The following is a 57,671-nucleotide window of genomic DNA, read 5'->3' as shown; positions in this document are numbered from 1 at the left end:
TCTGGTTCAGATTCATCACCAGTGTTTTGCGCTGGAGCAGTCCTATTCCATCACTAGAGATTCCAGTCGTACAGATTCTAGTGATTTTGGGCGGGTTGTTTGTCGTCTCTCCTTGGCTACTCGACGCACTGCTGAAAGGGCTATATAACCTGCATCCTCTTTCAGCTAACACGTTAGGAGGATATAGCCCAGAAAGTTATCGAGTCATTCAGCGCTTTTGTCAGCAGCACAAAATGCCGTTGCCTCGCCTGGGAGTGGTGCCGTCTCAAGCTCCTCTGGCGTTTACCTACGGGTCGTTGCGGCGATTTTCTCGAATCGTGGTGAGTCAAGGGTTGCTCGACCAACTGGCGGATGACGAAATCGCTGCCATTTATGCAGGTGAACTCGGTCATATTCTGCACTGGGACTTTAGTCTGATGTCTTGGGTGACACTCATCACTCAAATTCCCTACGCGCTTTATGGGCAGGCAGCAGAGGCAGGAGACTTGCTGCGAGCCAGAAGTGCGCTCCGAAAGCGGGAAAGTAAGCTTATGGCGGTGTTGCTCGGCATCGGAGCAGATTTGCTGGCGATCGGGTCTGCTCTCAGCTACAGTTCTTATTGGCTGCTGCGCTGGTCGGGGCTGTGGCTCTCAAAACAGCGAGTGATTTACAGCGATCGGGCTGCCTGCAATTTAACCGGAAACCCAAACGGGCTGATTCGGGCGTTGGTGAAAAGCGCGATCGCAACGGCTCAAACCATCCAGCGAGACGCCAAAACGGATTATCTGCTAGAAAGTTTTGATCTCCTCACGCCTGTAGGATGTCGCAGTGCCCTAAGTTCAGGCAGTGTCTATCCGTATACATCTCTAGAGTCCCTGCTGGCTTGGGATTTGGTGAACCCCGATCGAGGTTGGCTGGTGTTGAATAACTCGCACTCGTTGATGGGCGATCGTCTGCAACGCCTCACTCACTACGCTCTTCACTGGCAGCTAGAGCCAGAGATAGACCTTCCATCAGCGCCGTCTCATCGCAACCCGCGATCGATTCTCTTGCAGGGTGCGCCATTTTTTGGACTCGCGGCGGGATACCTCGTCGCTCAGATTCTCTGGTTTGCGGCTCAGATCGCCTATCGATTTGGAGTGCAGCAAATTTCCTGGCTAGCGAGTGATTACAGCCTTTTTGCAGGCTTCATGATGATTGGGTTAGGCATCGGAATTTTTCTTCGCTTCAATGCCTTTTTTCCAGAACTCAAAAATCTGGAGCTGAGTCGATCGTCTTCACAAGATGAATCAGACTCGCCATCTCTTGTAGACTTGCTGACAAACCCCAATGCGCTGCCGATCGACCGTCAACCCATTCGCCTCGAAGGAACGCTGCTAGGACGGGCTGGCATCGCCAACTGGTTAGGGCAAGATTTACTTCTACAAACTTCAAAAGGATTGATTAAACTGCATTACCTGTCGCAGTTGGGCGCGATCGGAAATCTGCTTCCTCAAGCCACCCGTCCCGCTGATCTAGTCGGGCAGTCTGTGCGGGTGACAGGCTGGTTTCGTCGCGGGGCAACGCCCTGGATTGATATGGACACAGTTCGTTCAGGGGCACAAATCAGCCGGAGTGGGCACCAAGTTTGGTCTACGCTGCTCGCAGGCACCGCCATTCTCTTTGGGCTGTTCCTAATCGTTTAGGAGACCCCAGCTTGTAAAGATTAGTTGCACCCACTGCGCTAGAGTGTTACATTTCTTTACAGGAGTTTGATGCCCCCAGACGTGGTTCAGTCCTGTATCTCGCGATTAATGTGGCTAAAGTGTCTCGGTCTCGTTATTTCTCCTCCCAACACAGCAAGCTTAACCAGCCGATCGAGTTTCGATGGCTGGTTTTTATATCTGCCTTTAGGTAGGAAAAAAGGAGGGGTAAGTTCAGTTTATGAAGCGGGGATCACGCTAGAGACGGAAATCTGCTGTTGGCGAAGTTCAGCGTGAGTCAGCATGGTACTTTAAGAATGGCGTGAACATTCTGGGGAAACAGTTGAAAGTTAATGTTTAGCCTGAGTCCTCCAGCAGTGACCAAAAACTTAAGGAAGATTGTTCTCAATTCATCTGGGGGCAGTCGTCAGCCGATCGCTGAACGTCTAAAGTTTGACGAATTACCTGAGTTGTTGCGGTTGGCGAGGGGAGGATGGCAGTTTCTCATCGGTCTATCTAGCCCATCCTTAGCCAACATCAGGTGGACGCTCTCAAAGTAAGTGTACTAGGATTCAAAGTCTGGAGGTTCTCACAATGTCTATTCGTTTATATGTTGGCAATTTGCCAGAAGACCTGACGCGGCAAGAACTCGAAGCCGTGTTTGCAGAAGAAGGAGACGGGGTTTCAGCCAAGCTGATTACCGATCGTAAAACGGGCAAGTGTCGTGGTTTTGGGTTTGTCACCGTTAAAACCGATGAGTTAGCCGATCAGTTGATCGAAAAATTTAACGGTCTTCAAGTTAAAGACAACGCCATCAAAATCGAAAAGGCTCTGCCTCGCACCAAGGAGACAGAAGACCAACCCGAAGGAAGTGCACCCGCTCCGGTTAGTGCGCCTTCGTCTGGCGGTGCTCGTCGCAAGGGTGGCACTAACAACGCCAATACTAAGACCCGCAGCACGACCACCACGGCATCGGCTAATCCTGACTCGATTCAACCTGACCCACGCTGGGCGCAAGATCTTGAGAAACTCAAGCAACTCTTGGCGACTCAAACCACCAACTCTTAAGAGTTTCAGCATCCTTGACAGAGGCTCGATTCTTGAGAGTTTTTCAAACTACCACAGGCGGTTTAGCCTGATTGTGCTGACGCTTATTGAATTGGGAGCAGCGTTATAGCTACTTTGCTTCTGCTTCGGTGAGCGTCAACTCCTAAAGTATTTCACGTCGATCGCTGCCAGACTTGATCTTTAATTTAGCAGGTCACATTTGAGAAAAAGACGCTCGATCGAGCGTCTTTTTCTCAAATGTGCAGGATTCTTGGGGCATCTTATAAGAGAAGAGCCGTTTCGAGTTTCACGCTATGCCTCATTCGAGTGATCAAGCCCCATTTCCTTGGGGAGCGCTCAAATCTTCTACGATCGCTCTCATTGCCCTGGCTGGTGGGGTTTGGATGCTTAATTTGCCCTTTGCTCCGCTTCGATGGGCAGTGGCTAAATCGGCACCTGTTTTACTGATTCCCAGTTTTATCAGCATGGATCAGAACTATCGACAGGCGATCGTCAACATCAAGCAAGCCGATCAGTTAGTCAATCAAGCCACGTCTCCAGCCGATTTTGAGTTAGGCAAAACCAAAGCAAATGCTGCTCAAAAAAACCTGGACGCTCTGCCTGTGTGGTTTGTGGGCTACTATCCGAGTCAATATTGCAGCTTATTTCGCTGTGGCTGGAACTTTACGATCGATGAGTTTCGCTCTGCCCGTGAAACGGTTGCCCGTATGGATGCCACACTATTTCAGGAAGACAACGCCCGCACTCAGATAGAGCAGGCAGATCAGGCGATCGCGGAAGCCCAACAAGCCTACCGTCAGACAACCGATCTGCCCGGACAGAGTAAAGCGATCGCGCAATGGCAGGCAGCGATCGACACCCTGCAAGAGATTCCGTCAAAAACGCTGGCAGGTCACATGGCGCAAGGTAAGCTCAGCGCTTATGAGCGAGATTTTCAACAAGTCGTTGGGTTCACCAAAGACAACACTCGCACGGGAAGCCTGATCACTGTCGCCAAGCAGTTTGCCGAAGAAGCCACCCAGTTGGCAAAAAATCCGCCCCATTCTCTAGCAGAACTAGAGGAGATTCAAAAATTCTGGAAGACCGCGATTGATCGTTTGAGCAACATTACAGACAAAGATCCCGACTACGTTGCAGCCCAACGGCAACTCGTCGGCTATCAGAAGTCGTTAAGTGGAGTCCAAGTGCAAATGAAAGCCGAACAGGAGTCCGTGCAGGCATTTGACGAAGCTCAACGGCTGAAGAAAAACCTGCTGGCTGTGACAACAAACGACCCGCAAGGCATCGATCGAGGTCGCGTCGCTAGCGAACTGCAAGCTATTATTGACGAGCTAGCTAAAGTGAAGCCCGGCACGACTCAATACTCAGACGCGCAAAAACTAATGAAATCTGCCCAAAATCGGCTGAAATAGCGTCACTTAACTCTTTAGAATACTAGGTAACGTAATTTCGAGGTGGGCGATGGCAATCAAGAAAGGTGACTTGGTTCGCGCGGTGCGGGAAAAGCTAGAGAATAGCCTGGAAGCCAAAGCCAGTGATTCTCGGTTTCCGAGCTATATTTTTGATACAAAAGGCGAAGTGATCGATCTAAAAGGTGACTTTGCCTTCATCAAATTTGGCATTGTTCCGACTCCTAATGTCTGGCTGCGAGTCGATCAGCTAGAGCCGTTTGCGTAGGAAATTGAGCGTTGCTGAATCGATGGATGAAGCACGGATTTTACCCTCACCCTAGCCCTTTCCCTAATGGAGAGGAGACAAGAGTTCTGGCTTTTTTCTCCTTGGGGAGTAAGGGTTGGGAATGAGGGCATTTCATATCTGCGTTTAGCAACGCCGGAAATTGCAGTCTCATCGAGTCTCGATCGACTGAACTTCGCTCATTCCATAGCGCTGAATTAGTGGGTTGAGCGAAGTCGAAACCTACAGCCAACTGCACAGAGGATTTTATTTCTACGCAAGCCCTAAGCCGATCGAGCACTTGATTTGCAAAACATCTCACGAAACGTCCCTACATGCCTTAGAAGTGTCTGATAATCGCGTCTGCAAACTCAGAGCACTTCAGTGGTTCGACCGGAGGCTCCATCATGCGCGCTAAATCGTAGGTGACTTCGCCGTTGGCGATCGCGGCGCTCAATCCTTTCTTGATTAAATCCGCCGCTTCTTGCCAGCCCATAAACTCCAGCATCATCACGCCAGACAAAATCAAAGAACCGGGATTGACGCGATCGAGTCCGGCGTGTTTAGGAGCCGTGCCGTGAGTCGCTTCAAAAATGGCAGAAGAATCGCCAATATTGGCACCAGGACCCATTCCCAAACCGCCCACGATCGCCGCCGCTGCATCGGATAGATAATCGCCGTTCAGATTCATTGTCGCTAAAATTGAATATTCGTCAGGGCGCGTCTGAATCTGCTGAAAAATGCTGTCAGCGATGCGATCGTTGACCATCACTTTCTCCTTCCACTGTCCGTTTCCATGGGTGTCCCAAATCGCATCCAAGACCGATTTAACCTCCTCACAAATGGCGGCTTGCTTCTCAGAAGTCAGGGAATCATAACCGGGATCGATTTGACGGGCGTTATCTTCGAGCGACAGATTTGGATTCTTTTCTTTGTTGCCAAGAATCCACGACTCGCGCTCAGTCACACACTCGGCTCGAAACTCGTCGATCGCCAGCTCATAGCCCCAATCGCGAAACGCCCCTTCGGTGTATTTCATGATGTTGCCCTTGTGAACCAGCGTCACCATTTGCTTATTTTTGGGCAAACGTAGCGCGTGCTGCATTGCTCGACGAACGAGACGCTGCGACCCTTTTTTGCTAATCGGTTTAATGCCGATTCCCGAATCTAAAGGAATCTGCTTTTTACCGTGTTCGGGCGTGTTGGGAATCAGGTCTTCGTTGAGAAATTTGATTAAACGATCGCCCATCTCACTGCCCTGTTTCCACTCGATCCCCAGATAAATATCTTCGGTGTTCTCGCGATAGATAATCACATCCAGCTTTTCGGGTGTTTTGTGAGGCGACGGAGTGCCGTTGTAATATTTGCAGGGACGAACACAGGCGTAGAGGTCAAAAATTTGACGAAGGGCGACGTTTAGCGATCGAATGCCACCCCCGATCGGAGTCGTCAAAGGACCCTTGATCGCTACCCCAAACTCTCGAATTGCGGCTAGCGTGTCTTCGGGTAAATACTGATAGGTGCCGTATTGCTCACACGCTTCGTCACCTGCGTAAACCTTAAACCAGGTGATTTTACGCTGATCCCCGTAGGCAGCTTTGACAGCAGCATCAAACACCTTTTCAGACGCGGACCACAAGTCGATCCCTGTGCCGTCACCGCGAATAAACGGGATAATTGGATAGTCGGGCACGATCGGTTCACCCTCTTTAAAGGTGATGGCTGAACCTGTAGCGGGAGGGGTAATTTTTTCGTACATAATTCTAGGAGAGAGTCAATTACAAACGTGAGGATCGCTGCTGTTTTGGTAGGCTACCAGAATTTTGTGAAGCCTGATAGACCCCGTATTACCTATTTCTTCATCAATTCTTGATACTAAATTCAGTAGAACTCAGCAATATCAAAGAATTCTAAAATACGATGAGGTGGCAAGAACTATTTTTGTCGAGAGTTTAGCTCGTCTCGTCCAATCATTTTGTGTGTATTCCTGCTAACGATTGTCGAAAGCCAGTTATGGGCGACTTAATTGACCGCTTGGAGACGTGAATGAAGAAAATTCTTGTAGTCGATGACGATACAACTTTGCGGACCGCGCTGACCCGATATTTAGAAAAGAGAGGATACCAGGTTCAAGATGCCGCATCGGGGCTAGAAGCCTTTAAGACTTTTGAAAAAGACCCCGCCGATCTGATTGTCTCCGACGTGCTGATGCCCGAAATGGACGGATACGAGTTCTGTCGTCGGCTTAGAGCCATACGATCGGGTCAATTAGTGCCGTTCATCTTCTTATCCAGCAAAAGCGACGTAGACGACCGCGTTCAAGGGCACTCGATCGGAGCAGATGACTATCTGATCAAACCGTTTGAGCCAAAAGAACTGCTGGCAAAAATCGAGGCACAGCTAGAACGATCACGCCGGACGCACTCCGAAATCGTCCGCCTGATGCAGCAATCTAAAGGCGTTCCTGCCCCTGCTCCAACTCCGCTCCCGTTAACCCCTGCCGAAGAAAAAGTTTTTTGGGAAGTCATTCAGGGTTACACCAATAAACAAATTGGCGATCACTTGTTTGTTAGCCCCCGCACGGTGCAAACTCATCTCAGCAACATTCTCAGCAAACTTCAGTTAGAGAATCGATCGCAGCTAGTCCGGTTTGCGTTTGAGCAAGGATATCGGCTCCCCGGCAACGAACATTCTTCTCAACCGGAAGTCGCTGAGAACTAAACTGTTGAGATGGAGAATATTTCTGGTATTTATAGTCTGAGTGAGCTAAAACAGGCGATCGCGGCTGATCCCCAAATTTGGCGACCTCTCGTGTTCACCAATGGCTGTTTTGATTTGCTGCACGCGGGGCACGTCCGATATTTGCAGGCTGCAAAATTGTTGGGACGATCGCTGGTCGTGGGGCTAAACAGCGATCGCTCGGTGCAAACTATCAAACCTCAGCCCGTTGGGGCACCCGCCAGACCGATCGTGCCCCAACTGCAACGCGCCGAAGTGTTAGCTGCTCTCAGATCAGTGGATGGAGTCATCCTATTTTCTGAGCCAACGGCGGCTCAATTAGTTGAAGCGCTTCAGCCAGAGATCTATGCTAAGGGAGGAGACTACAAAATTGAGACGCTGCCCGAAGCGGCGATCGTTCACTCTTATGGCGGTCGCGTCGAACTGATTCAAATTGAAGTTCCTAGCTCGACCAGTGCCATCATTCACCGCATCCTAAATCTTTAGGATTGTGGATTAAATAACTCCGAGAATTGCATATTCTCGGATAACCCTCATTCCCAACCCTTCTCTCTAGGGAGAAGGGAGCTAAAATCTTGTTCCCTCTCCCAAGGAGAGGGTGAGGGCAAATTCGGGTCTTATTTAATTCCCAATCCCTAGCCTTTCCCTGCTGCAATCTGGAATAAATCGTTTCATGACTAACTCAGATACCGCTTCGGTCAACATTCCCGCCAGCGTTGCTACCCTGCAATACAAGCTGCGATCGGAGCCAGAGAAAGTTCAGCTACAGATCATTGACGAGTTGATTGCCGAAGGAGACGCAGGCTTGGCAGTCTTGATGGAGTTTTTGCGAGAGCGTCAGCCTGACTTAGAGCAGGAACGATCGAGCAAAACTCCGGTTAAAGTCGTCGAGGCAAAAGTTTATCAAGCGCTGTTTAACACCCACGCCTCTCAGGTGGTCGATTTTCTTCAGCAGCACTTTCCGACCGGGACGGTGCCCTTACGATCGCAGCACAACCTTGACTATCTCCCGCTCCAGCAGCTTTTGGCAAAGCAAGAGTTTGAAGCAGCCGACAAGTTAACAATTCAAAAACTGTGTGAGCTTGCAGGGTCTGCGGCAGTGCAGCGTAAGTGGATCTACTTCACCGAGATTGAAAGCCTGTCGTCGATCGATTTGCAGACTATTAACGCCCTTTGGCTTGCCCACTCAGGCGGTCGGTTTGGTTTCTCGGTGCAGCGTGAAAGCTGGCTCGGTGTGGGCAAGAACTGGGACAAACTTTGGTCAAAGATTGGCTGGAAGTCTGGCAATAACTGGACTCGCTACCCCAATGGGTTTACCTGGAGTCTCGACGCTCCGAGAGGGCATCTGCCGCTGTCTAATCAACTGCGCGGCGTGCGGGTGATTGCAGCTCTGTTGGAGCATCCTGCCTGGTTTGAGTGACGCTCTATTCATTCTTAAGTAAAAATGTTGAAGATTTAGGAGAGTTTTCGATCGCCTCAGTCGTCTAGTTCGCAAACTTCAGTAATCTCCCTTGCCTACAACCGTTCACATGGCAGAGGGTGAGGGCAGTCTTGAAATAGATGAAGACTATTCTACAAAGAAGTCTCTTCAATTACAGGATCTCACGGACTTATCGATAGGGGTTGGGGTTGGAATGGGAATCCCTGAAAGCAGACTTTTTTGTCGCTTAGATGGTTTAACGGTTGCAATGCGTGAGCATCAGCGTCTGTCACGACTGACAGCGTTGGGCTTGCTAGAAACAGACAGCGTTCCAATTTTTGAGGAGGCGACTCAGACCGCCGCTCACTTTTTAGAGTCTCCTATCTGCATCCTGAGCTTGATGGATCAAGACCGCCAGTGGTTTAAGTCGGCGGTTGGGCTGTCTCGATTGGGCTTGATGAACGGTCTGGCAATATCGCGCGAAATGCCTCGCGATGAGTCGTTCTGCGCTCATGTCGTAGACAGTCATCAAGTGTTGACGATCGCAGACACCCTCGATCATCGAGCCTTCAGCAATAGCACTCTCACACAACAGTATGGAATTCGTGCCTATATGGGTGCTCCTCTGTTGACTTCGAGCGGTGAGTGCATCGGTTCGCTAGCAGTGATGGATCTGATGCCACGACTCTTCACGGCGAAAGACATCGAATTTTTGGCGCTCACTGCTCGTCTGGCTATGAGCGAGTATGAGCGCACTCACCTTGCGAAAATTCACGGAAAACAAGCCTTTACGATCGCCCTTCAGTCCCCTAGCCTCGCACCTAAGCCTGTCAAGTGTGAGCTACTCGCTCAACTCACTCAAGAGTTGCGAACTCCTCTCACTTCAGTAATGGGGATGGCAAGCGTCTTAAATCGAGAAATCTATGGACCTCTGACCCCCAAACAGAAAGAATACCTAGACATCATTCACCAAAGTGGGCAATATTTGCTGTCTTTAGTGAAAGAGATTTTAGAACTGTCACAAATGGATGACAGCGCCCGATCTCTGAATCTTTCTTCTGTTGAGGTCGCGATGCTGTGTGAGCAAGCCATCAGCAGCTCAGAGCAAGCCGCCTACCGTCGAGAGCAAACGATTCGGCTTTCGGTCGAGCCTGGAAACCGCGTCTGGATGCTAGACAAAGATAAGATTCGGCAGATGCTTTATCACCTACTGTTTAGTGTGATTCAAGTGTCTAACGCCGGAAGTCTAATCCGCCTCCACGTCTCGCACAAGGGAGGCGGGTTGAGGCTAACTGTTTGGTCATCTCACCCGTGCTTTGGCGACGAGATGGGCTACTCAGAGATCTACACGCCTACCGGGTCTGCTGCTCTAATGAGCCTCGACTATGACGGTTACACCAATAGCAATGGCTTATCAGAGTATAACCAGATGACTACCGCGATCGCCGAGTATGAAGCCGTGCCAGCTACGATCGAGGCAGACGTTCCTCGCCGAGACTTAGGATTGCTGTTGAGCCATCAACTAGCAGAAATGCACGGCGGACAAATTCTCATTCAAGGTGGCTCAGAGCCGGGATATCGATATGTGGTTACTCTTCCCCGGTTAAGCGCGCCTAGCTGATTGGGTGATGCCCCTTGCCAAAGATCCGTTTTTGAGGATAATTGACCATAGCCTAAATGCGGCTTGGCTATTATTCTCTGAGGCTTTGGGGATCGCTTATGAATTCGGTTTGGCAACAGGTCACACTCTCTGCGATGCCGCTCTATCGGTGGCGCGGCGCTAGCTATTTGCATCGATTAGTCGGACCGTTGCAAGCGTGGCGTAAGCGCAGTGTGCTGATGCAGTGGGCAGACCCGATCGGAGCGGCACTTCTGAGCACGGTTTTTGGGTTGACTCCCTTTGTGTCGAGTGACTTGACGGGGGTGCTGCTGTTCGCGTGCGGCTGTTATTGGGCACTGCTGACAATTTCAGACGATCGGGGCTTTGACTCAGAGCAAAAAGCGGCTTTAGGATCAGGGTTAACGCCCATTCATTTAATGGTGTCGCTGTTTTGGGGAGTCGCCACGATCTCTGCCGCGATGTCTCCGGTCAAGAAATTGGCGTTTACAGGATGGAGTAAGCTAACCCTTTATATCGTGCTGTTTGCGCTGGCGGCGCGGGTGTTGAGATCACCTCGTCTGCGATCGTGGCTAATCACGCTCTTTTTACACGTCGCGCTGCTGATGAGCGTTTATGGCATTCATCAACAGTTTTTTGGGGCAGAGGCGCTGGCGACGTGGGTTGATCCAGAATCTCCAAATGCTGATGCCGTGAGAGTTTATAGCTTTTTAGGAAACCCAAATCTGCTGGCGGGTTATTTGCTGCCTGCGATCGCGCTCAGTGTTGCCGCAATATTCGCCTGGAGGGGCTGGGTTCCAAAACTTTTGGCGGTGACGATGACGGTGGCGAACTTCATGTGTCTCTACTACACGGGGAGTCGGGGCGGCTGGATTGGCTTAGTGGTGTTGATGCTTACCTTGCTGGTGCTGGTGCTGTATTGGTGGAGTGTGGGGATGCCGCGCTTTTGGAGAATTTGGGCACTTCCGATCGCGATCGGCACCGTTGCTGGATTGTTTGCTTTGGCGGTGATCACGATTCCTCTGTTGCGCTATCGAGTCGCCAGCATCTTTGCGGGACGAGGTGACAGCAGCAACAATTTTCGTCTCAATGTATGGACTTCAGTTTTGCAAATGATTCATGACTATCCCGTGTTGGGGATTGGTCCCGGTGATCCCCCGTTCAAAAAAATCTATCCGCTTTATCAGAGAGCAAAATTTAGTGCGCTCAGTGCTTACTCGATTCTCTTAGAGGTGACGGTTGAGATGGGAATGATTGGTTTATTTTCGTTTTTGTGGCTGTTGTTGGTGACGTTTAATCAGGGATTTGTGCAACTGAAGCGGCTGAGACAGATGAGCGATCGAGATGGTTTTTGGCTAATTGGCATCATCGGTGCTTTAGCTGCTATGTTTGCCCACGGATGTGTTGATACGGTACTCTACCGTCCAGCAGTGAATACGCTTTGGTGGCTGATGATCGCGCTGATTGCTAGTTTCTATACCTATCAGCCGACCGCGGACGATGATTCGATCGCTGAATAGGTGGCGTGCAAAATCCCGCTTACAAAAAAGCCTTTCAGATGCTGTGATCCGAAAGGCTCTTCGTAAATCTGAGGTTAGACTACTTTGACACTAGGGATCGATCCAACGATCGTCCCCTTTAATCAAATTAATCAACTCCTCAACGCCATCTGCTTCCGGCACTTTCTTGATCTCATCTCGACCCCGATAGAGGGAAATCAGTCCGGCTTGCTTGCCCACATAGCCATAGTCAGCGTCCGCCATCTCACCCGGACCGTTGACAATACAGCCCATCACCGCGATGTTCAACCCGGTTAAGTGCTGCGTCGCATCTCGCACTTTATGCAAGACTTCCTCTAGGTTAAACAGCGTGCGCCCGCAAGACGGACACGCCACATATTCGACCATCGTTCTCCGCAGCCCCAAGGCTTGCAGAATGCCATAACAGACCGGAATCTCTTTCTCAGGCGCTTCGGTCAGAGAGACGCGAATCGTATCGCCGATGCCTTCTGCCAACAGGGTGCCGATCCCGGCGGTGGATTTGATGCGTCCATATTCACCGTCTCCGGCTTCGGTCACGCCCAAATGGAGCGGGTAATCCATGCCTAACTCGTTCATGCGTTTGACCATGAGGCGGTTAGCAGCCAGCATCACAGGCACTCTCGATGCCTTGAGCGAGAGTTCAATATGATGAAAATCGAGCGATTCACAAATGCGAATAAACTCTAGAGCCGACTCGACCATGCCCTCTGGCGTATCGCCATAGGTAAACAGCATCCGTTCAGACAAAGAGCCATGATTGACCCCAATCCGCATCGATTTGTTTTGGTCGCGCAAAGAAACGACCAGCGGTTCTAGCGTTTCGTAGATCTTGTCACCAATCTCTTTAAATTCTGCGGCTGTATATTCGGTGCGATCGCTCTTGGGTTTTTCAAACACATAGAGACCGGGATTGATCCGCACGTTATCGACATATTTCGCCACTTCGAGCGCGATTTTCATGCCGTTGTGGTGGACATCTGCCACTAGGGGCACAGGCTGATAGGTTTTGTGGAGCCGATCACGAATCTCTTCCATCGCCTTTGCGTGCGCCATGCTGGGCACCGTCACACGGACAATTTCGCAGCCGATTTCATGCAGCCGTCGAATCGCTGCTACCGATCCCTCAATATCCAGGGTGTCTTCGTTGATCATCGACTGCACCGCGACCGGATGACTGCCTCCGATCGTGATGCTGCCAACCGGGACGGGACGAGTTTTGCGACGGTGAATCGTCGGGTCAGTAGAAAGCTCACTAGAAATCGGAGCAGACGGAACGGGAGTTGACAAAGTTTGCATACGGCTGTTGTTAAGATTCGACAGCAAAGAAATAGAATTAAAATTCTCTCTGTCTCTCAGATTGCCACAGATGGAGCCGTTTTGACTGATTTGTAGCGCACAGTGCAAAAAATGCTCGATTTGCTCACCGAGCCGATGAAACCAAATGTCGAGATTCTGGCTCTACCGCGCCAGACATGGCGGTGCAATGAAGGCTTAAATCAAGGGAGTTCTAGCGCGATCGTGCCCAATATTCCTTTACGAAAGTCGTTGAGGATCTGACGCGCCGATCGCTCAACGTCTCCTTTATATTTCCGCTCTGCTAACGCTTCCAAATAGCTTGCCCCCGTCAACTCAGCCGAATCGACTCCATATCGGGCTGCTAGCGGGCGATCGCTCTGCAACTGTTTGAGCAAATCGACGAGCGATGCCGCGACGCGCTGATTGTCGTAGGCAGCTTCACCAATGTCATCACAAATTGCCAGTTTGATCGCTGCTTCTTGATCAGTGAGCTTGTTGGGCAAAACGCCTGGGGCATCCAACAATTCAATCTGATCAGAGATTCGCACCCATCGCAGTTGACGCGTGACTCCGGCACGGCGAGAACTCTCAACGGCTCGACGATTGAGCAATCGATTAATCAACGCAGATTTTCCCACATTTGGGAAGCCAATCACGACTGCCCGAATCGGTCTGGGTAACATACCGCGATCGCGCCTCCGCTCATTCACCTGTACGCCTGCGTTTTGCACTGCCTGAGCCACTGCCTCAATGCCTTTGCCGTGTTGAGCATCGGTGAAATTGGGTTCTTGTCCGCGCGATCGAAACCACTGCGTCCACTGCTGACGAGTTTGGGCGGGGATCATATCGGTGCGGTTGAGCACCAACACTTGCCCTTTGCTGCCGATCCACTGATCGACTTGAGGGTGATGCGTGGACATGGGAATTCGAGCATCCCGCACTTCTAACACGACATCGACTCGCTTAAGCTGCTCAAAGAGCGCTCTTTCTGCTTTGGCGATGTGACCGGGATACCATTGAATGGGGGGAGAAGACATGGGAGGAAGGAGGAATGCGAGTGAATACTGAAAAAGGCTTGCTCTCAATGGCAGACTTCTATCTTAGAGACTTTTCAGCCCCTATCTAGATTCCCTTCATGCCTTTTTGCAGACTATCGTCCCTTTTATTGATAGTTTAGGAGGCTTCTCTTGCCCCAATTTTCTAGAAGGCTGGCTCCTCGATCGGTGACCCAAGTTCAGCCGCCGTTAGAATTCATTGCTCCAGATCTTGATCTCACCGTGGTCAATCTCGTGCGGCGCGCACTGCCGCTCTGGATGCGATTTAAAACTCCGCTCACTCGCGTCGAAGCCGAAAATGTTGAGCAACTCGCCCATCTCTATCAGCAGTTTCAATCGGGCAAGGTGCGATTGCTGCTCGCGTTTCGCCATCCTAGCGTTCACGATCCGATTTGCGTTGGCTATTTGCTGCATTATTTGATGCCCAAAGTGGCACGACAGCAGGGCATCCGACTCAAGGCTCCTACTCATGCTCATTTTATATACGATCGCGGCATTCCTTTATGGGCTGGGTCGCTGGCGGGGTGGCTCTACTCTAAATTAGGCGGCACTCCGATTCATCGCGGCAAGCTCGATCGGGTCGGTTTACGGTCTGCTCGTGACCTGTTTGCAAATGGCGCATTCCCGCTCTTGGCAGCCCCCGAAGGCGCAACCAATGGGCACAACGAAACCGTCAGCCCTTTAGAGCCAGGAATCGCTCAGCTTGGCTTTTGGTGCGTTGAGGATTTGATCAAAGGGGGACGATCGGAAAAAGTTTTAATCGTGCCGATCGGAATTCAGTATCGCTATGTCACCCCTCCTTGGAAAGCGCTCGAAAAACTGCTCAGTGATCTAGAAGCCGATAGCGGACTGTCGGACGGGATGAACGATGAAAGCGGACGAACCAGAGAAGGGCATCTCTATCATCGGCTCTATCAGTTGGCAGAGCATTTGTTAACGGTGATGGAAGAGTTTTACACGCGCTTTTATCATCAGCCATTGCCGACCACTGCCGCAAAATCGTCTGAGATTGAAGGCGTTTCTCCTGGCTCAAATGCAGAGTTTGCCGTCCGTTTAGAGGCGTTGCTGAATGTCGCGCTGCAAGTAGCAGAACAATATTTCAACCTTCAGCCTAAAGGAAGCGTCATCGATCGCTGTCGCAAACTCGAACAAGCTGGATGGGATTATGTCTTTCGCGAAGATTTGCACCTAGAAACGCTGTCACCTCTAGGACGAGGACTCGCCGATCGCGTCGCTGAAGAAGCGAACCTTCGCATCTGGCACATGCGTCTAGTCGAAAGCTTTGTCGCGGTCACAGGCAAATACGTCCTAGAAAAGCCCAGCGCCGAGCGTTTTGCCGAAACGACCTTATTGATGTGGGATGTAATCACCAAAATCAAAGGTGGCAATGCCCTCAATCGCCCAAAATTAGGTAAACAATGTGGCTATGTGACGATCGGACAACCTATTTCAGTCTCCGATCGTTGGGACACTTATCACAGCAATCGCCGCGCCGGAAAACAAGCCGTTTCTGATCTCACTCAAGACCTGCAAACTGCACTTGAACGTATGATTTTCTAGGGCAGGTCTCAAGAGACAGTCCGAAGCCTGATCATGGAGGTGGGGTTTGCTCTGGAGCTTGTTTGGGCTTGCTGCCCGTGTTGCGGACATTGACGATCTTGCTTAACAAATCGAACCAGAAGGGGGCACCCATCGCGATCGCAATGCCACTCAGCATCCAACCGAGCAACATCTTAAACCCCTCCCAAGGACGCGTTAAAAAAATCTGTGCTGTCAGTCCAATTTTATCGAAGAAAGAGAGCGCTCGGTTTTCGGGTTGACGATTGAGACAACTCGCAAACATCGTCGCCCACTCCTGCTCGCTGGTGACGTTTTCGCGGTTAATCGGCGCAGCCGGAGGACAGTCAAATTGCTTTGATAAGTTTGCCGGATTCCAGCTAATCGGTAGCGCTACATTTTTTAGCGCATCATTAGTTTGGTTGCGGATGTCGTCTAGCTCTTGGCGCAGAGGAGGTCTGGCTCCATTTACAGGAACCACGTCACTTGCCCGTTTTGTGATCACTTGTCTTAGATTTTCATCGCTAGAGAGACGATCAAACACATGGAAGGTATCGGCATTTATAAGTGAAGCGATCGTAATGCCAATCAAAATGGCAACGCCTTTTGCATTGCGTTTATAAACGCCCGAAGCGCGTGACATAGAGCGATCGAACCACAGTGAAACTTCTTCGCGCAGTTGATTAATGTCACTCTCAGTTTGCTTGACTCTAGTTTGAGCACGCCTCGCCAAAACCGCCAGACTTTCTCTAACTGGGGCAGGGAGCTTGGTTAAGCCTTTCTCAATCTCGACGTAGGATTGGTAATCTTGATACAGCGCATAGTCTTCTTCTGAAAGTTCTCTAATCGCAGCGTTGCGAAACAGATCACGCTGTTCATTCGCTAAGTCACTTAACTTTAGATTCAGAGGTGGGGTTTCAGAGTTGTTATAAGCATCAAGCCGTGCATTCATTGATGCATTTATTTTTTCGTTGATCGGCGGTAGCTTTGTTCTAATAATTGCGTAAGCATCTGTGATTTCTTTATAGACATCACTTCCTTGATTCACCATATCCGCAATTTCAGACAGCGAGGGTCTGAGTCCACCAGAGACGATCGCCCGTTCGTTGTCTACTCCAAAAATTCCCAGCTTAAAAGACTTTAGACGACCGATTAAAGGCACTCCTTCCGCTTCAGAGCCTGCTGGCGAACCTGCCAAAATAAAGCGATCGAGGCTTTCTCCCATTCGCTCAACGCACGTCTTTAAAGTGGCTTGCCTCGATCGAAAGTCTTTGAGAATGTCGTGATAGTCAGTCACCAATCCCACAAAGTTAGGATCGCTGCTTAAATCTGCCTGATCTGGATTTGCCTGCTCGACAATCTGCCTAATTTTTCCAGCTTCCCAGTGGTCTTTTAGGTCTTGACTCGTCGGAATCTCAACTCCGTCATTATCGTTGACTTTATAGGTTCCGACCAATCGGGTTGCAAATTTTTCTAGCCTGACTTCTGTGAGCTTATCGATTAATTTAGAGATTCCCAATCGTTCTAAAAGAGAAGTCGCAAACGTTTCGGGAGAAACGTAGGACGGACCTGTTGCCAGTTGTTCTCCATAAGCTCCTCTGCGATTGCTCGGAAATATTTTTGTGAACCGTCGAAACCAAAGGGCGATGCCTTCTGTGGCTCCTTGGTTCACATTTTTCAGCAGTGGGTCGTTATAGAGTTCATCTACCAGGGCTGTGACCTGCGCTTGGTGCTCAGGAATCTCTATGCCTCCACCTAAGAGAATCTCGATCGACTCCTTGAGATGCTTTGCCCGCCACTGCAACAGAGTTGTGATCAGTTCTTGAACTTCAGACGCGAGCAAACTCAGAATTAAATAAATAAACACTAAGCCGATCGCGACATCTAAAACAAAGGGTAGATTCATGCTCAATCACTCTGGGGCTAAGTAGGCGCTCGATTAGATACCGACAAGTTAATATACAGGCTTTTTTAAGTGTCGCTTCTTTCCTTAAAAAAAATTAAGCCCCCAATTGCTTGGAGGCTGCTCAAAAACTGTGATTGCGGGATCAGTCTACAGAATGTAGAGCATCAAGAAGAGAATGACCCACACAATATCGACAAAGTGCCAATAAATTTCAGCAGCTTCTACGCCGAAGTGACTTTTGCTGTTGTAGTGATCAGGCTTCAGCGATCGCCACAACACTCCCAGCATCAGCACTAGCCCAAAGAGAACGTGGAGTCCGTGAAAACCCGTCAACACATAGAAGGTGCTGGCGAACAAATTAGTCGTCAGTCCAAACTCTAGATGGAAGTATTCATAGAGTTGTCCGGCTAAGAAAACAGCGCCCATTGCAGCGGTGATTCCAAACCAGAGCCGTAGCCCTTTCACGTCATTCTTTTTAATCGCCGTATCAGCCTTGTGAATCACAAAACTGCTAGAAACTAGAATGGCGGTGTTGATTCCGGGCAGCAACAGTTCGAGGCGAGGTGTCCCGGCGGGAGGCCACTCAGTTGCCACCGATCGAAAGGTGAGATATGCCATAAACAGACCCAGAAAAATCATGCCCTCTGCAACCAGGAAGACAATGATACCTAGGAGTCGAAAGTCTTGGTGTTCTGCTCCATGAGCGGCAACCACTTCTGCGTCGTGATGATGATTGAGAACCGTTTTTGCGGAATCAAGCGTGGAACCTGTCATGATTGCGTCTTGGTAAAGGACAAAAAACGTTGAGGTCTGAATCAGATATCTCCAGTTCAAACCTCAAATGCTTTAACGGTTGTGGCTCTCACCCACCCGATCGCTGGGGCTAGCCGCAACTGCTGGGTCAGGTTTTGCCCGCAGCGTGGAGCTTGGACCTGCTGAAAGAACGGGATCGCTGGCATCTGAGAACGCAACGTTAACTTCGGTTGCGCGACTGCCCATTCCATAGTCATAAGGTCCCGTGGCTAAGACGGGATCTGCGTCAAAGTTTTCGACCGGAGGAGGAGAGGTGGTCATCCACTCCAGCGTCAGACCACGCCAGGGGTTATCGCTCGCTTTCTCGCCATAAACCCAACTCCAGCAAACATTTACCAAGAATGGAAGCGTGGAGACGGCTAGGAGGTAGGCTCCGATCGTGCACAGCAGATTCAGTGCTGCAAACTTGGGATCATACTCCGCAATTCGGCGGTTCATCCCTTCGATCCCCAATTTGTGCATCGGCATGAACGCCAGGTTAAACCCGACGTAGCTGAGAGCAAAGTGGATTTTGCCCCACGTTTCGTTGAGCATCCGCCCCGTCATTTTGGGGAACCAGTGATAAAACGCAGCATACAACCCGAACACGCTGCCACCAAACAGCACGTAATGCAGGTGAGCCACAATGAAGTAGGTGTCGTGAACGTGAATATCCCACGGCACAGACGCGACCATTACGCCACTAATGCCACCAATCACGAATAGAGAAATGAATCCCATCGCGAACAGCAACGGGCTTTCGAGACGAAGTTTGCCGCCCCAAATCGTCGCCAACCAGCTAAACACTTTAATGCCCGTTGGCACGGCAATGATCATCGACGTGATCATAAAAAACATTCGCAGCCAGGGAGGAGTGCCGCTTGTAAACATGTGGTGTGCCCACACGATTAGCCCCAACCCGCAGATCGCAACGCTGGAATAGGCGATCGCTTTGTATCCAAAAATCGGCTTGCGAGAGTGCACCGACACAATTTCTGAAATCATCCCAAACACGGGCAGAATCATGATGTAGACTGCCGGATGGGAGTAAAACCAGAACATATGCTGGTAGACAATGGGATCGCCGCCGCCCGTTGGGTTAAAGAAATTTGTGCCCACAATCAGGTCAAACGACAGCAAGATCATCGCACCTGCCAAAACAGGAGTCGCGACCAGCGCCAAAAATGAAGTTGCCAGCATTGCCCAGCAGAATAAGGGCATTTGGTTTAGCCCCATTCCAGGAATCCGCATTTTGAAGATGGTGACAATGAAATTCACCGCCGCCAAAATTGAGGATGTTCCTAACAGCAAGACGCTGAGAATCCAGATCAGTTCTCCTGCTTTACCGTTCATCAAGCTCAGAGGTGGATAAGAAGTCCAACCCGAACCAGGTGCGCCCACAAAAAAGCTGGACATTAGGAGAATTCCTGCGGGTGGAATAATCCAGAAGGCGATCGCGTTGAGGCGAGGAAACGCCATATCTCGCGCCCCAATCATCAGGGGGATCAAATAATTACCAAATCCACCCGTTCCCGCAGGCACGATCCACAAAAAGATCATCACCGTTGCGTGAACGGTAAACAGACTGTTATAGACCTCGCGGCTGACAAAATCAGAGGCGGGAGTCGCTAACTCGGTTCTCACCAGAGTCGCAAGCACGCCACCCATGAGATAGAAAATAAACGTCGTAACTAGGTATTGAATCCCAATTACTTTGTGGTCAGTGCTGAAACCAAAGTATTTGCGCCAATCGTTCTTGTCCGGTTCGGAACCGCGGGCAACAAGATTAGCTTGTTCTTGATATTCTGCGGCTTGGGTCATAAGAAATGTCAAGGGTTCTCTGTCATTCATTACAGGTCACAGGTCATTTGCCATTGAGTGATGACGAATGACCTCAACCACTAGCTCATGGAATGGTGCTCAGAATGAAGTTGCTTGAGAGTGTCTGCGCTGATCCCCACCTCTTTGGCATAGGGAGCGAGATACTCGGTCTCAGTCATGTTTGCCGGAGTCGTAGCAACCGCTTTGCTGAGTCCTTCAGCGCTGGCGACTTGCTGACTCTGAAGCCATTTCTGGACATCTTCGGCAGACTCGACGACAACTTTAGTGTTCATTGCACCGTGATAAGCGCCACACAGTTCAGCGCAAACCAGCGGATATTCGCCCAGTCTGTTGGGGGTGAATCGCACTTCAGTTTGCCGTCCTGGAATTGCGTCTTGCTTCAAGCGAAATTGAGGCACCCAGAAGGCGTGAATCACATCATTTGCGGTGATGTTGACCAGCACTTTCTGATTGATTGGCACATGCAACTCACCCGTCACTACGTCTGTACCAGGATAGGTGAACAGCCAAGCGTATTGCATTCCCGCCACGTTGACGACAAACTCAGGCGCTCCTGGCTCTGCTCCGCCAATTTTGGGAGATACAACGCCCAGCGTCGGCGCGTCTTTTTTCTGCGGCAAATCTTCACGGATGGCTGCGGTGGTCGGGTCTGAATTGACCACTTCTGCCTTCTGCTGATTGGGATCGGCTTGCGCCACTAGAGTTCCTGCCATCGCAGACCCTGGCATACTCGCCATTTGCTGATGAGCTTTGCCATGCGCCATTGAGTGATCCATCGGATCAGCGCCACCATTTTCGTTGTAGATATCAAAACTGTAGATCGAAATACCCAGAACCATAATGGCTGGGATCGCCGTCCAAAGAATCTCTAAGGGGATGTTGCCGTGGACGGGAGGTCCATCTGATTCGTCTCCAGGTTCACGACGAAACTTAAACGCTGAGTAGACCAATATGCCCATAACCAGCAGAAAAATCCCCGTCCCGATCGTCATCATCAGGTTGAAGAGACTATCGACACGAATAGACTCAACCGAAGCGGAGATAGGTAGAAGATCATGATTCTGACCGTACCAAAAACTGACTAGGGTCAGAGCGATACCAGCCAGCAGGGTTGTAATCTGACTTGGAATATTCACGATTTGTCAAATCTCACAAACAACTGGGCGATCGCATCAGCGACCAAACGAAAACCACCGAACATGCCTCAAATTTTAGGGCTTGAATCTGACCTTGGTAGAGTGACTTGAGGTAGATAGATCTACCATACTGCAACAGAACAACTTCAAGGGTTTAGGCTCAAAATCTACGTTGTGTGGTCGCCTAACTACACGGTAAGCCACCCCCTTCATGAGAAGGTCGTTATCTATCTATCCTTAACAATCTCTTTAGAATTTTGCTGCAAGGCTGTTGAATATTGGTTTGACGAAATCCACAATTAAAAGAAATTCTGAAAGCCTGTCAGGAGTTAGCGTTGCGTTACTAAAGTAGACGCTAGAGTAGATACGGAGCGTTTGATTAACTTTTGTTTTATTTTCAAGCATCAAAACTAGGGCTTCTAATTCATGTTTGACTCTTTCCTGCATCAGTCAGCCGCCTCGACCCCTGACCCCACCGTTGTTAAAACTTGGGTGACTCGCCTAGTGTTTGGGTTGGCGATCGCGACTCTCTTCTTAATGGCGTTGGGCAGCGCAACCCGTGTTATGAATGCTGGTTTGTCCTGCCCTGACTGGCCCCTTTGCTATGGCGAATTTGTTCCCCGTGATCAGATGAATCTTCAGGTCTTCCTGGAATGGTTTCATCGCTTGATTGCAACCTCAATGGGGATTGCCGCGATCGGGCTTGCTAGTCTAACCTGGTGGTATCGCCGCGTCCTTCCCGTCTGGACCCCTTGGGCAGCGACGTTTGCCCTATTTCTGGTCATCGTTCAGGGCGTTTTGGGCGGATTAACCGTCACCGAACTGTTGCGATTTGATATCGTCACTGCTCATTTAGGAACCGGACTTCTATTTTTCAGTACGCTGGTTGCTATCGGCACAGCCCTTTTGTCCCATCATGGAACCGGAAACGTCGGTAAGCTGAAGTGGGTTGGAGTCACTGCCGTTATCTTGGTTTACGTGCAAAGTATTTTGGGCGGATTAGTCTCTTCTCAGTGGGCGCTGCATCAGTGTTATGGCACCAATCAGCTCTGTGCGGTGATGAACAGCCACCTCGCGGGGGTAGTTCCGGCGACGATCGCCACCCTCACGCTCATCGTCCTGTCTTGGCGGACTCCTGCCCTGCATCCTTCACTCCGCCGTTGGGCAAGCCTAGCTGGACTTTGCCTGTTGCTGCAAATCGCATTGGGCGTTGCGACCTTCCGCCTTCACCTTCAGGTTGAACCTCTGACCGTTGCCCATCAGGCTGTTGGAGCTTCCTTACTGGGTACTCTGCTGGTCTTCACTGTTTTAGCGTTTCGAGACGCTCCAGTTTTGAGAAAAGCTGAAACCTGGGAAGAAACGGTAAACTTCTAAATCCAATAAATTTCACTCGTCTTTTTCATCCTCTCCTACTCCTACTCTTAACCTTTTGGAACTTATCAGAGAATGCAAAACACTGCGCTTCCTGGCATTTCTCGCCGCAATCAAGATTTTCTGCACGTCATTCAAAGCTATTGGCAACTGACAAAGCCTCGAATCATTTTGCTGCTGTTGATCACAACGGCGGGTGGAATGTGGATCGCGGCTGAAGGACAAGTTTCTCCCATTCTGCTGATCACTACGCTGATTGGCGGTGCATTTTCAGCAGGGGCGGCAAACACGATTAACTGTCTGTACGATCGCGACATTGACTATATTATGGAGCGCACTCGCAACCGTCCGCTGCCGTCGGGGCGCGTTAGCCCTAGAGACGCGCTGATTTTTGCGACCACGCTGGCGGTGACTGCTTTTGTGCTGTTGACTGTATTTGCGAATCTACTCAGTGCCTGTCTCGCGATGTCTGGCATCTTTTGCTACGTCGTGGTCTATACCCACTGGCTCAAGCGTCACAGCACTCAAAACATCGTGATTGGCGGAGCAGCCGGGGCGATTCCTCCGCTGGTAGGCTGGGCGGCGGTCACAGGCGATTTGAGTTGGGCAGCCTGGGTGCTGTTTGCGATCGTGTTTATGTGGACACCGCCTCACTTCTGGGCGCTGGCGATTATGATTCGCGAAGATTATGCCAAAGTAGGCGTGCCGATGATGCCTGTCGTTGAGGGCAACGAATCGACGAGCTATCAGATTCTCTACTATACGTTGGCGTTGATCCCAGTGACGCTGCTGTTGGTTTATCCGCTGCACGTCATGGGCGCTGTGTATGCCGCGATCGCGCTATTACTCGGTGGGGTCTTCGTCCAAAAAGCCTGGAAGTTGGTTCAGGAGCCGTCTGAATTGATGGTGGCAAAATCTCTTTTCAAGTACTCTATTCTCTACTTGATGCTGCTGTGTGCGGGGATGGGGATCGATAGCTTGCCTGTGACTCATCAACTTACGGCTGATCTTTTCGATCATCTGCAAACCCTGATGGGGCAAATTCCCTGGAGCTAATCATGGATCGCATTGACGAAATGAATTACGATCGTTAGAGAATTCATCTCGTAAATGCTCTCTACAATTAAGAGAGAACAGCGGCGAAGATTTGTATCTAATAAGGGAGGAGTAGCTATGGCTCCTGCGGTTCTAATCGAACAACTTCAGAAACGGTACGGCGCGATCGCAGCCGTAAAAGACGTTTCTTTGCAGGTCGAATCGGGTGAGATTTTTGGCTTATTGGGTCCCAACGGAGCCGGGAAAACCACCACGCTGCGATGTCTGTGTACTTTGACTACACCCGATTCGGGGCAGATTGAGGTCTCTGGGGTTTCCGCGATCGAGAATCCTCGTTTGGCACGTCAACGTCTCGGCTATGTCGCTCAAGAAGTGGCGATCGATAAAGTCTTGACAGGGCGAGAACTTCTAGAGCTTCAGGCAGCGCTCTACCATCTGCCACGACAGACCATTAAGCCGCGAATTGCCGAGATTTTAACGCTGTTGGGGCTAGACGAATGGGCAGATAAGAAGTCAGGAACCTACTCTGGTGGCTTAAAAAAACGCCTAGATTTGGCAGCCGGACTTCTCCATCGACCCGATGTGCTGGTTCTCGACGAGCCAACGGTTGGGTTGGATATCGAAAGTCGAGTCGCCGTCTGGAATTTCTTGCGCGAACTGCGAGAGCAAGGAACCACTATTTTAATTACGAGCCATTATTTAGAAGAGATTGATGCGCTTGCAAATCGAGTCGCCATCATCGATCGTGGCATTGTGATCGCGTCGGGCACTCCCTCAGAGTTGAAAGATCAGGTTGGGGGCGATCGAGTCACTCTGCGGATTCGAGAGTTTTCCTCGGTTGAGGAGGCTGAACAGGCAAAAGGCTTGCTCGAATCGTTGCCGCTCGTTCAAGAAGTGATTATTAATGGTGCTCAAGGAAACTCTCTAAATTTGGTGGTTGTTCCTCAAAGTGAGGCTCTGATGACCATTCAGCACGCGCTTCAACAAGCCGGATTGCCTACATTTGGCATTGCCCAAGCTCGCCCCAGTTTAGATGATGTCTATCTCAATGCGACGGGTCGCACGTTGCTAGATGCCGAAATTGCGGCGGCTGGAAGTCGCGATGTCAAAGCAGAAAAGAAGCAAAATATGCGGTAAGTAAAGGGTTGGTTTCGATCGGCTGCCTTAAAACTCACATTCAAAATTTCTTCCCACTCATTCACATTTTTTCTTATGAGTCGCACCATTACTCCTCCCCAATCTGAGTTTTTGAACGATCGAGAAGGCTCGATCGCTATTCCAAACTCCACACCTCTCAGCGATTTTATTCAAGAAACTCTGGCACTGACTCGACGCTTGTTTATTCAACTTCAGCGTCGCCCTTCGACTCTGGCAGCAGGCATTATTCAGCCGTTGATGTGGCTCGTCTTGTTTGGAGCACTGTTCCAAAATGCACCCCAGGGATTATTTGGTGAGAGCGCCAGTTACGGGCAGTTTCTCGGCGCAGGAATCATCGTTTTCACAGCATTTGGCGGCGCGTTGAATGCTGGGTTGCCTGTAATGTTTGATCGCGAGTTTGGCTTTTTAAACCGTTTGTTAGTCGCACCGCTTGCGTCTCGGTTCTCGATCGTCATGGCATCCGCAATTTTCATTACAACACTAAGCTTGATTCAGACGGCAGCGATCGTGGTCATGAGTGCATTGCTCGGTTCGGGTTTGCCCAACGCGTTAGGGTTGGCGCTGGTCGGACTGATCGTGTTAATGCTCGTGCTTGCCGTCACCGCATTAAGCTTAGGATTAGCGTTCGCCCTTCCTGGTCACATCGAGCTGATTGCGGTTATTTTTGTCACAAACCTACCGCTTCTGTTTGCGAGTACGGCGTTGGTGCCTTTATCGTTTATGCCCAAGTGGCTGCAAGTGGTTGCGACGCTGAATCCGTTAAGTTATGCGATCGAGCCAATTCGCTATGTCTATCTGCACAGTGATTGGAATCTCAGCAGTGTTGTCGTGAATGCTCCGTGGGGATCTGTCACGATGGGAATGTCTCTGCTGATCTTGCTGGCATTCAACGTGGTTGCATTTGTGGCAATTCAGCCTTTACTCAAGCGCACCCTGGCGTAAAGTTCTGAAACAAAGTTCTCAGGAGCAAATCCAAGCTTGTTGCGTCTTGAGTAGAATTAGCAGTAAGCATTCATTATTCAGGACTTCCACGGCGATGAAAACCAAACTTGAGATTCAGTCTGTTAAGCCGCTCGCCTGGTTTGCGCTTAACCTTCTCATCGGCTTGGGCATGGCTTCTTTGATTGCCCGACCCTCGATCGCTCAGGTGACAAATGTCGATCCCTTTAAAGACACGCAGTCGAAAGACGGTATTTCTGACATTTTTTCTAACCGCAATGATGGCTCAACAACTGGCGTACTTGATCTGATTCAGCGAGTCATAAGAGGCGGAACGAATTCGGGTAATTTCCAAGCCGAGCAGCAGCAAAATTTAGATGATGCGGCGGCACAATTTAAAGCACAGCAACGGCAACGCATTCAGGGGCAACCGTCTTCTGTGGCACCCGCTCCGATTCAGGTTGTGCCACCTGTTAACGGGACGACTCCAGCCCCGTAAAACTAAACACGTTTTTCAACGCTGAACGGTGAATGTAACTTATCATCCACCGTTTTTGTTTACTGGTGAAGACTTCGATACAAGGGTCAGCCTAACTATCCGAATTATGAGAGGTAGACGGATCATTTTCATTTAGTCAAATGTTGAGCGGTTTAGTTGTCAGTTGAAACAGCTATTTCTAGCCCATTTTTCGGTATTTGCGGTTAAGCTGAATTGAAGCTTTTTAGTTGAGTAAGAAGTGAGCGTCGACGATTTTGTTAAGTTAATAGATGCAATAACGAAGTTGCTCAACGTGTTGGTTTATCCAGCAGTATTTTTGTATTTCTTAGTCCACTTCGGTCGAGACTTACGTGAGTTTTTTTCGAGTTTAGGTGAATTATCTCTTAAAGGGGCAGGATTCGAGGCTTCTTTGAAAAGAAAACAAGCCGAAGCTGCGGCTGCGTTGGCTGCGGCTACAATTTCTCAACCTGATGGAACAACAACTCCTAAAATTGCTGCCCAAGAAGCAAGAAATGCCGTGGATCTGGTTGCTGAAGCTGTTACTCCTCGAATTATTAGACGCGCAAGTCGATCGAGAGTTTTGTGGGTTGACGATCGCCCAAATAATAATAGCTATGCGAGGCAATCACTAGAGGCACTAGGAGTCAGTTTTGAATTGGCAACCTCTACAGAGGAAGCATTGGAAAAGATAAACCGGCAGCATTTTGATGCGATTATTTCGGATATGGGTAGACCGCCTGATCCTCGTGCAGGATATACACTTCTAGACAAGCTTGGATCAATGGGCAATCAAACTCCATTTATCATTTACGCTGGTTCCAAGGCTCCTAAACACGTTGCGGAAGCTCGCAGTAGAGGTGCGATTGGATGCACTAATAATGCAATCGAATTGTTTGAAATGGTTTTGTTGGCGATAGGGCACACAGCTTAATAGGGTTCCTGATCAGGATGGGCGAAAACTGCTAGTTTGTGTGGCTTTCCAGATCAGTAGATGCCAGCTACTTACAGTAATAGATTACTATTCAAAAAATAAAGAGCAGCTTCAACGTCCAGTCACCTTCGTCGCGAATAAGTTCGATTTGACGAATGAATTCTCGAAAGTAAAAGCGGCGTTCGGGTTCTGAGAGGTCGAGCCAAAACTGAGGAATAGACACGGTTTGAGCGATCGCCCTCAAACTAACGGGCGGCAGTTGGGCGAGTTTGCCTTGCAGTTGAGCAATCTCGGTGCGAAGGGTGTAGGCACGTAAGTCTGCGCTTTCGGTGTCGAGAATGCCACTTTCGATCAAGCCGGGAAGCTGCGTTAAAATGGCTTGCTTGGCAGCGATCGCGCCTCCAATTCCCTGTTTGATGAGATTCATATCTGGTATGTTGGCTCCTGCAACAGCACGAGGCAAGTCGTCACAAATGCGCTCGATCGTCGCTTGCAAAATCTCCTCGTAAGCGATCGCTTTGCACGTCGGCGTGTTGGGGCAGCGAGTCGGACGCAAATATAAATATTCTTTTGTGTCTTTGCCGCGAGGTGCCACACGAGTCACGGTCATCGGAGACTGACAGGATTCACACACCACTAATCCAGCAAGCGATCGGGGGGCGCTAGCGGTCCGAGAGGGCAGGCGACGATTTCGCCGCAGTAAGCGATCGATTTGAGCGGCTTCGTCGCGAGAAAGAATTCCGGCATGGGTATCGGCAACCACATCTCCAGTTTGATATTCTAAGTCGCCCCGATAAACAGGATTGGTTAGCCACCGTTGCCCCGTAGAGACCGAAATTTTCTTGCTATATTTCTTCTCTAGATAACGCACAGCACTCCGCAGCGATCCGTAAAGCAAAAATTGCTCGAAGAATTCTTTGACGATCGGTGCAGTCGTCCGATCAACCACATAGCGATTTTTGCTACGCCGATAGCCATAAGGAGCTTTGCCCGGAGGTGGTATTGCCTTGATGCGATTGCGGGCGTGTCCTTGACGAATGCGGCGGCTGCGTTGACTCGTCTGCACCTCTTGCAGCAGATTGAGGAGGTCAGCCCGCAGGTCGGAGTCTGTCTCGATCGCACCATCCGATGGAGATGCAGACTGCTCGATCGTCACCAAGCGAACTCCGAGGGCTTCTAAATTGGCGAGACGATCGCTGACTTCTTGCACCGAGTCGCCCAACTCTTCTAATCGCCGAACTAATAAATAATGGGTTGGCTCTGTCTGACAATCGGCTAAGAGTTGCTGTAGCTGCGGACGGGTTGCCTTTTCGGTTGCAATATCTTGATAGACCTGATCAACTTCCCATCCCCAGAGCGTGCGATCGGGCGTTGGTTCTAATAACGGATCGCTGTAGAGATAGGCAATAATTTTCATGGATGGGGGAGTGTTGCAGTCTCTATTTTATTTTGGCTTATGGTTCTCCTAATTCGATCACGGTGCCATCGGGATCTTGGACAAACAATGCCGATCGTCCCGATGCGCTCATTTGAAACTCGCATCCATAGCTGAAAAGCTGATCTTTCGCTGCATTAATATCTGCAACTGAGAAGGCTAGATGGCGGTTGCGTCCCCACTTCTCGGAGTTTTTCACCTCTGATTTGGCGGCGGCATCTGTGATCAGGTGAATTTGAAAGCCGTTGATTTCATACCAGGCTCCCGGAAATTTGAGGACACGATCGACTTTCATCAGCCCTAAAATTGTCCCGTAGAAGTGCTCGGATTTCTCTAAGTTCGAGACGAGAATCGCCGCGTGAAGAAATTGTGTAATGTGCATAGCAGGTTCAATCGATAGGTGGTTTCGGTCTAAACAAAAGCTTGCAAAGCAGGAATAGAAAGGAGCTTTGCGCAAATAGTGAGTGAATAATTTATAACACTGTGTCTCAGATTACTTGATTCAGCAGGAGTACGATCGGAGGTTAACCAGATTTGTCACACAGTTGAAGCTCAAGGCTATGACGATCGCTACCCCGAAGTTTATGAACAACTGCCCCTGAGTTGAAGAGGAATGACCGATCGTTGCCTGACTTCAGACTTCGCTACTTCTGTCAATGCGTCAGTCTACTCTCTCCGTAATATTACGATTTCTATCTGGCGGCATCTCTAAGCTTCAGTGTTTTCCATGTCTGAAAATTTGCGGAGGAAGCCTACTCTACTAAACAGATTCAGAAAGTGGTGCAGGTGAAGGGACGTAAGTACGGAGTCGATTTCGTATTTTTGTTAGTCATTAAGAGTCGAGGAGGTGTCAGTGCTGAAAAATGGATTCTACAACACAGCCGCCGGGGTTGTCCGCCTGGGGCTGGCGTTTTGCACAATTTCATTTCTGATCCATCTTACATAGAAGTACTGAATGCCTCGGTACCAAGATTGTAGAAATACTTAAATAAGTTAGCTCTAGACTCATTGCTAGACGAAAAACTTAAGTATGAGTTCGGATTACCGATATGAGTACTTGAGGAACACTTAAACAAGTCTGCCTTTACCAATGAAGCTAAGGCGCAAAAGATATTTTGTCTGTATGAGCGGAGAACGGATAATGCACACAATTCAACCTCTGACGCTACGGCACAATTTCTCTTGGACTTTTCTTGGCAACGTGGTTTATGCAGGTTGTCAGTGGGCGATGCTTGTGGTGCTTGCCAAATTAGGAACACCGGAAATGGTAGGGCAGTTTACTTTAGGCTTGGCAGTGACTGCACCTATAATGCTCTTATGCAATCTGCAACTGAGAGCCATTCAAGCCACAGACACTCAAGGACAGTATCAGTTTGCAGATTATTTTTCGCTAAGGTTGGTGACTACTACCCTCGCCTTAGTGATGATCGTGGGAGTAATTCTTTTAGGAGGCTATCAAAGTGACACAGCGTGGATAATTCTCACAATCGGCATTGCAAAAGCGATCGAGTCTATCAGTGATGTCTTCTATGGGTTTTTGCAACAGCAAGAGCGAATGGATCGTATTGCAATATCGATGATTGGCAAAGGAGTTCTGTCGATCGTGGTTTTGTCGATTGCAGTTTATCTAACGCGAAGTCTAGTTTGGGGCGTAATGGGGTTGGTCGCTGCATGGGCAATCGTCCTGCTTTGGTATGACATCCCAAATTTCTACACTATGCAAGGAATTTTGGAGAGAGATTTTTTAAAATTCCCTGCTCTCCTAAGCTTTAAAGGACGCGCCAAAACACTGCTGAGATTATCTTGGGTTGCACTACCGCTTGGCTTTGTAATGATGCTGATTTCTCTCAATGCCAATCTGCCTCGCTATTTTATTGAGCATTATTTAGGACAGCGAGAACTTGGCATTTTTGCAGCAATGGCATATCTGCAAGTTGTCGGAACTACCGTTATATCTGCATTAGGGCAATCTGCAAGTCCTCGATTGGCGAAGGAGGCTGCTTCAGGAAAACAATTGGGGTTTCGCAGAATACTTCTCAAACTTGTGGGGATTGCATTTGTTTTAGGGTTGTTTGGAGTGCTAGTTGCTGTTTTTGCTGGGCACAATGTTCTGAGTCTACTCTACAGCCCGGAATTTGCAGAACATTCAAACCTACTCGTTCGCTTGATGGTTGCCGCAGCGCTCTGGTACATCACCTCAATTCTTGGATATGCAGCCACTGCAAAACGGAGAATTCACAAACAGTCGATCGTGCTACTGACCACAGTTCTGGTATCGGCTTTAAGCTGCTACTGGTTCATCCCCACGGCGGGTTTGTTAGGTGCTGCTAATTCGATGGTGATTACCTCTGCTGTCGCCATGATGGGCTACTTTTGGCTTCTAATTTTCTAGTTTTCACCTTACTTACGGTTTAACTTAATTATGACGAATACAGATTTCATCACGAAGATTCTTGCTCCTTATCAACCTCAACTTCCGACGGAAGAGTTGGTGTTAGAGGTCAACAGGCTCTATCACGCCGTTGAAGCTCAAGATTATGACGATCGCCACCCCGAAGTTCATGAACAACTGCCTCCCATCTGGAAAGAAATGACTGATCATGCAGCTAAAACTGCTGAGGTAAAAGAATGGAGAATTCTAGACTTCGGTTGCGGCACTGGTTTTGAAGCTGAACAACTAATTCGCTACCTGCCTCAAGGCAGCATTGCTCGATTGACTTGTTATGATCCTTCTCCAGAAATGCTTGATCGCTGTCGAGCTAAAATTACTCCTTTGTTCTCAGATGCGGTGTTTGTTTCTGATTTAAGCAGTCAACTAGACGACCCACAAACTTACAACTTGCTTGCAACCAATTCATTACTTCACCATTTGCCGAATCCGCTCGGTACGATCAATTATCTACTACCTCAACTGAGTAAAAACGTGTTGTGGTTAGCGGGACATGAGCCTTCTAGCCGCTTCTACAAGAATGCTGAATGTGCTCGGCTATACAAGGGTTTCTCACAGCAAAAGCAGTGGAGCAGGTTCTTATCAGTTGAGAACTACCTCACCAAAGCTAAACAGTTGGTTGGGTTAAGAAGCAATCCTTCAAAGGAGGCGGCAAAAGCTGCTTTTCATAAAGGACTGTTTAAACAACAACCTTCTCCATTTGTGGTCGGTCGCTTAGTTGATTTTCATGTGGCTCACTCTCTCGAAGAAGCAAGTCAAGGACGAGGGTTTGACTTTAAGAGTATGCAGCAAGAATTTGCAGATTCCTGGCAGCTTGAGTGGGTCAAAACATACTCATTCATGGGAAGTTCTTATGAGCAAGATTTGTCAAGTCGTTGGTCTGATGCTAGTCGAGAAATGGCTCAGAAGTTTCCTGACGATGGGGCGAATTTTTGCACAGTTTGGAGACGGAATTAAATGAGGATTCTTCAAGTCGTTGGCGGGATGAACCGACACGGAACCGAAACGTGGCTGATAAGTGTGTTGAGATCGATCGCATTGAGCTAGAAGTTTTAACCTATATTTCTTACAAACAGCTAAGAAAAAATTTAAGGAGAACTAGCTGAGGATTTTACCCGGTGTCAGAACTTACAATATTCCGGACAAAGTTTGAGCAGGAACTAAGGCTCAAACCCTCATCCGTCGTGGACAAGATCTTTTTTCCAAGTCGGGGGCAGAGCTAACTTGAAAAAATAGCTCGATCCTTTAACCAATACTCCGGACAAAATTTGAGCAGATTTTAAGGCTCAAACCCTTATTCTGCCGTGGACAAGATCTTTTTTTCCAAGTCAGAGGCAGAGCTAACTTTGAAAAAATAGCTCGATCCTTGAACCATAAACTCTGAAAGCCTTGTGGAACCGTTCAAAAAAATGTCCGGAGTATTGTTAACTACAAACTCTGAAATCTTTACAGAGCGGTTTAAAGAATGTCCAGAGTATTTAACCTATAGAGTTGAAAGACTCTTCAATCACCCTATTCATTTTGCTAAAAAGCAATTAATTAACCGCTCAACAAATTAATTTAGAGGCTGTGAAGATGTCGAAACAATCCAACACTCTAGAAATAATTATTCTTCGAATGCACATTCTGGTAATGCCCTTTATTAGTGCATTCTCTATTAGTCCCTGGCTGCCGTTACCCTTAGTATTGATGGCACTGGTGACAATTTTTGCATTACTAACCGCAAGGCTTAAGTTTACTAAAGAAGATGTCGAAATCTTTCTAGTAATCGTGCTGGGAATTATTGCAATGATGTTCTCAACAGACTATTTAGGGGCGAAGAATCTAAATCACACTGCCGCGATCCTAACTTCAGTAGTGTTCTTTTTTATTACAGTCAAAAGCTTACTTAGAAAAGTTAAGTCTCTCGAAGTGTTTGGGGAAGCTTTTGCAGTCTCCCTAGCAATTGTTTCTGCTTTTGTGGTGGTTGAGTTTATTGGGAGTAACTTTTTTGGCATTAAATTTGTAGACGTAATTCCTTACGGTCAAATAGATTTATCAGATGCTTCGGTTGCAGGTTATTTTATTAGACCTCGCGGTTTTGCGGAGGAAGCAGGACACATGGCAGTCTTCTATGAACTTGCCCTACCTCTTTCGTTCCTATACTTTAAAGACAAGCCATTTATTATCCAGGCAAGCTATTATTTACCTGTTTTGGGGACGTTTATTCTTTTAGTCAGCGCGACAGCGTTTGTAGCTCTCCCTGTTGCACTCATGATCGTTTCTTTATCTAACATTCGTTCTAAAAGCTCTCTTGTTATAGTTATCGTTGTAAGTTTGTTGGTTGTTATCGCTCTGTCTTCCGATCTTAGTCGATCTTACTTAGATCAAACCGTTGGGGCGCGATTACAAATATTCTCCGATCCCTCTGAGCAAAGTAACTTTTCAGCCTTCGATCGAGCGAGGCGATTTCGAGATGCTTTAAGCTTGTTTGTTTCTGCGCCATTCGGAATTGGCTGGGGGACTGTTTCTCAAATGGCAGTAGATAGTCAAATTTTTGCAGGGATTCAAGTGGTTGATGCAGGTCTAATTAGTTTATACGCTGAAGTTTTAATTGCTTCTGGATTGATAGGATTAGCCTTATTTTTAAAATTCATTGTGGCGCGAATTATTGGGTTGTCTAAAATAAGAAGCCTTGAATCTAGACTCGTTTTGGTTGCTGTTTTATCCCTTTCAATTCACTATACTTTTATCTCAAACTATTGGTTTCCGATGATATGGTTCGCCCTTGCAGCCGCAGATGTCATCATTCAAAAAGATAAGTGTCGTACTTTTAGAATTGATAACTAAAGAACTCTGATTGTATTAGCGTCACAAATCAAAAACAAGCTAAATTATGAAAGTTCTACACATCATCAATTCTTTTGAAGGAGGCGGAGCAGAAAAACTATTGCTTCAACTTCACGAAATTTCTTTAGCTCAAAATATTAATAGCCATGCCTTAAGTTTGATGACTTCCTCTGCGAATGGCTTACACAACACTTCCTCGCTGAATTTAGATAACCCCTACCGAGTGCTAGCTCTGTTTAAGCTTTACTCATTTCTTAAACAACCTTTTTGGCGAGACTTAGACATTATTCATGTTCATTTATTTCCGGCTCAATTATTTGTGCCGATCGTTCTTAAACTGCTAAAGCTTCACGCTCGTCTTATTACCACTGAACACAGTACATCTAATCGTCGTAGAAGCACGAATTTAGGTAAGGCAGTTGACAAATTTCTCTATACTTTCTATACGAAAGTAGTTTGCATCAGTGCTGGAACCTCTACGTTGTTGCATCAGTGGCAGCCCCAAATAGCAGATAAATTAGAGGTTATTCATAACGGAATTAATCATTCTGAATACTCGTCTAACGTAGAGGAGAGACCACATCATAAAGCTCCTATTATTGTTTCTGTGGGTAGATTGGTCCAACTAAAAAACTTTGAAGCAGCAATTCAAGCATTGAATAGCCTCTCCGATCGGTCCTTTGAATACTGGATCTTGGGTTCAGGACCTTTAGAAGCTGATTTGAAACGCTCGGTGAAATCTCTAGGAATGGAATCCAAGGTGAAATTTCTGGGGTTTCGCAAAGATATCCCTGATTTACTCAGGCAGGCTGATATTTTCCTACTCCCTTCTCTTTGGGAAGGATTTGGTCTGGCAGTCGTGGAGGCGATGGCGGCAGGGCTTCCTGTTGTGGTGAGTAATGTACCAGGACTGCAAGAAGTTGTTCCTCAAGAATCTCAAGCTGGATTTTTAGTTGATCCATCTTCTCCAAACGACATTGCTGCCGCCTTGGACAAATTGCTTAAAGACCCAGATTTACGGTCTCGAATGGGCAAAAATGCACAACTTCAGGCAGCTCGATTTGACATTCAAAGTACAGCTTTAGAGTACTTGAACTTATACAACCGAGTCTCTCAATGAAAATTCTTCACACTAGCGCAGTTGGATACACCGTTAAGAATCTGTTGCTTCCTCAAATCAATTACTTTTTAACTGAGCGCTTGTCGGTTGAAAGTACCTGCTCTCCTGGAAATGAGTTACAAGAGTTGCAGCAGAAGGGATATGTGATTCATCCCATTACGATCGCTCGTCGTTTCTCTCCATTGGCTCACCTAATTGATATTTATCACTTAGCGAAGTTAATGCGTGACCACCAGTATGATCTCGTTCATGTTCATACGCCTGTTGCTGCTGTTGTCGGTCGTATTGCAGCTAGATTGGCAGGTGTTCCACGAGTGGTTTATACAGCTCATGGATTTCCATTTCACGATCAATCACCACCCTTAAACTATTGGTTGTATTTCACCGTTGAAAAACTGGGTGCATTGCTAACTGACCTAGTATTGACGCAGAGTGAAGAGGATTTTGAAACAGCGCAAAAGTCAAACCTGTGCCCACCAGATAAAGTGCGCTATCTTGGCAACGGCATTGATGTTGATCGCTTCAGCCGAACTTGTTTAGAGTCGGGTGCTCAAATCCAACTGCGACGGTCTTTAGAAATTCCTGACACCGCAGGGCTTATCATCGGCATGATCGGGCGACTGACCCTCAAAAAAGGCAGTGGGGTTTTAGTGGAGGCGATCGCAAACCTACTGCCTGAGTTTCCCAATCTGCATCTGCTGATTATCGGGGCACAGGTAAAAGGCGACCCCGAACCCTTTCAAGCAGAACTGCTCCAACGAATTCACACGCTTGGCTTGAAAGATCACGTCACATTCACAGGTCATCGCCAAGATACTCCTGAGCTGCTCGGACTGCTCGACATTTTCACGCTACCCACTTTTACCCATGAAGGGCTACCACGATCGATCCTAGAAGCGATGGGAATGGAGTTGCCTGTGGTGACAACCAATATTCGAGGCTGTCGAGAAGCTGTGCTTCACGGTCAAACTGGGCTAATTGTGCCTCCTCGTCAGGCAGACCTACTTGCAGAAGCGCTACGGATATTGCTGCTTGATGCCAATCTGCGAAGTGCTTACGGAAGAGCAGGTCGTCTGCGAGTCCAGTCTAAATATGATGAGCGCTTTGTTTTTCAGCGTCTTACGACCTTCTATCGAGAACTCGGAATCCTACCCCACCCTCTTCACAATGTTCACAATGAATACCAAGCGAGTCCTGCTGTATGTGATCACAAAATCTGAACTGGGCGGCGCTCAGTCCCACGTTCGAGATCTGACTAGACATTTTCATCTAGAGTATGAAGTTCATCTGGCAGTTGGGCAAACTGGTTCGCTGACCGAAAGCCTTCGGGATGCGGGAGTGACGGTTCATTGTGTCCCAACATTGACACGGGGAGTTAACTTGCTGAAGGATCTACTCGCCGTCAAAGATTTTGTTGCTCTGATTAACAAAATTCAGCCCGACATCATTCATACTCATAGCAGCAAAGCGGGGGTTGTAGGGCGAGTTGCAGGATGGCTTTGTGGCATTCCCACCATTTTTACAGCGCACGGTTGGGGCTTTACACCGAATACGCCTCGCTTGCGTCGATCGCTGGCTCTGTTCACCGAAAAACTGTTGGCACCGCTCACCGCTAAGCTGATCTGTGTGTCAGAGAGCGATCGCCAGTTAGCGTTGCGGTTAGGGGTAGGGACTCCATTTTCTTTGACGACGATTCGCTGTGGCATTCCGAGCGTTTTAGCTCCGAGTGCTCAGCCCGCAAAGGAACCACCTCGCTTGATCATGGTGGCACGATTTAACGAACAGAAAGATCAAGCCACACTACTTAAAGCGATCGCTCAACTAAAGCAGGAATCCTCCTCTCTTGATTTGGTGGGCAGTGGTCCTTCTCTAGAAGCCTGTAAGACGATGGCAGAGACATTAGGAATTGCTGACCGAGTGAATTTCTTGGGCGATCGTCAAGACGTTCCAGATTTGTTGGCACGATCGCAGATTTTTGTGTTGAGCACTCACTATGAAGGGTTGCCCATCAGCATTTTAGAAGCGATGCGAACAGGGTTGCCTGTGATTGCTACAAGTGTTAATGGAATTCCTGAAGAAGTGATACAAGGCGAAACGGGTTGCCTAGTTCCTCATGAAGACGGGGAGGCACTCGCGATCGCACTGAAAACGCTAATTCGATCTGCTGAACTGCGTGAACAAATGGGACAAGCGAGTCGAGCTAGGTTTTTGCAGGAGTTTACACTGGAATTGATGCTGACTCAGATTCGATTGGTGTATCAGGAAGTTCTGTCACAACAGCTTAGTTCTAGGATTGAGACTGGCACCGCTTCGACCTGCGAGTAGTCAAAACATTCTCGCTTTTGGAAGGAGCTGCCGCCGCAAAGCCACTTATTGGCACTGATATTCCCGGTATTTGCTGTGCGATTCAGGCAGGAAAAACGGGCTTGTTAGTGCCTGCTAAAGATGAAGGGGCGCTGACAGAGGCGATTCAGACATTAGCGGCTGACTTAGAATTGCGATCGCGCCTCGGTCAAAATGCCAGAAAGCGCGTCGAGCAGGAGTTTTCACGAGAAAAGGTTCTCAAAAGTTTGCTGGAGTTTTATCGACAGCTATGAGGGTGGCGATCTGTGGGAGGTGCGATCGGTGTTGCTGCAATTAGTTGACACTCCTCAGCCTTAAAGAGACGGGGAGTGAAGGCACTGAAAGACTTCTAGCCCTTAAAAGAAAGTCCTGTGGAAAAAGCAGTTCTGTTAAGCTATGGAGACGCGAGGTGTAACTAATTCTCCCTCCTCACCCAGTGGAGCGAAGCCCTCCCAATCCTTCTCCCCCAAGAAAAGGGCTTCCAAACCGTTCCGGTTCCCTCTCCCCGTGGGAGAGGGTTAGGGTGAGGGCAGTCTTTGCGGGCGTTTCAGGAAAGTTGCAGATCTCGTTACAAGTACTAATTCAGCGAGGCGAACGATGACTGCCTTAGTGATTAATCTGCGTCCAATCATTAACCTGACCGACGATGAATTTTATGAGTTTTGCCAACACAATTCCGATCTCAGAATTGAACGCACCGCAACAGGAGCGCTAGTTGTTATGCCACCAACCGGAGGAGAATCAGGACATCGGAATGCAGACTTGACGACGGACGTGAATCTGTGGAACCGTCAAACAGAATTGGGAGTCGTTTTCGATTCTTCAACCGTCTTCAAGTTGCCGAATGGAGCGAATCGATCGCCCGATGTCGCCTGGATTACGAATGAACGCTGGAACGTTTTAAGTGTCGAACGGCAGAAAAAGTTTCCTCCGATCGCTCCTGATTTTGTGATCGAATTGAGGTCAGAAACCGACACGCTGAAAGATCTTCAGGAAAAAATGCGGGAATATGTGGGCAATGGAGTGCGGCTCGGTTGGCTCATTGACCCACAAATAAGGCAAGTGAGCATCTATCGCCCTGATCAGCCTGCTGAAACGCTACAGTCCCCAACCACGCTTTCGGGCGAAGCAGTCTTACCCAGGTTTGTGCTGGATCTGAGTCGAATTTTTGGTTAACCGCTCGTGCTGACCCAAATGGGGGTTGAGACTGGCACCACTGCGACCTGTTGCTAGCCAGAGAATCGATCGCCCACCATCTCGCAAAACTCGCAGCAGTGACTCTGATTTGAGATGTTTTGCAGGTACTGAAACCGTCGTAACCGCAATCCCTCGACTGCCCAATACGATCGCCGCGATCGTGCTCGCTCTCCTCATGTGATAGTCCGAAGTGATCAGGTAGAGGTGCTGTAGTTTTTGTTGGGCAAAATTATCTACAAGGGACGTGAAATTTGTCACCGTATCCGTTGCTTGACCGTCAAAATTGACTTGATTTTCTGGAATGCGAAACTGTCGAAAAATTTGGCGATTCTCGATCTCGTAAGCGGCAAAATCAGAAATCCAAATATCCAAATCAGCATGAGACTGCCAGAACTGAGCCGCAAACTTCATGCGATCGAGATCTCCACCCAATACGAAAATCGCCTGCGGAATGGGAGTTTGATGAACCGCGATCGTCAGTCGAATAGGAACGATCGCGCTGATCATCAACACTCCCACCAAAAACCAGTTGATCAGCCGATTAGGGTTGCCTGTTCGCGATCGCAGACGCTTGTGCATGGCGGCTCTTTACAGAATGGGTCTGAGCGATCGGGGCTTGTCTAAGCCGTTTTGCCAAAGTTTGGATCAACGGATGCTGAATAGTCTGCTTGTCGCGGCGAATTTCCCAGTAGAGGGCAGTGCGGACGATTATATCCAAATCATCGTAGCGCGGTCGCCAGTCGAGGACTTGACGAATGCGATCTGCACAAGCCGTCACACAAGCAGGATCACCCGGACGACGATCGGTTTCAATCACTGAAAAATTAACCCCAGAAATGGCTTTGACGCGATCGATCACCTGCCTGACGCTATAACCCTGCCCATATCCACAATTCAAAATCTGGCTCTCGTGACCCGCTTCCAGATAGCGCAGCGCCGCTAAGTGAGCCGATGCTAGATCTTCAACATGAATATAGTCGCGAATCCCGGTGCCGTCAGGGGTAGGGAAGTCGGTGCCAAAGATTCTCACACCCGGTTTACGGCTTAGGGCAGCATCACAGGCGGCACGAATCAGGTGCGTGGCTTCGAGATTCATCTGTCCAATCCGTCCACTCGGATCAGCGCCTGCAACGTTGAAGTAGCGGAGAATGACGTGACGCAAATGAGACGCTTTGCTGGTGTCTTGAATCAGCCATTCGCTCATCAGCTTCGATCGTCCGTAAGGATTGATCGGCAGCGTGGGTGTCTCTTCAGTGACAGGGTTATGAGCAGGTTCGCCATAGACCGCAGCCGTGCTGGAGAAAATGATTTTATCAATGCCAAACGCATCGCAGCATCGCAGCAAATTCAAGGTGTTGCGAGTGTTGTTAGCGTAGTAGTCGAGGGGATTGATCACCGATTCGGGAGCGATCAGACTGGCAGCAAAATGCAGCACTGCAGTAAATTGATGAGTAGCAAAGACTTTGTAGAGCCGATCGAGATCTGCTAAATCTCCAACGATCAGTTTGCCAAATAACACAGCAGAGGCGCTACCTGTTGAGCAATTGTCATACACCACCACGTCATAGCCCGCTTCACCTAGTTGCCGCACCACATGGGAACCGATGTAACCTGCGCCACCCGTCACCAAGACTTTCTGGTTCATCTGCCTTTTCCTAGTAGAACAACTCGAATGGTTTTAAATGCGATCGCCCACTCCAACCAGAGCGAGTAATGCTTGATGTAGTACAGGTCGTAGGCGAGTTTTTCGTAAGCATCCTCTACAGAAGCTCCGTAGGGATACATCACCTGTGCCCAGCCTGTAATGCCCGGTCTCACCCAATAGCGAACGTCGTAATAAGGAATTGCCGCTGCCAGTTTCGTGTCAAATTCTGGGCGTTCTGGACGAGGACCAATCAGGCTCATTTCCCCGCGCAGTACGTTCCAGATTTGGGGCAATTCGTCGATTCGCATTAAGCGCAGCCAGTGCCCAACTCGTGTGATGCGTGGGTCGTGTTCTTGTGCCCACTGTGCGCCTCGCGTTTCGGCATCTTGATACATCGATCGAAACTTGTAAACCTTGAAGGGCTTGCGGTTTAGCCCCGATCGCAGTTGACTATATAACACCGCACCAGGACTATCAAGCCGAATCGCCAGCGCCGTTAGGATGATTACGGGTGAGAATGTAATCAGTAATGTAATTGCAGACATCACATCAATCATTCGTTTAATCTTTAGACTAACTCGATCTCCAATCAGTCGATAACCGCTACTCGACACAAACCAGGAATCACTGAGTAACTTGGACGGTAACTTATAAAAGAACGTCTCGTAAAAATCGAGTAGTCCATAAATAGAAGTTCCTTGTAACCGCAAATACATCAGATGGCTGAGTTGTGATTCGGTCAGTTCATCTTGATCTGAAACAATGATGCCTAACCCAGAATGAGGATGATGAGTCAAGCGATCGTTTGATTGTTCAACCCAGGTTAAAGGATGGAAGGTTGTCAGTTCAGAATTTTCGGTCAATATCAATCGTCCAGAAGAATTCGACGCTGAAAAATCCTGTATGAACCTCTGAGTCTGCTCTCCACTTCCCAAGACCACCCATCGATCGCGTTGAGCCTGAACCCAAGCGATCGCTCCCCATCTTAAGAGAATCGCCCAACTTGTAAACAATCCCAAACTAGGTAATAAAACGCCTCGTCCTAAAAGTGCATTCTCTACCCACAGTCCTGATAAGTAAATAAAAGCAGCACTAAGCAGGGCGATGGTCGAATTGCTGATTACGATTCGCAGCGAAACCCAAACGCCTTGAATCTGCAACTCTGGACGATAGGCATCGACTAAATATAGCCCCGTCAAAACCAACAACCCCACTCCATAAAGGAGGGGATGCAGTTCGCTCAGTTGCCCAAACCGAAACCACAGCGCTAGTGACAGAGAAACGCCTAATCCCAAGATATCTCCTGCGAGGAGAGCGATCGCAAGTTGGCGACGAGAGACCAGTAATTTTGCTGGTGGATTAGAGAAAGAGGTGCTAGTTGACATCTAAGATACTTAGAGCGTGGACAGGGAAAAGCGATCGAGAAATGAGAGCGTTTTGTTCTCGATAAGGCAATCACCACAGGTCGTTAATTCCAACGAATCATTTCAACAATGGAGTCTCTACCGCCAAACCCACCTGTGGGCATCACTGATTTCTACTAAGATGCCCAATCCCAAATCAAGATCACGATGCTTGCAGAAACTGTTCTTCATTCCCCGAAATCCTACGGAGACCGCCCAAAACGCTTCAGAAGATACACGGATGCTTGCAAGCCGCGATTGCTTCACAGTCATGGGGTACTTAGGGAGAGACGAGGAATGAAGCCTAAATAGTCAGGTTTAAATTCTGACTTTTGTGCTTTTCACTCCACACTCAGCGCCCAGCCCATAGAGCCATTCCTTCGCCCTTATCCCTTGCCCCTCGGTCTTGCCATGTCACCCAATCACGAAGATCAAGATTCTCTCGATTTGCAGCGCTATTGGCTGATTCTTAAGCGGCGTTGGTTGCCTGGTTGTCTGGCGATCGGCTCTATATTTGGGCTGACGGCTGCTTTGACGTATTTGCAAAAGCCTGTTTATGAAGCAGAAGGAACACTTTTGTTTAAGAAGACAAATCAAACTTCTTCGCTTTCTGGAATGACCGAGAAGGTAGGGGAGTTGAGTGGTTTGACCCAGATGAGTAATCCCCTAGATACTGAGTCTGAGATTCTGCGATCGCTTCCTCTCGTTAAACAAACAATTACTACGCTGAAGCTCAAGAATGCAGAAGGTGAACCGCTCAAGGTCGAGGAGTTTCTCAAGCAATTAAAAGTGAAAAGCGTTCGTGGAACCGATGTATTGGACTTGTCTTATCGCAGCACAGATGCAAAAGAAGCGGCTGAGGTCGTCAACCTGCTGGCGAAAAACTATATGGAAAATGACGTTCGCACAAACCGAGCAGAAGCGGTTGCCGCACGAAAATTTATTACTAAAGAATTGCCTAAAATAGAGTCTAGAGTTTTAGAGGCAGAACAGTCTCTACGTCAGTTTAAGGAAGCCAACCGGGTTGTGGCACTCGATGAGGAAGCAAAAGCGACGGTCGCAGGACTCAGCGATCTCACCGATCAGATTACCAAAGCGCAGGCAGCTCTAGCAGATGCCAACGCTCGCGCTGGGTCAATGCAGACTCAGTTAAGACTCGATTCTAAACAAGCGATCGCGCTCACCTCTCTCAGTCAATCCACCGAAGTTCAGCAGGTGTTGACCGACTATCGGCAGGTGCAAAATCAGTTAGCCGTGCAGCAAACGCGCTATCAAGATGGTCATCCGTCGATCGTCAATCTCAAACGCAAAGAAGCTGCCTTGAGAACTCAGCTCGATAAGCGGGTTGCCCAAACTCTGGAGAGTCCTCAATCGATCGCCGACCAAAACTTGCAGATGGGTCAGTTAAAGCAAGGCATGACGGCTGACCTGGTGAAGCTAGAAAGCGAACGATTGGGGCTGGCAAATCAGGTGAACGTGCTCAGAAATGCCTATGTGATCAATCGAAACCGTGCCAACGTGTTGCCCCGGTTAGAACAGATTCAGCGAGGGCTAGAACGCCAATTGCAGGTAGCTCGCACAACTTACGAAGAATTACTCAAACACTTGCAAGAGGTGCAGGTCGTTGAAAATCAAAATGTCGGCAATGCGCGAGTCGTGTCTGAAGCAGCAGCGCCCGATCAGCCGATTTCTCCTCGAATTTTGCTCAACCTGGCACTGGGCGGATTTTTAGGAGTTTTGGCGGGGTTAGCGGTGGCAGCCATGCTGGAGGCGATCGACCATTCAGTCAAAACCATTGACGAAGTTAAACGATTGCTCGACTTTCCACTGTTGGGAACGATTCCTCGATTTTCGCAAAAATCAGGTGAAAGTGCGACGATCGTGCCCGTGCGAGACAATCCCTATTCGCCCGTGAGTGCTGCCTTTGAGATGCTGCAAACGACGCTGGGCTTTACGCTGACAGACAAGGCGCTAAAAGTAGTGTTAGTGACCAGTGCCCTACCGACCGAAGGCAAATCTTTTGTCGCTGCCAATCTTGCGGTGTCGAATGCCCAAATGGGTCGTCGTGTGCTGTTGATCGATGCCGATATGCGGCGACCGAGTCAGCATGAGATCTGGCAACTGCCCAACTTTAAAGGACTCAGCGATGTTTTGGTGGGTCAGGCAGAGTATCAGACAAGTGTGACTGAAGGATTGATCAATCTAGACATTTTGACGGCTGGTACGATTCCGCCCAATCCGATGGCACTGATCACGTCACAACGGATCGCCGCTGTGATTGAAGCCGCAAGAGCAGACTATGACTTTATCGTCATCGACACGCCGCCGATCGCCCTCGCCGCAGAGGGTCTGACTCTGGGCAAACTGGCAGATGGGGTGCTGTTGGTTGTCCGTCCGGGAGTGGTCAATACGGGCGCGATCGCGACTGCAAAATCGCTTTTAGAGCAATCGGGTCAACACGTTTTGGGCATGGTGATAAACGGCATCATTTCTAGCAACGAATCGGGCAGCTACTACGGCATCGATCGCTACTACGGCTATCGCGCCACGCCCGAACTCAATGGTGCCAAAATTTCTGCCAGGTAAATTTTCTTCAATTTTATAAACAGATAGTCCGCCGCACATTCGTGTGATTTACTCCTCTAAACCCTATGACTTCTCCTACATTTCAGCACAGCCTCTTGCTGACGATCGTGTTAGCAATGACCTTCCGAGCCTCTGCATCGGCTCAGTCTTTATTCACGTCGCCTCCTCCTTTAACGGCAACCACTCGCTCAACTGAGCCTCGGACCTACTTCTTGGGACCCGGAGATGTCCTAGATATCAAAGTCTACGATTACGAAGAATATACTGGAACACAGATCATATTGCCTGATGGAACAATTACGCTGCCTTTGGTTGGAAGAGTGGTCGCTATTCATAAAACGCCCGATGCACTAACCCAAGAGGTTACAGCCCGATTGAAGCCATTGCTCAAAAATCCAGTTGTGACGATCGGTCTCAATAAACTCCGACCGCTTCGGGTGAATGTGTCCGGTGAGGTGCAGCGTCCGGGTCCAATTCAACTGCAAAGTCTGGCACCCGTGAATGCGATCGGCGGCACTAATCAAGTTCTCACCCCGACACTCACCGAAGCACTCCTACAGGCGGGAGGCGTAAATCGCAATGCAGATATTCGTCGTGTGGTGCTGAAGCGATACAGTCCCGATGGCGATGCGGCTCCGGTGATTGTGAATTTGTGGGAAGCGCTGCGATCAGAAAACGCCTCTACGGATCAAACTTTGATGGATGGTGACACCATTTTTGTGCCCAAGGCAGAAGGTGACAATTCGATAGACCGCCGAATCATGGCGCGGGCAGTGTTTTCTCCCAAAACGGTGCGAGTGCGAGTGGTTGGCGAGGTGCAAAAGCCCGGAGAGGTAGAGGTGCCGCCGGACAGTACATTATCTAGTGCGGTGGCGATCGCGGGTGGTCCGACTGAGAAAGCAAGGCTGAGTAAGGTGACGTTTGTGCGGATGAATGAAAATGGCAAGGTCGATCGCCGCGACATTGATCTGCGAAACTTGACGGATGATCAGCAAGTCCAGGATGGGGATGTGTTGATTGTTCACAAGAGCATGGGGCGCAATCTACTAGATATTGGATCGCAGTTGTTGGGTCCATTTGGGGTCTTTCTGAATATCTTTAAGTAAATTTCTCAAGAATCGACGGCTTTGGATGGTGGGGTTGATGCCCGTCGATTCTAGTGCGAGGCTAGAGAAAATAATTATGATGTCAAGCTGAAAACCATGATAGGATCAGGTGTTAAGCTACAAGCAATTGCGTAGATAACTCCTTGCAAAGCGAGATCGGGTTCTGTCGATCGCGATTCTAACTGTTCACGGTGCAAAACTATCTGGAGACCCTGCTAGAGTACTCAGTTGATTAGGAACTCAGAAGGCGTTGAAAGATTGCCGCTATAGATCCGATCGTTTACCGAGGAGCAACCATGTTGAGTGCCAAAGATTTAGCGATCTATCAAGCATTGGATTCAGACAACAAGATCGAGCTAGTCAATGGAGAGATCATCATCATGAGTCCATCGGGCTATGAGTCGGATGAAGTTGCTGCAAGAGTTATCGGCAAGCTATTTCCTTACGTTGATGCAAACAGACTAGGGAGAGTTTCTGCCTCCAGCGCAGGGTTTACGCTGCCCAACTCAGATACTCGCGCTCCTGACGTTTCGTTTGTGCTGGCAGAGCGAATGCGTCGCAGTTATCGCAGTTTTGCAGAGTTGGCACCGGATCTGATGGTAGAGGTCAAGTCGCCCACCGACAGTTTGACAAAGCTCAGAGAGAAGATAGACGGCTTTTTGAGTCAGGGCACTCAGATTGGCATTTTGATCAACCCGGAAGAGCGGTGGATTGAAGTCAAGGAGCGGTGCAACGACACTCCGACTAGATTCACAGACGGCGACGTGCTGACGATTCCTAGTTTATTTCCGGGTTGGTCAGTCCCGATCGTGGAACTGTGGTCGCCAGAATTTTAATTTTTTAAAGGTTGCAAAATTACGACTCATGGATATTTTCAAGCCTCTTTAGAGACCGTGTGGAAGACAGTTCAGAATGACTTCATTCCGCTAGTATCGCAATTACAGAACCTATTAGAGCGCGAAGCGAACCGCGAGTGATAGATTCTATTGGCGGCTCTCACTCAGATTTTAGTCAGAACATCTGATCTACAATCAAGTCATGGAAATTCTCTCGGTTAGCCTCAAGAACTTCAAATCTCACAGCGATCGCCACTTCTCGTTTCAACCGGGCACCAACGCCATCTGCGGCGAAAACGGTGCCGGAAAGACGAGCATTCTAGAAGCGATCGCCTGGGTGCTGTTTGACCACAAAGGCGACTACAAAGTCGAAGACTTGATTCGCAACGGGGCGGCGAGTGCCCAGGCGCGAGTCGCGTTTATCTCCAGTCACGACCAGCGGACTTATGAGGTTCAGCGCTGCACGCGATCGGGCTACACGCTCTTTGATCCCCAAATCGGAGAAAAACTTGCCTACACGCGCATTCGAGAAGAAGTATTGCCCTGGCTGAGACAGCATTTAGGCGTTGCGGTGGGGACTGATTTAGCCAAACTATTTTCTAATACGATCGGAGTTCCGCAAGGCACGTTTACCGCCGACTTTTTGCAGACCGCTGAGAGACGCAAGCCGATTTTTGACGCGATTCTCAAAGTCGAAGAATATCGTCAGGCAAACCAGCAAATGCTGACGCTAGAGAAATATGCAAAATCTGAGTCAGAAAGTCTAGAACGCACGATCACTCACTATGATGAAGCGCTCGAAGAATGGGCGATCGTCACTGAAAAACAGCAAACGGTTCGTCAAGAAATTGCAGAACTCAACGTTGAATTGACCCAATGGCAGCAACGCTTTAATGAACTGCAAGCCGAGCAAGCACACCTCAGCACTCAGGCGGCTCAGATGCAGCAGTTGACCCGCGAGTTAGAAAAATTATCGGCTCAGATTCAGTCTAAAAAACTAGAGGTCGATCGGCTCACCCTGGATCTTCAGCAAGCCGAACAATCCGTTGAGATTTGCACGACTCATCGCACAAGTTATCAAACCTTTTTGCAAACGGAAATAACGCTACAGGAGCTAGAGAAAAATCGCGGGACGCAACAGGCTTTAATGCAACAGCGTCAAGGATTAGTGAAACAGGAAAGCGATCGTCAAACTAAACTTGCTACGATTACGCAGCAACTAGAGCGGCGATCGCACATCGAAGCGGAAACTCAACGTCTTGAGCCTTTAGTTCAACATCAAATTAAGTTAGACCAGCAGCAACAGGCACTTAATCAACAGCTTCAAACCTGCCAAAGCTGGCGACAAACCATTAGCCGCGATCAAAAACGTCTGACTCAACTCGAAACTCGCCGCAAACAGCTAGGGCAAGAGATTGAAGACTTAGAGGCATTTGGCGCGATCGTGCAAAAAATTCCGCAACTCGAAGAGCAGCAGCAGCGCTATCAACAACAACTCAGCCGCATTGATGCCGCGACTCAGTTTGAGGCTGATCTGCGGCAAATTGTCACCCAAGCCCAAACCCGCGAAGGCATCTACACCCATCACATTCAATCGGCGACCGCAACGCTTAAGGAACTTCAGCAAGCGGCTCCAAAATGGGCACCCCACCTGACCGAAGTGCTGATAACTCTTGGCAACGGCTCCAAACTGCAAGGGCAACTGATGTCTGACCTACAAGGCATTCTAGAAGATTTGTCTGAGCAGCTCCTCGCCGATCGCCTAAAGCAGCACCTTCAACAGGTTCAAACCCAACTGCAAGCAGCCCGTCAACAGCAAATTCAGTTCCTCAGCCTCGACACCAAGCTAGATGCCGAAGAAGCCTTAGCTGCCGAAGCTGAAGACGTGCGATCGCAGATTCTCAACGGTCAAACTCAACTCACCGACGAGCCAAACTTACAGCAACAGCTAGCGCATCTCAACGGGCAGCTTCAAGAACTCAATGATCCCCGCGGCAAAACTCGATTATTTCAGCAAGAACTACAGCAGCAGACAAATTTAGAAGTTCAGCAACCCAAACTTCAGAGCGCTTTATTAGAGATTCAAAACGCGATCGCCCAGGTCGATGCTCAACTCGCGGCGTTTGCAAATCTTGCCGAACAGATTCGTGAACAGCAGAGCTTACGAGACGACCATCGCGCCACGCATCAGCTTTATCTTGAGCATCAGCAGTCTGCAAACAGCTATCGTGGTCGCAAGCAGCAGTTAGAAGACGTGACGGCACAACTGCATGAATACCAGAAACGCAGCACAGAATTTGCAACCCAACAGGCACAGCTAGCAGAGACGTTCGACCCGGTGCGAGTGGCGATCGTGCAATCTGCCTATCAAGAAGCGAGAGACAAACAGACTCAACTAACTGCCCAACTGCCCGAAAAAGTCAAACGCCTTGAAGACTACGACGTGCAGATCTCAAAGCTGCAAACTATCCAAGAAAAGCGAGACTCTGCTCAAATCGAGGCGAAGCGCAAACAGAAAATTGAGCGTTTTATTAAGTTTGCCCGTAAGGCATACAAGGAGGCAGGACCGCGCATCACTGAGCGCTATGTGCAAAACATCTCACGCGAGGCAGATAAGCTATTTCGAGAGTTGCTCAATCGTTCAAACGTGGCGTTAGAGTGGACGCGAGACTACGAGATTGTCGTGCAGGAAGGCGCACATTCTCGCCGCTTGATCAATCTCTCTGGAGGAGAGCAAATGTGTGCAGCGCTAGCAGTTCGTCTCGCGTTGCTCAAGGTGTTGGCGGATATCAATGTCGCGTTCTTTGATGAACCAACAACTAATATGGATCGAGCCAGACGAGAGAGTTTAGCAGACGCGATCGCCAACATCAAAACCTTTCGTCAGCTATTCGTGATTAGCCACGATGACACCTTCGAGAAAGTCACCGAAAACGTCATATTGGTTGAGCGGGAAGCCTGAAATCATCTTATTTCCAGGCTCGTTGCTGATAGTTTTGTTTGCAAACGTTGAGAACGCGCTGATCATTGTCACTCAGCTTTGCCAATGGCTCAAACCCTTCTAAGTTAATCTGAGTCATCGCAGGATTTCCACGAGTTGCAACCGATGCCTCTTTCGCAAGCGCGATCGCGTAGGGGTTTTCTGAGCGATCGTAGCTGTCAACTACTGTTAGCGCTAACTGATCGGCTTGAAACGATCCATACGCGCAGTCAAAAGACGATCGCGGCATATACAGCGCACCAAGCACCTTACTTTGACGCACCTCAAAGACAAAATAAGCTCGTCCGATTTGGTCAGGCTCCGCAGACTGCCCATATAGATAAACCCCATCTGCAAGGGTAGACGGTTTAGCAGTCGTGTTGACGGGTTTTGCTTGAGGAGTGACTTGAGCACTGAGTGCTGATTGTGTAGGCAACCCGATCGCCATCAGCCCAGTCGCCAACGCTATGCCCATAACCGATCGAGGCAGGGTTTTTAGAGACGCAATGGTCAAAAAAGATACTGATAAAAATGGCGACTTCATCGGGGTGCCCTCACATCAAGCGATATAAATTGGTTAAAAATGATCCCGAAATCGAGAGGTAACTAGCGAATAATTAGAAAAGGAAACGGTAGAAGAAGCTGCTAACTCAATGCAGAGTAACCAATTTTCTCAACACCTCACCTCGTCAAACAATAAAAACCAGTTTGGAAAGACCACTGCAAAACTCAGTTGCGAAGAGAAGTCTCCTCGCGCAGCAGCAAACTTTTTCTTATCCTTATCAAACCACCCTGTCAGACTCGTATCATTGCCTTGAGTGACAGTGAACGTACTGACCACTGTGAGGGACTTCAATACCAACCTGATAAACTGCTGAAATCGCTGCTAAAACTTAACACCTTCTACTGGTGCAACATTTGCTCTCACGCTATCACACAGAAAGCGTTAAGCAAATCACCCATTTTGAATAGTAACAAGACATTAACCTTCTGCACGAATCCTTTGCCCTCACCCTAGCCCTCTCCCCAAGGAGAGGGAACAGGAACAAGAGGTTCTAGCTCCCTTCTGTCTAGGGAGAAGGGTTGGCGAGGGCTTGCCCCACCTCGTGAGGAGGGGTGTCCAGATTCACGCAGGAGATCCATCAAAAAGCGTTCATCGATTCGTAGACTTATAGAAACGTGAGCCTGCTGCTAATGCAGACTAAAAAAGGGGAAGGGACGATCGTAATAACTCGATCGTCCCTTCCCCATTCACCAAACGAGAAGTTTAATCCCGTACTGATTCATACTTGCACTTAACTAACTGGCAATGTACTCGCGCACGTTTGCTTTGCGACGACGAAGATGATCGAGCGCTTGCCGCTCTAACTGACGCACTCGCTCGCGACTGAGATTGAGCCGCTCACCGACCTTTGCCAGAGATAGCTCATAGCCGTCATCTAACCCATAGCGCAGAGTCAAGACTTCTCGCTGCTGAGGGTTTAACTCTGTCAAGAGCGTGTTTAGGTCATTTCGCAGAGACTCTTGAGTCATATAGTGCTCAGGCGAAGGACCATCATCTTCGAGCAAATCTTGCAGCTCGGTGTCTTGATTGTCGCCAACGCGCAAGTCAAGAGAGACAGGCTGACGAGAGAGAAGTAGAAACTCACGAATCTGCTCTGGCTCAAGCTCGAGCTCTTTAGCGATCTCAATCGCAGACGGGCTACGACCCAGCTTTTGAGATAGCTCACGCTGAACTCGCTTGATCTTGTTCAGCTTTTCAGTGATGTGAATTGGCAACCGAATCGTGCGGGCTTGTTGAGCGATCGCGCGGGTGATCGCCTGACGAATCCACCAGTAGGCGTAGGTCGAAAACTTGTAGCCGCGAGTCGGGTCAAACTTCTCGACACCGCGCTCTAATCCAAGAGAGCCTTCTTGAATCAGATCCAAAAACTCAAGGTTGCGCTTCTGGTATTTTTTAGCGATCGACACTACTAAACGCAGGTTAGCTTCGATCATCTTCTGCTTTGCACGGCGACCGCGATGCAAAAGGCTGGTCAACTCAGTTTCGCTGATCTGAACGTGATCGGCAAACTCTTGATGAGTTGGCTCATGATCTAGCGTCTTAGCAAGAGCGTCCTTTTTCTCCTGCAACGTCATCATCTGCTGCACCTGCTTGCCCAAAACAATTTCTTGTTCGTGGGTCAGCATGGGCACACGACCAATTTCGTGCAAGTAAGTCCGCACCATATCTGCCGTGAAGGGGGACTTAGTAGTCTTTTCTTTAGAGTTGGCAGTAGCCATGGTTGCAGTGAACTCCGTAAATAAAAATCTGTGGGGCGAGGCAGGAAAAACTCGAAGAGGGTGCACTAGCTCAATCACGAAGATTAGCTAGGGAAGAAAGAACATTCATCTCTCGGTGTATAGAGGTGGAGTATCAGGAGAAGGATTGAGGAACTACATCTCAGTAAGACTTTGACGGGATGGACTAACGATCGAACTATGACGTGTAGGGAAGGTGACAATCAATGGAACGTGACGTATCTTGAAGTCAGTCCGAGTTCGATTTCTATATATTATTACAAATGGTATCTGAAGTAAAGGGGCGGTTGTCCTCCATTTGGACGAATTTAATGAGTCTTGATTCAGGAGTCTCTCTAGACAAACATCCATAGAAGCAGGGGCAGAATCTGTCTGTTAATTGGGTCAGACATCAAAGCAGGGGTGAATCACTTCCTCTATCTATAGTGCCTTGTATCCACTTGGCTGAATAGTGGTGTGGATGGAGGATAACCGAACCTTTTTCTAGTTCTAAATCAAGCTATTCAAACAAACTATGAAAAAACTATGAAATTACTTTAGATGTTCACCCGGTAAAGGTTTCAGCAGATTTATAAGGATACGAAAGGTATTAGGATAGAGCTAAGTCTGATGACTTTAGTGAATCGGTTTATCGGAGATGCAATCGAGAGATGACAAAGGTGTGTCATTCAGCGAGAGACTCGATTATCAAAGGTGATTCTAGGGCTACAGCATGAAGAATAACGGGTCTTAAAACCCCAGATCAGCTTTCGCGACTTCGGCTGCCTTTAGAACCTTGTCGTTGGGCATTTCTTCCCACGCAATGTCTCCAATTTCGGTGTAGAAGGTTTCGTCGTAAGGGCGAGTGCGAATCACTACGGGCATTGGGACGGCATGACCAAGGATGAGAGCCTGTTGCTTAGAGTCAAGTTTTGAGAGCACCGATCGCAAACTTTGAGCACCCGACACGCCCGTAAAAATCGCGTCGATATCTTTCTCATCATTCAACAGAGCAGTGATCCGAGTTCCAATTTGAGACATGACTTCGTTATCGATGCCTGACGGACGCTGATCCACCACCAGCAGCGTGACAAAGTATTTCCGCATCTCACGAGCGATCGTGCCAAAAATGGTCTGCCCTACCGTTGCGGGATCGAGAAAGCGGTGTGCCTCTTCGATCGTGATCACGAGTTGGCGAGGACGATCGCTAACATTCTTGGTCTGCAAAAATTTCTCAGCTTTGCGGACATACGCCTGGTGAATGCGACGCGCAATAATATTGGTTGCCAGCATATAGGACAACAGATTTGACTGAGAGCCAAACTCGACGACCACATGCTTTCCGCTTTCTAAACACTCTAGAACCTGATCGACGTAGTTGTGAGGGCAACTGTTCCGAATGTATTTCAGGTCATCGAGGCGATTGAGCTTGCGTTGCAGTGCCATGATCGATGACTTGCTGCCCATCTTGGTTTCGCAAAACTCTTGAATTTCGCCGTTGCTCATGGTCATGAGGCGATTGATCCAGGCTTTGCCAAACTCGTTGCGAAGAATGACCGCGTTTTCTAGGCTAGCTTCTGAGAGGTTGAGTTCTCCGCGCACCAGCATCAGGTCTTCAACTTCGAGCTGGTCATAGCCGATGTAGAGTTCTTGAGCGTCGCGAACGCCTCGGCGCTTGGTCGAGTCAGGATCGAGGGTGAAGATTTGCACCTGTCCGGGGAAGAGTTGCCGCAGCCCTTTAACGGTGCTGAAGTGTTTGCCTTCGCGAGTTGCCTCCCAGCCATATTCGGAGTGCATATCAAAGATCAGATTGACCGCCGCCTGTTTGCGAATGATGCCCGACAGCAGCAATCGCGTCAGAAACGATTTCCCAGTTCCTGATTTGCCAAACACACCGTTACTGCGTTCGACAAAGCGATCGAGATCAATGCAAATCGGCACTTCCATATCGATCGGTTGTCCAATGGCAAAGTTGCGCCGCGTCGGGTCATCTTCCCAGCCGAAGACAGCACGAAAGTCTCGATCGCTGGCATCAAACACTTGACTGAAGTGACTCGGAATGGTCTTGACGGGAAGCAGTTCAATGTTGGCACTGGAGTTGGGTTCGTAAGATGCGGCGGCTGTTTTTGATTTTGATTTTTTCTTGGAGGCATTGTTAGCGGCTTGCGCTTCGCTCATCGCCTCTTCGGGCGTAAACATCAGCATGGGAGTAAGGTCGATCGTGCCATACGTCCCACTGCCTGCAAGGACTTCTTGCATAAAGGTGTTACTCGGATCGGGAGGATTCGCCACGATGCGGGGGCTGCTGGTTCCGAGAGACACGTCGGTGAGCATACAGAAAAAGCGCGATCGAACACCCTGCACAACCAAAAACTTGCCGACTCGCATCTCTTCAACCGAGACATCGGGATGCAGGCGCACTTCTAATCCTTGGCTCAACGAACCTTGAATGACGGAGCCTAATGGTTTTTCTGGATTCATAGCAGCCTCGATCGACCTTCTGGTTTATCGTACCGCGATTTTAGGAGGTCAATACAGACGTTCTATGTTTAGGAGACAGGTTGGTGCAAACGGTAAATGAGCGTAGCGCAAAAGCGGATGTGTTTTCCTTGTTCGTTGAGTTGTTCGTATGCCTGAATTAGCTTTTGGGCTTCTTCGCGGGTGAGACCGTCTGGAATTGCTTCAATGACCTTCTTTCTGGCTCTTTCTAAGCTACTGCAATTTAACCCTAACTGCTCGATCGTCTCTTTGGCAGCAGGTTGCATTGATAGAATCTCAGTTGGCAGAATTTGCCCATCTCTGGTGTATCTGAAATAGTCAGCACAATCTCCGATCAATGGTGAAACAGTGAGGTCACGATCGTACCAAGCTCCTTTCTTCTGTCCACAGTGCGCTTGGGTTGCCTGACTGCCTAATTTAGGATCTTCGTCTTCAGGATATCCAGGACAAGATGCCAAGAGATTGGTGTATTCCAAGGCGAGTTCTGGATAGTGTTTTCGAGGCTGGAAATGTTCGATGTGGCTGCTCTGGTAGTCGATGCGTCTGCCGCAATAACAGCAGATATAGCCTTGCTCGGTCAGCAATGCCTCATGAACTTCTGTTTTTTCTGGAGCTTGAAAGTTTTCCTTCCAATTGGGCTGCCAGTCTTCATTAGCTCGTTTTTTCCAATCTGTGAAGTTTTGCGGTCCTTGGTTTTTTTTGATGTGCTTCATCGTCCCAAAACTTCTTTCCGTCGAATTAACGCATCAGATTTTGCAAACTCTGGCTCGTCGTATTGAATCGAATTCTCAAGCTCTTGCTGTAGTCTTTTTGCTTCATCCAACTTGCCATCTTCAATCAATCGAAATAGACGACGCAGATCATTTTTGAAGGTCGGCGATCGTTCTGAAACATCCATGATATCTTCAAGAATTTGATTGCTGTCTCTGCCATAGGTTTGCATCTTCTCAGCAACGATTCCTTTGGGTGATGACCTCAGACGATAAACAATTCCATTTTGAATCTCACCCAATATTTGAGGTGAATGAGTTGTGATAATAAACTGGCAATTGGGAAAGGTCTGAGTCAAAGATGGAATGATTCTACGCTGCCATTCTGGATGAAGATGTAATTCGATTTCATCAATCAGAACCACACCTTCGCCTTGGAGGGGATCGAGAAGACCGGGGTTAGCGATCGCTAGTCTCCTCGCCAAATCTCCTACCATCGCTAACAAACCTTTCTCACCATCAGAAAGCTGATTAACAACGAGTTCTCCAAACTTTTCTACAATCATGCGGAGGGGTGATCTCCGAACTCGCAGATTGCTAAATCCGGGTGAAAAGCTATAAATTGCGTCTCTAACCGCTTTTAATTGATGATCACGATAACTTGAATCTTCCTCTAGCCGTACTTCATTCTCTAAATCTTCTCTTATTTTGAACCATTGAAAAAAATCGCTGAAGCTAGATTGTCCTGCTGGAAGCGAATGATCGTAAGCAAGAGTTTGAGCTGATCCAGCTTGCTCTTCTAAGAAATTTAGGCTCGATTCTAGTGAAATAGAGGTCACTCCACGACTAACTGGGTAGTAAACGATTAAAGGCAAGTTGGCTCTGTGATTGTTCAACAAATTACGCAGAAAGGAAGAAGCAACCTCTTCTGGCGGAATAGAGCCTTCAGCAGCCGAGAAAGTAGACTCATCCGTAAAGCGATCTCGTGTCGCTATCCAAGTCTGTTCTCCTAGACAATCAACTGACATTTGAAGCGTTGATTGAGTGAATGAATTGATGATGTCAGAATATTGAAACTTTTGAGAAATCTCCATTCCAACCTCGCTTAATTTCTCAACGAATTGAGTGAATGAGATTGCGAGAGCATCTAGAATACTTGACTTGCCAACACCGTTGTTACCAATTAGCACAGTGACATTTGGAGCGAAATCTAGCGTTAAATCGTCGATGCCACGGAACGATCGCAGGGTCAGGCTTTTGACTTTCATGCTGGTTTAGCAGTGGGACAGGCAAACTGCCCATCCCACAGAATAACGGATTAATCGATATCGATCGACGTAGGCGAACCTGATACAGAAGCCGCAAATGGTGAAGACTTGCGGAAATCAGCATAGAGCTTATCGCGCCAAGTGAAGAACGGCTCAAAAGTACCGATATCTGCGATTCCAGAAATGCCTTTGCCTTTGAGCGACTCAGGAATATTTAAATAGGAACCCGTGGGAAATTTGACATACATCGTTAAGCCTGCGACGGCAAAATCTGCCAGTGTGGGGGTGTCTCCGATGAGATAAGGCTGCTCTCTCAGAATAAAGCAAAGGGCGGTTAAATCACGCTTGAGGGCGGCTTGGGCATCTTTAACAGCTTCGGGTCCCATTCCGATTCCCATTCCTAGAAAGCCAAATAGCTCATGAGGAATTGCGCCCACTAGATTCTTGAAAACATCGGGAACAGAGTTGGGAAGTAACGCTGTTCTAAAGGCTTGATTGCTGCCGATCGAGCCAATCAACCCTTTGCGCGCATTGAGTCCGATCGATTCATCTGCCCATTGCTCCATCAATAAACACAACCCTTTTTGCTTGGGGTCAGATGGAATGATCGGCTTGTCGGGATATCTTTTGTCTAAATAGTCCGCGATCGCGGTCGAGTCTGCGATGACCTCACTGCCGTCTTTGAGAACGGGCACCTGACGCTGACCTGACAGTTGATAAAGCTCGATTTGACCCACACCCGGAGTCACTTCGACCTTACGATAGTCCAAGCCTTTGTAGTCTAAAATTAGCCGAATCTTCTCGGCATAGTGAGACATCTCAAATTGATATAACTCCAGCATTGCCAGCCTCCAGTTCACGATCGAGAAAGTAGTGCTAATTCGTTACAGATAAGCGCTTTGGAATCGCCACCAGTATCTCATTAGGGAATATATCTTAGCGCTAAAGTGTTTATTCTGCCTCCAGCTAGAGAGCGAATTTTTAGAATCTATGCGCTTTTTTAAGACTGGGTTGAGATCTCACTTGAGAAAGACTCGCATCAGTTCCTAATGGTAGAGAACGCTCCTCATCTCCTTCCTTAAGCTTAGAAAGTATAGAAGACTACATTCTTAGTTTGTTGGAGCGTTTTTCATGACATCACTCAACCACGATCGTTTAATCAAACAGATGTTTGCCCTTTTAGGCGCAGCCGGGCTAGCTGCCTTCTCTGGCTTACCTGTCTTAGCTCAGACAAATTCTTCTGAGCAAAGTCAGCGATCGGTGAATTGTTCAGCTTATGTGAATGGAGGAATTGGGGGACCGATCGACAATGGGTCTAGCGCTAACAACTCCTCGATGACGGGGCGGTCAAGCCAGTCAAGCTATGACACGGCAACGATTCCTCAAAATCGTTCTTCCTATTCAATGAATCGATCGCGCAACTCAAACGGAATGCGCGTTGATGGTCAGTTTTCGGCTATGAACCCCAACGCCGCAATTCCGTTTCGCACCAACGGGTGCGACCTCTACTTGATTTAGTAGGTCAAGCATGATATCACTGAGTGAGGCAACCAAGAGGTGGTGAGTATGAGCGCTCAATTGCTGAGTCAAGAAGGGACGCAAGTCAGGATAGAAGTGACGATAGACCTGAGTCATTCGCTGCTGACCAGTGAAGAAGCGATTCAGGAAAGCCTCAACGAGGCGGGTCGTATTGCCACTACAGCCGCTCTTGAGTATCTGGACACCG

At 48.7% G+C, this 57,671-nt stretch carries 47 protein-coding genes (1 of these 47 running past the window's edge); 29 read left to right on the top strand and 18 right to left on the bottom strand.

Annotation, left to right across the window (positions count from 1 at the left end):
- The 4 genes from A8707_RS08955 to ndhO form a co-directional block, all read left to right on the top strand.
- Positions 1–1,664, top strand: the 3' portion of a protein-coding gene (locus A8707_RS08955) for a M48 family metalloprotease (RefSeq protein ID WP_068816464.1). It extends 667 nt beyond the left edge of the window; only the last 1,664 of its 2,331 coding nucleotides appear in the window; its start codon lies off the left edge, out of view; the stop codon is at positions 1,662–1,664.
- A 591-nt stretch (positions 1,665–2,255) separates the two neighbouring features.
- Positions 2,256–2,729, top strand: coding sequence for an RNA recognition motif domain-containing protein (locus A8707_RS08950; protein ID WP_068816463.1), 474 nt, complete (start codon positions 2,256–2,258; stop codon positions 2,727–2,729).
- Between the two features lie 293 nt (positions 2,730–3,022).
- The gene (locus A8707_RS08945; protein ID WP_197484701.1) at positions 3,023–4,141 is read left to right on the top strand and encodes an ATP synthase subunit B family protein; all 1,119 of its coding nucleotides are present in this window, start codon (positions 3,023–3,025) and stop codon (positions 4,139–4,141) included.
- 49 nt (positions 4,142–4,190) lie between these two features.
- On the top strand, positions 4,191–4,406 hold the full coding sequence (gene ndhO / locus A8707_RS08940; RefSeq protein ID WP_068816462.1) for an NAD(P)H-quinone oxidoreductase subunit O: 216 nt from the start codon (positions 4,191–4,193) through the stop codon (positions 4,404–4,406).
- Between the two features lie 337 nt (positions 4,407–4,743).
- Here ndhO and A8707_RS08935 read toward each other — a convergent pair whose 3' ends face one another.
- Entirely contained in the window at positions 4,744–6,162 is a 1,419-nt protein-coding gene (locus A8707_RS08935) for an NADP-dependent isocitrate dehydrogenase (RefSeq protein ID WP_068816461.1), read from the bottom strand.
- 287 nt (positions 6,163–6,449) lie between these two features.
- Here A8707_RS08935 and A8707_RS08930 point away from each other — a divergent pair, with 287 nt between their 5' ends.
- From A8707_RS08930 to A8707_RS08910, 5 genes are all read left to right on the top strand, one after another.
- A complete protein-coding gene (locus A8707_RS08930; protein WP_068816460.1) occupies positions 6,450–7,124 on the top strand; it encodes a response regulator transcription factor in 675 nt (224 codons plus the stop codon).
- 9 nt (positions 7,125–7,133) lie between these two features.
- Positions 7,134–7,628 (top strand): adenylyltransferase/cytidyltransferase family protein, encoded by a 495-nt coding sequence (locus A8707_RS08925; RefSeq protein ID WP_197484700.1) that lies wholly within the window; start codon positions 7,134–7,136, stop codon positions 7,626–7,628.
- Between the two features lie 187 nt (positions 7,629–7,815).
- Complete coding sequence (locus A8707_RS08920; RefSeq protein WP_068816459.1) at positions 7,816–8,562, top strand: GUN4 domain-containing protein; 747 nt, start codon at positions 7,816–7,818, stop codon at positions 8,560–8,562.
- A gap of 91 nt (positions 8,563–8,653) precedes the next feature.
- Complete coding sequence (locus A8707_RS08915) at positions 8,654–10,183, top strand: GAF domain-containing sensor histidine kinase (protein WP_231947990.1); 1,530 nt, start codon at positions 8,654–8,656, stop codon at positions 10,181–10,183.
- A 98-nt stretch (positions 10,184–10,281) separates the two neighbouring features.
- Positions 10,282–11,700 (top strand): IctB family putative bicarbonate transporter, encoded by a 1,419-nt coding sequence (locus tag A8707_RS08910; protein ID WP_068816458.1) that lies wholly within the window; start codon positions 10,282–10,284, stop codon positions 11,698–11,700.
- Positions 11,701–11,790: 90 nt separating this feature from the next.
- On the opposite strand, the gene ispG is transcribed toward A8707_RS08910, so the two are convergent.
- Together ispG and ylqF are read right to left on the bottom strand one after the other, a co-directional pair.
- On the bottom strand, positions 11,791–13,017 hold the full coding sequence (gene ispG, locus A8707_RS08905) for a (E)-4-hydroxy-3-methylbut-2-enyl-diphosphate synthase (protein WP_068816457.1): 1,227 nt from the start codon (positions 13,015–13,017) through the stop codon (positions 11,791–11,793).
- Positions 13,018–13,217: 200 nt separating this feature from the next.
- Positions 13,218–14,054: a ribosome biogenesis GTPase YlqF gene (ylqF, locus tag A8707_RS08900; RefSeq protein ID WP_068816456.1), complete on the bottom strand. Its 837-nt coding sequence runs from the start codon at positions 14,052–14,054 to the stop codon at positions 13,218–13,220.
- Between the two features lie 150 nt (positions 14,055–14,204).
- On the opposite strand from ylqF, the gene A8707_RS08895 reads away from it, so the two are divergent.
- Complete coding sequence (locus tag A8707_RS08895; RefSeq protein WP_231947989.1) at positions 14,205–15,632, top strand: 1-acyl-sn-glycerol-3-phosphate acyltransferase; 1,428 nt, start codon at positions 14,205–14,207, stop codon at positions 15,630–15,632.
- A 31-nt stretch (positions 15,633–15,663) separates the two neighbouring features.
- Here A8707_RS08895 and A8707_RS08890 read toward each other — a convergent pair whose 3' ends face one another.
- From A8707_RS08890 to A8707_RS08875, 4 genes are all read right to left on the bottom strand, one after another.
- Complete coding sequence (locus A8707_RS08890) at positions 15,664–17,535, bottom strand: hypothetical protein (RefSeq protein WP_068816455.1); 1,872 nt, start codon at positions 17,533–17,535, stop codon at positions 15,664–15,666.
- A 147-nt stretch (positions 17,536–17,682) separates the two neighbouring features.
- A complete protein-coding gene (locus A8707_RS08885) occupies positions 17,683–18,309 on the bottom strand; it encodes a cytochrome c oxidase subunit 3 (protein WP_068816519.1) in 627 nt (208 codons plus the stop codon).
- Between the two features lie 72 nt (positions 18,310–18,381).
- Positions 18,382–20,148: a cytochrome c oxidase subunit I gene (gene ctaD, locus A8707_RS08880; protein WP_068816454.1), complete on the bottom strand. Its 1,767-nt coding sequence runs from the start codon at positions 20,146–20,148 to the stop codon at positions 18,382–18,384.
- 80 nt (positions 20,149–20,228) lie between these two features.
- Positions 20,229–21,305 carry a cytochrome c oxidase subunit II gene (locus A8707_RS08875; RefSeq protein ID WP_068816453.1) on the bottom strand — a complete coding sequence of 359 codons (1,077 nt, stop codon included), beginning with the start codon at positions 21,303–21,305 and terminating at the stop codon, positions 20,229–20,231.
- Between the two features lie 426 nt (positions 21,306–21,731).
- Between A8707_RS08875 and A8707_RS08865 the strand changes: the two genes are divergently transcribed.
- From A8707_RS08865 to A8707_RS08840, 6 genes are all read left to right on the top strand, one after another.
- Positions 21,732–22,679: a COX15/CtaA family protein gene (locus tag A8707_RS08865; RefSeq protein WP_082906295.1), complete on the top strand. Its 948-nt coding sequence runs from the start codon at positions 21,732–21,734 to the stop codon at positions 22,677–22,679.
- Positions 22,680–22,751: 72 nt separating this feature from the next.
- The gene (locus A8707_RS08860; protein ID WP_068816451.1) at positions 22,752–23,732 is read left to right on the top strand and encodes a heme o synthase; all 981 of its coding nucleotides are present in this window, start codon (positions 22,752–22,754) and stop codon (positions 23,730–23,732) included.
- A 117-nt stretch (positions 23,733–23,849) separates the two neighbouring features.
- The gene (locus tag A8707_RS08855; protein ID WP_068816450.1) at positions 23,850–24,869 is read left to right on the top strand and encodes an ABC transporter ATP-binding protein; all 1,020 of its coding nucleotides are present in this window, start codon (positions 23,850–23,852) and stop codon (positions 24,867–24,869) included.
- 75 nt (positions 24,870–24,944) lie between these two features.
- Positions 24,945–25,832: an ABC transporter permease gene (locus tag A8707_RS08850; RefSeq protein ID WP_068816449.1), complete on the top strand. Its 888-nt coding sequence runs from the start codon at positions 24,945–24,947 to the stop codon at positions 25,830–25,832.
- Between the two features lie 94 nt (positions 25,833–25,926).
- Complete coding sequence (locus tag A8707_RS08845; RefSeq protein ID WP_068816448.1) at positions 25,927–26,328, top strand: hypothetical protein; 402 nt, start codon at positions 25,927–25,929, stop codon at positions 26,326–26,328.
- A 238-nt stretch (positions 26,329–26,566) separates the two neighbouring features.
- Positions 26,567–27,259: a response regulator gene (locus A8707_RS08840; protein ID WP_068816447.1), complete on the top strand. Its 693-nt coding sequence runs from the start codon at positions 26,567–26,569 to the stop codon at positions 27,257–27,259.
- A 91-nt stretch (positions 27,260–27,350) separates the two neighbouring features.
- Here A8707_RS08840 and A8707_RS08835 read toward each other — a convergent pair whose 3' ends face one another.
- A complete protein-coding gene (locus tag A8707_RS08835; protein WP_068816446.1) occupies positions 27,351–28,676 on the bottom strand; it encodes a recombinase family protein in 1,326 nt (441 codons plus the stop codon).
- 37 nt (positions 28,677–28,713) lie between these two features.
- Positions 28,714–29,076: a VOC family protein gene (locus A8707_RS08830; protein ID WP_068816517.1), complete on the bottom strand. Its 363-nt coding sequence runs from the start codon at positions 29,074–29,076 to the stop codon at positions 28,714–28,716.
- A gap of 759 nt (positions 29,077–29,835) precedes the next feature.
- Between A8707_RS08830 and A8707_RS08825 the strand changes: the two genes are divergently transcribed.
- The 8 genes from A8707_RS08825 to A8707_RS08790 all read left to right on the top strand — a co-directional run bounded on the left by A8707_RS08825 (position 29,836) and on the right by A8707_RS08790 (position 38,611).
- On the top strand, positions 29,836–31,086 hold the full coding sequence (locus tag A8707_RS08825; protein WP_068816445.1) for an oligosaccharide flippase family protein: 1,251 nt from the start codon (positions 29,836–29,838) through the stop codon (positions 31,084–31,086).
- 30 nt (positions 31,087–31,116) lie between these two features.
- Positions 31,117–32,100 carry a class I SAM-dependent methyltransferase gene (locus A8707_RS08820; RefSeq protein ID WP_068816444.1) on the top strand — a complete coding sequence of 328 codons (984 nt, stop codon included), beginning with the start codon at positions 31,117–31,119 and terminating at the stop codon, positions 32,098–32,100.
- 618 nt (positions 32,101–32,718) lie between these two features.
- Positions 32,719–33,972 (top strand): O-antigen ligase family protein, encoded by a 1,254-nt coding sequence (locus A8707_RS08815; RefSeq protein ID WP_068816443.1) that lies wholly within the window; start codon positions 32,719–32,721, stop codon positions 33,970–33,972.
- Between the two features lie 46 nt (positions 33,973–34,018).
- The gene (locus A8707_RS08810; RefSeq protein WP_068816442.1) at positions 34,019–35,092 is read left to right on the top strand and encodes a glycosyltransferase family 4 protein; all 1,074 of its coding nucleotides are present in this window, start codon (positions 34,019–34,021) and stop codon (positions 35,090–35,092) included.
- Positions 35,089–36,312, top strand: a complete 1,224-nt coding sequence (locus A8707_RS08805) for a glycosyltransferase family 4 protein (RefSeq protein WP_068816441.1) — start codon at positions 35,089–35,091, stop codon at positions 36,310–36,312. The genes A8707_RS08810 and A8707_RS08805 overlap by 4 nt, the downstream gene beginning before the upstream one ends.
- Positions 36,269–37,417, top strand: a complete 1,149-nt coding sequence (locus tag A8707_RS08800; protein ID WP_068816440.1) for a glycosyltransferase family 4 protein — start codon at positions 36,269–36,271, stop codon at positions 37,415–37,417. Before A8707_RS08805 ends, A8707_RS08800 begins: the two co-directional genes overlap by 44 nt.
- Positions 37,418–37,434: 17 nt before the next feature.
- A complete protein-coding gene (locus A8707_RS08795; RefSeq protein WP_068816439.1) occupies positions 37,435–37,689 on the top strand; it encodes a glycosyltransferase in 255 nt (84 codons plus the stop codon).
- A 343-nt stretch (positions 37,690–38,032) separates the two neighbouring features.
- The gene (locus A8707_RS08790; RefSeq protein WP_068816438.1) at positions 38,033–38,611 is read left to right on the top strand and encodes a Uma2 family endonuclease; all 579 of its coding nucleotides are present in this window, start codon (positions 38,033–38,035) and stop codon (positions 38,609–38,611) included.
- On the opposite strand, the gene A8707_RS08785 is transcribed toward A8707_RS08790, so the two are convergent.
- The 3 genes from A8707_RS08785 to A8707_RS08775 are packed head-to-tail and all read right to left on the bottom strand — an operon-like array spanning position 38,570 to position 41,662.
- Positions 38,570–39,211, bottom strand: a complete 642-nt coding sequence (locus tag A8707_RS08785) for a YdcF family protein (RefSeq protein WP_156518449.1) — start codon at positions 39,209–39,211, stop codon at positions 38,570–38,572. The genes A8707_RS08790 and A8707_RS08785 overlap by 42 nt on opposite strands.
- Positions 39,174–40,277, bottom strand: a complete 1,104-nt coding sequence (galE, locus tag A8707_RS08780) for a UDP-glucose 4-epimerase GalE (protein ID WP_068816437.1) — start codon at positions 40,275–40,277, stop codon at positions 39,174–39,176. The genes A8707_RS08785 and galE overlap by 38 nt, the downstream gene beginning before the upstream one ends.
- Positions 40,274–41,662, bottom strand: a complete 1,389-nt coding sequence (locus A8707_RS08775; RefSeq protein WP_068816436.1) for a sugar transferase — start codon at positions 41,660–41,662, stop codon at positions 40,274–40,276. The genes galE and A8707_RS08775 overlap by 4 nt, the downstream gene beginning before the upstream one ends.
- Before the next feature lie 429 nt (positions 41,663–42,091).
- On the opposite strand from A8707_RS08775, the gene A8707_RS08770 reads away from it, so the two are divergent.
- The 4 genes from A8707_RS08770 to A8707_RS08755 all read left to right on the top strand — a co-directional run bounded on the left by A8707_RS08770 (position 42,092) and on the right by A8707_RS08755 (position 49,170).
- The gene (locus A8707_RS08770; RefSeq protein ID WP_068816515.1) at positions 42,092–44,266 is read left to right on the top strand and encodes a GumC family protein; all 2,175 of its coding nucleotides are present in this window, start codon (positions 42,092–42,094) and stop codon (positions 44,264–44,266) included.
- Between the two features lie 65 nt (positions 44,267–44,331).
- The gene (locus A8707_RS08765; RefSeq protein WP_068816435.1) at positions 44,332–45,372 is read left to right on the top strand and encodes an SLBB domain-containing protein; all 1,041 of its coding nucleotides are present in this window, start codon (positions 44,332–44,334) and stop codon (positions 45,370–45,372) included.
- A gap of 296 nt (positions 45,373–45,668) precedes the next feature.
- Positions 45,669–46,208 (top strand): Uma2 family endonuclease, encoded by a 540-nt coding sequence (locus tag A8707_RS08760; RefSeq protein ID WP_068816434.1) that lies wholly within the window; start codon positions 45,669–45,671, stop codon positions 46,206–46,208.
- A 202-nt stretch (positions 46,209–46,410) separates the two neighbouring features.
- Positions 46,411–49,170, top strand: a complete 2,760-nt coding sequence (locus A8707_RS08755) for an AAA family ATPase (protein ID WP_068816433.1) — start codon at positions 46,411–46,413, stop codon at positions 49,168–49,170.
- Between the two features lie 7 nt (positions 49,171–49,177).
- Here the strand turns inward: A8707_RS08755 and A8707_RS08750 are convergent, their stop codons facing one another.
- From A8707_RS08750 to A8707_RS08725, 6 genes are all read right to left on the bottom strand, one after another.
- Positions 49,178–49,732 (bottom strand): hypothetical protein, encoded by a 555-nt coding sequence (locus A8707_RS08750; protein WP_082906292.1) that lies wholly within the window; start codon positions 49,730–49,732, stop codon positions 49,178–49,180.
- 755 nt (positions 49,733–50,487) lie between these two features.
- Complete coding sequence (locus tag A8707_RS08745) at positions 50,488–51,471, bottom strand: RNA polymerase sigma factor, RpoD/SigA family (RefSeq protein WP_068816513.1); 984 nt, start codon at positions 51,469–51,471, stop codon at positions 50,488–50,490.
- A gap of 747 nt (positions 51,472–52,218) precedes the next feature.
- On the bottom strand, positions 52,219–53,949 hold the full coding sequence (locus tag A8707_RS08740) for a helicase HerA domain-containing protein (protein WP_068816432.1): 1,731 nt from the start codon (positions 53,947–53,949) through the stop codon (positions 52,219–52,221).
- Positions 53,950–54,017: 68 nt separating this feature from the next.
- A complete protein-coding gene (locus tag A8707_RS08735; protein WP_068816431.1) occupies positions 54,018–54,680 on the bottom strand; it encodes a retron system putative HNH endonuclease in 663 nt (220 codons plus the stop codon).
- On the bottom strand, positions 54,677–55,945 hold the full coding sequence (locus A8707_RS08730) for an AAA family ATPase (RefSeq protein ID WP_068816430.1): 1,269 nt from the start codon (positions 55,943–55,945) through the stop codon (positions 54,677–54,679). Before A8707_RS08730 ends, A8707_RS08735 begins: the two co-directional genes overlap by 4 nt.
- A 50-nt stretch (positions 55,946–55,995) precedes the next feature.
- Entirely contained in the window at positions 55,996–56,787 is a 792-nt protein-coding gene (locus A8707_RS08725) for a glutathione S-transferase family protein (RefSeq protein ID WP_068816429.1), read from the bottom strand.
- 289 nt (positions 56,788–57,076) lie between these two features.
- Here A8707_RS08725 and A8707_RS08720 point away from each other — a divergent pair, with 289 nt between their 5' ends.
- Positions 57,077–57,463 carry a hypothetical protein gene (locus A8707_RS08720; protein ID WP_068816428.1) on the top strand — a complete coding sequence of 129 codons (387 nt, stop codon included), beginning with the start codon at positions 57,077–57,079 and terminating at the stop codon, positions 57,461–57,463.
- Positions 57,464–57,671 lie beyond the last annotated feature (208 nt).

The sequence above is a fragment of the Phormidesmis priestleyi BC1401 genome (genome assembly GCF_001650195.1).
Classification (GTDB): domain Bacteria; phylum Cyanobacteriota; class Cyanobacteriia; order Leptolyngbyales; family Leptolyngbyaceae; genus Phormidesmis_A; species Phormidesmis_A priestleyi_B.
This window is presented reverse-complemented; position numbering and strand designations above follow the sequence as displayed.

Excerpts from the sequence above, each read along its gene's own strand:
- A8707_RS08740 (WP_068816432.1), bottom strand. The coding sequence starts at position 53,949 with ATGAATCCAGAAAAACCATTAGGCTCCGTCATTCAAGGTTCGTTGAGC.
- A8707_RS08850 (WP_068816449.1), top strand. The coding sequence starts at position 24,945 with ATGAGTCGCACCATTACTCCTCCCCAATCTGAGTTTTTGAACGATCGA.
- A8707_RS08765 (WP_068816435.1), top strand. The coding sequence starts at position 44,332 with ATGACTTCTCCTACATTTCAGCACAGCCTCTTGCTGACGATCGTGTTA.
- A8707_RS08805 (WP_068816441.1), top strand. The coding sequence starts at position 35,089 with ATGAAAATTCTTCACACTAGCGCAGTTGGATACACCGTTAAGAATCTG.
- A8707_RS08735 (WP_068816431.1), bottom strand. The coding sequence starts at position 54,680 with ATGAAGCACATCAAAAAAAACCAAGGACCGCAAAACTTCACAGATTGG.
- A8707_RS08910 (WP_068816458.1), top strand. The coding sequence starts at position 10,282 with ATGAATTCGGTTTGGCAACAGGTCACACTCTCTGCGATGCCGCTCTAT.
- A8707_RS08785 (WP_156518449.1), bottom strand. The coding sequence starts at position 39,211 with ATGCACAAGCGTCTGCGATCGCGAACAGGCAACCCTAATCGGCTGATC.
- A8707_RS08935 (WP_068816461.1), bottom strand. The coding sequence starts at position 6,162 with ATGTACGAAAAAATTACCCCTCCCGCTACAGGTTCAGCCATCACCTTT.
- A8707_RS08855 (WP_068816450.1), top strand. The coding sequence starts at position 23,850 with ATGGCTCCTGCGGTTCTAATCGAACAACTTCAGAAACGGTACGGCGCG.
- A8707_RS08945 (WP_197484701.1), top strand. The coding sequence starts at position 3,023 with ATGCCTCATTCGAGTGATCAAGCCCCATTTCCTTGGGGAGCGCTCAAA.
- A8707_RS08835 (WP_068816446.1), bottom strand. The coding sequence starts at position 28,676 with ATGAAAATTATTGCCTATCTCTACAGCGATCCGTTATTAGAACCAACG.
- A8707_RS08890 (WP_068816455.1), bottom strand. The coding sequence starts at position 17,535 with ATGAATCTACCCTTTGTTTTAGATGTCGCGATCGGCTTAGTGTTTATT.
- galE (WP_068816437.1), bottom strand. The coding sequence starts at position 40,277 with ATGAACCAGAAAGTCTTGGTGACGGGTGGCGCAGGTTACATCGGTTCC.
- A8707_RS08860 (WP_068816451.1), top strand. The coding sequence starts at position 22,752 with ATGCAAAACACTGCGCTTCCTGGCATTTCTCGCCGCAATCAAGATTTT.
- A8707_RS08810 (WP_068816442.1), top strand. The coding sequence starts at position 34,019 with ATGAAAGTTCTACACATCATCAATTCTTTTGAAGGAGGCGGAGCAGAA.
- A8707_RS08950 (WP_068816463.1), top strand. The coding sequence starts at position 2,256 with ATGTCTATTCGTTTATATGTTGGCAATTTGCCAGAAGACCTGACGCGG.
- A8707_RS08800 (WP_068816440.1), top strand. The coding sequence starts at position 36,269 with ATGAATACCAAGCGAGTCCTGCTGTATGTGATCACAAAATCTGAACTG.
- A8707_RS08925 (WP_197484700.1), top strand. The coding sequence starts at position 7,134 with ATGGAGAATATTTCTGGTATTTATAGTCTGAGTGAGCTAAAACAGGCG.
- ispG (WP_068816457.1), bottom strand. The coding sequence starts at position 13,017 with ATGCAAACTTTGTCAACTCCCGTTCCGTCTGCTCCGATTTCTAGTGAG.
- A8707_RS08720 (WP_068816428.1), top strand. The coding sequence starts at position 57,077 with ATGACATCACTCAACCACGATCGTTTAATCAAACAGATGTTTGCCCTT.
- A8707_RS08920 (WP_068816459.1), top strand. The coding sequence starts at position 7,816 with ATGACTAACTCAGATACCGCTTCGGTCAACATTCCCGCCAGCGTTGCT.
- A8707_RS08825 (WP_068816445.1), top strand. The coding sequence starts at position 29,836 with ATGCACACAATTCAACCTCTGACGCTACGGCACAATTTCTCTTGGACT.
- A8707_RS08930 (WP_068816460.1), top strand. The coding sequence starts at position 6,450 with ATGAAGAAAATTCTTGTAGTCGATGACGATACAACTTTGCGGACCGCG.
- A8707_RS08750 (WP_082906292.1), bottom strand. The coding sequence starts at position 49,732 with ATGAAGTCGCCATTTTTATCAGTATCTTTTTTGACCATTGCGTCTCTA.
- A8707_RS08770 (WP_068816515.1), top strand. The coding sequence starts at position 42,092 with ATGTCACCCAATCACGAAGATCAAGATTCTCTCGATTTGCAGCGCTAT.
- ndhO (WP_068816462.1), top strand. The coding sequence starts at position 4,191 with ATGGCAATCAAGAAAGGTGACTTGGTTCGCGCGGTGCGGGAAAAGCTA.
- A8707_RS08745 (WP_068816513.1), bottom strand. The coding sequence starts at position 51,471 with ATGGCTACTGCCAACTCTAAAGAAAAGACTACTAAGTCCCCCTTCACG.
- A8707_RS08865 (WP_082906295.1), top strand. The coding sequence starts at position 21,732 with ATGTTTGACTCTTTCCTGCATCAGTCAGCCGCCTCGACCCCTGACCCC.
- A8707_RS08885 (WP_068816519.1), bottom strand. The coding sequence starts at position 18,309 with ATGACAGGTTCCACGCTTGATTCCGCAAAAACGGTTCTCAATCATCAT.
- A8707_RS08755 (WP_068816433.1), top strand. The coding sequence starts at position 46,411 with ATGGAAATTCTCTCGGTTAGCCTCAAGAACTTCAAATCTCACAGCGAT.
- A8707_RS08845 (WP_068816448.1), top strand. The coding sequence starts at position 25,927 with ATGAAAACCAAACTTGAGATTCAGTCTGTTAAGCCGCTCGCCTGGTTT.
- A8707_RS08815 (WP_068816443.1), top strand. The coding sequence starts at position 32,719 with ATGTCGAAACAATCCAACACTCTAGAAATAATTATTCTTCGAATGCAC.
- A8707_RS08790 (WP_068816438.1), top strand. The coding sequence starts at position 38,033 with ATGACTGCCTTAGTGATTAATCTGCGTCCAATCATTAACCTGACCGAC.
- ctaD (WP_068816454.1), bottom strand. The coding sequence starts at position 20,148 with ATGACCCAAGCCGCAGAATATCAAGAACAAGCTAATCTTGTTGCCCGC.
- ylqF (WP_068816456.1), bottom strand. The coding sequence starts at position 14,054 with ATGTCTTCTCCCCCCATTCAATGGTATCCCGGTCACATCGCCAAAGCA.
- A8707_RS08775 (WP_068816436.1), bottom strand. The coding sequence starts at position 41,662 with ATGTCAACTAGCACCTCTTTCTCTAATCCACCAGCAAAATTACTGGTC.
- A8707_RS08820 (WP_068816444.1), top strand. The coding sequence starts at position 31,117 with ATGACGAATACAGATTTCATCACGAAGATTCTTGCTCCTTATCAACCT.
- A8707_RS08830 (WP_068816517.1), bottom strand. The coding sequence starts at position 29,076 with ATGCACATTACACAATTTCTTCACGCGGCGATTCTCGTCTCGAACTTA.
- A8707_RS08760 (WP_068816434.1), top strand. The coding sequence starts at position 45,669 with ATGTTGAGTGCCAAAGATTTAGCGATCTATCAAGCATTGGATTCAGAC.
- A8707_RS08725 (WP_068816429.1), bottom strand. The coding sequence starts at position 56,787 with ATGCTGGAGTTATATCAATTTGAGATGTCTCACTATGCCGAGAAGATT.
- A8707_RS08730 (WP_068816430.1), bottom strand. The coding sequence starts at position 55,945 with ATGAAAGTCAAAAGCCTGACCCTGCGATCGTTCCGTGGCATCGACGAT.